General features: G+C 52.1%; 45 protein-coding genes, 2 pseudogenes and 3 riboswitches (1 of these 50 only partly in view). Of the genes and pseudogenes, 30 read left to right on the forward strand and 17 right to left on the reverse strand.

From position 1 onward, the window contains the following. The 8 genes from JSQ80_RS18580 to JSQ80_RS18615 all read left to right on the forward strand — a co-directional run. Positions 1-538: the end of an ABC transporter ATP-binding protein gene (locus JSQ80_RS18580; RefSeq protein ID WP_206096272.1), read on the forward strand. The gene continues 575 nt to the left of window position 1, outside the view; only the last 538 of its 1,113 coding nucleotides appear in the window; its start codon lies beyond the left edge, outside the window; the stop codon is at positions 536-538. 3 nt (positions 539-541) lie between these two features. Then, positions 542-1,405, forward strand: a complete 864-nt coding sequence (locus JSQ80_RS18585) for an ABC transporter permease (protein ID WP_206096273.1) — start codon at positions 542-544, stop codon at positions 1,403-1,405. Continuing rightward, the gene (locus JSQ80_RS18590; RefSeq protein ID WP_087432471.1) at positions 1,402-2,220 is read left to right on the forward strand and encodes an ABC transporter permease; all 819 of its coding nucleotides are present in this window, start codon (positions 1,402-1,404) and stop codon (positions 2,218-2,220) included. Before JSQ80_RS18585 ends, JSQ80_RS18590 begins: the two co-directional genes overlap by 4 nt. 16 nt (positions 2,221-2,236) lie before the next feature. Further along, positions 2,237-3,373, forward strand: coding sequence for a M20 family metallopeptidase (locus JSQ80_RS18595; RefSeq protein ID WP_087432472.1), 1,137 nt, complete (start codon positions 2,237-2,239; stop codon positions 3,371-3,373). A gap of 28 nt (positions 3,374-3,401) precedes the next feature. Then, the gene (locus tag JSQ80_RS18600; protein WP_206096274.1) at positions 3,402-4,838 is read left to right on the forward strand and encodes an NAD-dependent malic enzyme; all 1,437 of its coding nucleotides are present in this window, start codon (positions 3,402-3,404) and stop codon (positions 4,836-4,838) included. 11 nt (positions 4,839-4,849) lie between these two features. Continuing rightward, a complete protein-coding gene (gene sda / locus JSQ80_RS18605) occupies positions 4,850-4,999 on the forward strand; it encodes a sporulation histidine kinase inhibitor Sda (RefSeq protein ID WP_206096275.1) in 150 nt (49 codons plus the stop codon). 661 nt (positions 5,000-5,660) lie between these two features. Beyond that, a complete protein-coding gene (locus JSQ80_RS18610) occupies positions 5,661-7,439 on the forward strand; it encodes a methyl-accepting chemotaxis protein (protein ID WP_206096276.1) in 1,779 nt (592 codons plus the stop codon). A 64-nt stretch (positions 7,440-7,503) separates the two neighbouring features. Continuing rightward, a complete protein-coding gene (locus tag JSQ80_RS18615) occupies positions 7,504-7,641 on the forward strand; it encodes a hypothetical protein (protein WP_176392740.1) in 138 nt (45 codons plus the stop codon). 314 nt (positions 7,642-7,955) lie between these two features. On the opposite strand, the gene JSQ80_RS18620 is transcribed toward JSQ80_RS18615, so the two are convergent. The 4 genes from JSQ80_RS18620 to JSQ80_RS18635 all read right to left on the reverse strand — a co-directional run bounded on the left by JSQ80_RS18620 (position 7,956) and on the right by JSQ80_RS18635 (position 14,653). Then, entirely contained in the window at positions 7,956-10,073 is a 2,118-nt protein-coding gene (locus JSQ80_RS18620; protein WP_206096277.1) for an ABC transporter ATP-binding protein, read from the reverse strand. Positions 10,074-10,092: 19 nt separating this feature from the next. Continuing rightward, positions 10,093-11,829 carry an ABC transporter ATP-binding protein gene (locus JSQ80_RS18625; protein ID WP_206096278.1) on the reverse strand — a complete coding sequence of 579 codons (1,737 nt, stop codon included), beginning with the start codon at positions 11,827-11,829 and terminating at the stop codon, positions 10,093-10,095. A 633-nt stretch (positions 11,830-12,462) separates the two neighbouring features. Continuing rightward, a complete protein-coding gene (locus JSQ80_RS18630; RefSeq protein WP_206096279.1) occupies positions 12,463-14,022 on the reverse strand; it encodes an NAD(P)H-hydrate dehydratase in 1,560 nt (519 codons plus the stop codon). A gap of 178 nt (positions 14,023-14,200) precedes the next feature. Next, on the reverse strand, positions 14,201-14,653 hold the full coding sequence (locus JSQ80_RS18635; RefSeq protein ID WP_087432479.1) for a DUF441 domain-containing protein: 453 nt from the start codon (positions 14,651-14,653) through the stop codon (positions 14,201-14,203). Positions 14,654-14,749: 96 nt separating this feature from the next. Between JSQ80_RS18635 and pcp the strand changes: the two genes are divergently transcribed. Further along, positions 14,750-15,409 carry a pyroglutamyl-peptidase I gene (gene pcp, locus JSQ80_RS18640; RefSeq protein ID WP_206096280.1) on the forward strand — a complete coding sequence of 220 codons (660 nt, stop codon included), beginning with the start codon at positions 14,750-14,752 and terminating at the stop codon, positions 15,407-15,409. Between the two features lie 111 nt (positions 15,410-15,520). Then, complete coding sequence (gene helD / locus JSQ80_RS18645; protein ID WP_206096281.1) at positions 15,521-17,842, forward strand: RNA polymerase recycling motor HelD; 2,322 nt, start codon at positions 15,521-15,523, stop codon at positions 17,840-17,842. A gap of 123 nt (positions 17,843-17,965) precedes the next feature. On the opposite strand, the gene JSQ80_RS18650 is transcribed toward helD, so the two are convergent. The 4 genes from JSQ80_RS18650 to JSQ80_RS18660 form a co-directional block, all read right to left on the reverse strand. Next, a complete protein-coding gene (locus tag JSQ80_RS18650; RefSeq protein WP_206096282.1) occupies positions 17,966-18,346 on the reverse strand; it encodes a DUF2642 domain-containing protein in 381 nt (126 codons plus the stop codon). 130 nt (positions 18,347-18,476) lie between these two features. Then, positions 18,477-19,394 (reverse strand): glycine betaine ABC transporter substrate-binding protein, encoded by a 918-nt coding sequence (locus JSQ80_RS29160; RefSeq protein ID WP_240463715.1) that lies wholly within the window; start codon positions 19,392-19,394, stop codon positions 18,477-18,479. Positions 19,395-19,400: 6 nt separating this feature from the next. Further along, on the reverse strand, positions 19,401-20,240 hold the full coding sequence (locus JSQ80_RS29165; protein ID WP_240463716.1) for an ABC transporter permease: 840 nt from the start codon (positions 20,238-20,240) through the stop codon (positions 19,401-19,403). After that, positions 20,221-21,456, reverse strand: coding sequence for a betaine/proline/choline family ABC transporter ATP-binding protein (locus JSQ80_RS18660; protein ID WP_206096283.1), 1,236 nt, complete (start codon positions 21,454-21,456; stop codon positions 20,221-20,223). Before JSQ80_RS18660 ends, JSQ80_RS29165 begins: the two co-directional genes overlap by 20 nt. A 349-nt stretch (positions 21,457-21,805) precedes the next feature. Here JSQ80_RS18660 and JSQ80_RS18665 point away from each other — a divergent pair, with 349 nt between their 5' ends. Together JSQ80_RS18665 and JSQ80_RS18670 are read left to right on the forward strand one after the other, a co-directional pair. After that, a complete protein-coding gene (locus tag JSQ80_RS18665) occupies positions 21,806-22,378 on the forward strand; it encodes a GbsR/MarR family transcriptional regulator (protein WP_087432486.1) in 573 nt (190 codons plus the stop codon). 206 nt (positions 22,379-22,584) lie between these two features. Beyond that, positions 22,585-23,784: a GntR family transcriptional regulator gene (locus tag JSQ80_RS18670; RefSeq protein ID WP_206096284.1), complete on the forward strand. Its 1,200-nt coding sequence runs from the start codon at positions 22,585-22,587 to the stop codon at positions 23,782-23,784. Between the two features lie 67 nt (positions 23,785-23,851). On the opposite strand, the gene trhA is transcribed toward JSQ80_RS18670, so the two are convergent. Beyond that, a complete protein-coding gene (gene trhA, locus JSQ80_RS18675) occupies positions 23,852-24,496 on the reverse strand; it encodes a PAQR family membrane homeostasis protein TrhA (RefSeq protein WP_206096285.1) in 645 nt (214 codons plus the stop codon). Continuing rightward, positions 24,465-24,782 carry a hypothetical protein gene (locus tag JSQ80_RS18680; RefSeq protein ID WP_206097763.1) on the reverse strand — a complete coding sequence of 106 codons (318 nt, stop codon included), beginning with the start codon at positions 24,780-24,782 and terminating at the stop codon, positions 24,465-24,467. The genes trhA and JSQ80_RS18680 overlap by 32 nt, the downstream gene beginning before the upstream one ends. A 170-nt stretch (positions 24,783-24,952) precedes the next feature. Here JSQ80_RS18680 and JSQ80_RS18685 point away from each other — a divergent pair, with 170 nt between their 5' ends. The 7 genes from JSQ80_RS18685 (at position 24,953) to JSQ80_RS18715 (ending at position 34,910) form a co-directional block, all read left to right on the forward strand. Next, entirely contained in the window at positions 24,953-25,717 is a 765-nt protein-coding gene (locus tag JSQ80_RS18685; protein ID WP_206096286.1) for a DUF3891 family protein, read from the forward strand. 98 nt (positions 25,718-25,815) lie between these two features. After that, the gene (locus JSQ80_RS18690) at positions 25,816-26,343 is read left to right on the forward strand and encodes a hypothetical protein (protein WP_206096287.1); all 528 of its coding nucleotides are present in this window, start codon (positions 25,816-25,818) and stop codon (positions 26,341-26,343) included. A gap of 145 nt (positions 26,344-26,488) precedes the next feature. Further along, positions 26,489-26,926: an Rrf2 family transcriptional regulator gene (locus tag JSQ80_RS18695; RefSeq protein WP_087432492.1), complete on the forward strand. Its 438-nt coding sequence runs from the start codon at positions 26,489-26,491 to the stop codon at positions 26,924-26,926. Positions 26,927-27,000: 74 nt separating this feature from the next. Beyond that, complete coding sequence (locus JSQ80_RS18700; RefSeq protein WP_206096288.1) at positions 27,001-27,768, forward strand: DODA-type extradiol aromatic ring-opening family dioxygenase; 768 nt, start codon at positions 27,001-27,003, stop codon at positions 27,766-27,768. 438 nt (positions 27,769-28,206) lie between these two features. After that, complete coding sequence (locus JSQ80_RS18705) at positions 28,207-31,344, forward strand: collagenase (protein WP_206096289.1); 3,138 nt, start codon at positions 28,207-28,209, stop codon at positions 31,342-31,344. 354 nt (positions 31,345-31,698) lie between these two features. Next, on the forward strand, positions 31,699-33,444 hold the full coding sequence (locus tag JSQ80_RS18710) for a methyl-accepting chemotaxis protein (RefSeq protein ID WP_087432496.1): 1,746 nt from the start codon (positions 31,699-31,701) through the stop codon (positions 33,442-33,444). Between the two features lie 140 nt (positions 33,445-33,584). After that, positions 33,585-34,910, forward strand: a complete 1,326-nt coding sequence (locus tag JSQ80_RS18715; RefSeq protein WP_206096290.1) for a polysaccharide biosynthesis protein — start codon at positions 33,585-33,587, stop codon at positions 34,908-34,910. Positions 34,911-34,955: 45 nt separating this feature from the next. On the opposite strand, the gene JSQ80_RS18720 is transcribed toward JSQ80_RS18715, so the two are convergent. After that, complete coding sequence (locus JSQ80_RS18720; RefSeq protein ID WP_206096291.1) at positions 34,956-35,354, reverse strand: hypothetical protein; 399 nt, start codon at positions 35,352-35,354, stop codon at positions 34,956-34,958. A gap of 67 nt (positions 35,355-35,421) precedes the next feature. After that, positions 35,422-35,594: riboswitch (cyclic di-AMP (ydaO/yuaA leader) on the reverse strand. Positions 35,595-36,024: 430 nt separating this feature from the next. Beyond that, positions 36,025-36,218, forward strand: a riboswitch (cyclic di-AMP (ydaO/yuaA leader). Positions 36,219-36,313: 95 nt separating this feature from the next. Next, positions 36,314-36,479, forward strand: a riboswitch (cyclic di-AMP (ydaO/yuaA leader). A 372-nt stretch (positions 36,480-36,851) separates the two neighbouring features. On the opposite strand from JSQ80_RS18720, the gene kdpF reads away from it, so the two are divergent. The 5 genes from kdpF to JSQ80_RS18745 all read left to right on the forward strand — a co-directional run bounded on the left by kdpF (position 36,852) and on the right by JSQ80_RS18745 (position 43,818). Continuing rightward, the gene (gene kdpF / locus JSQ80_RS30035) at positions 36,852-36,929 is read left to right on the forward strand and encodes a K(+)-transporting ATPase subunit F (protein ID WP_140397853.1); all 78 of its coding nucleotides are present in this window, start codon (positions 36,852-36,854) and stop codon (positions 36,927-36,929) included. A 40-nt stretch (positions 36,930-36,969) separates the two neighbouring features. Next, positions 36,970-38,649, forward strand: coding sequence for a potassium-transporting ATPase subunit KdpA (gene kdpA, locus JSQ80_RS18730; RefSeq protein WP_240463717.1), 1,680 nt, complete (start codon positions 36,970-36,972; stop codon positions 38,647-38,649). A 37-nt stretch (positions 38,650-38,686) separates the two neighbouring features. Continuing rightward, the gene (gene kdpB, locus JSQ80_RS18735; RefSeq protein WP_206096292.1) at positions 38,687-40,720 is read left to right on the forward strand and encodes a potassium-transporting ATPase subunit KdpB; all 2,034 of its coding nucleotides are present in this window, start codon (positions 38,687-38,689) and stop codon (positions 40,718-40,720) included. 25 nt (positions 40,721-40,745) lie between these two features. Continuing rightward, positions 40,746-41,351, forward strand: coding sequence for a potassium-transporting ATPase subunit KdpC (gene kdpC / locus JSQ80_RS18740; RefSeq protein ID WP_206096293.1), 606 nt, complete (start codon positions 40,746-40,748; stop codon positions 41,349-41,351). A 145-nt stretch (positions 41,352-41,496) separates the two neighbouring features. Then, positions 41,497-43,818 (forward strand): universal stress protein, encoded by a 2,322-nt coding sequence (locus tag JSQ80_RS18745; protein ID WP_206096294.1) that lies wholly within the window; start codon positions 41,497-41,499, stop codon positions 43,816-43,818. A gap of 45 nt (positions 43,819-43,863) precedes the next feature. Here JSQ80_RS18745 and JSQ80_RS18750 read toward each other — a convergent pair whose 3' ends face one another. Continuing rightward, the gene (locus tag JSQ80_RS18750) at positions 43,864-44,739 is read right to left on the reverse strand and encodes a LysR family transcriptional regulator (RefSeq protein WP_206096295.1); all 876 of its coding nucleotides are present in this window, start codon (positions 44,737-44,739) and stop codon (positions 43,864-43,866) included. Positions 44,740-44,955: 216 nt separating this feature from the next. Between JSQ80_RS18750 and JSQ80_RS18755 the strand changes: the two genes are divergently transcribed. From JSQ80_RS18755 to JSQ80_RS18765, 3 genes and pseudogenes are all read left to right on the forward strand, one after another. Continuing rightward, entirely contained in the window at positions 44,956-46,062 is a 1,107-nt protein-coding gene (locus JSQ80_RS18755; protein WP_206096296.1) for a C45 family autoproteolytic acyltransferase/hydolase, read from the forward strand. A 21-nt stretch (positions 46,063-46,083) separates the two neighbouring features. Further along, positions 46,084-46,959: an AraC family transcriptional regulator gene (locus tag JSQ80_RS18760; protein ID WP_206096297.1), complete on the forward strand. Its 876-nt coding sequence runs from the start codon at positions 46,084-46,086 to the stop codon at positions 46,957-46,959. A gap of 65 nt (positions 46,960-47,024) precedes the next feature. Then, positions 47,025-47,294, forward strand: a pseudogene (locus JSQ80_RS18765) (deaminase); the annotation flags it as partial. A gap of 93 nt (positions 47,295-47,387) precedes the next feature. On the opposite strand, the gene JSQ80_RS18770 reads toward JSQ80_RS18765, so the two are convergent. Further along, positions 47,388-49,973: a TPM domain-containing protein gene (locus JSQ80_RS18770; RefSeq protein WP_206096299.1), complete on the reverse strand. Its 2,586-nt coding sequence runs from the start codon at positions 49,971-49,973 to the stop codon at positions 47,388-47,390. Positions 49,974-50,237: 264 nt separating this feature from the next. On the opposite strand from JSQ80_RS18770, the gene JSQ80_RS18775 reads away from it, so the two are divergent. Further along, positions 50,238-50,438 (forward strand): hypothetical protein, encoded by a 201-nt coding sequence (locus tag JSQ80_RS18775; protein ID WP_206096300.1) that lies wholly within the window; start codon positions 50,238-50,240, stop codon positions 50,436-50,438. 11 nt (positions 50,439-50,449) lie between these two features. Here JSQ80_RS18775 and JSQ80_RS18780 read toward each other — a convergent pair whose 3' ends face one another. From JSQ80_RS18780 to JSQ80_RS18790, 3 genes are all read right to left on the reverse strand, one after another. Continuing rightward, complete coding sequence (locus tag JSQ80_RS18780) at positions 50,450-50,629, reverse strand: hypothetical protein (protein WP_206096301.1); 180 nt, start codon at positions 50,627-50,629, stop codon at positions 50,450-50,452. Between the two features lie 46 nt (positions 50,630-50,675). Then, positions 50,676-51,608, reverse strand: a complete 933-nt coding sequence (locus JSQ80_RS18785) for a hypothetical protein (RefSeq protein WP_206096302.1) — start codon at positions 51,606-51,608, stop codon at positions 50,676-50,678. Between the two features lie 530 nt (positions 51,609-52,138). Then, positions 52,139-53,596, reverse strand: coding sequence for a serine hydrolase domain-containing protein (locus JSQ80_RS18790; protein ID WP_206096303.1), 1,458 nt, complete (start codon positions 53,594-53,596; stop codon positions 52,139-52,141). Between the two features lie 425 nt (positions 53,597-54,021). Between JSQ80_RS18790 and JSQ80_RS18795 the strand changes: the two are divergent. Beyond that, positions 54,022-54,611: pseudogene (locus JSQ80_RS18795) on the forward strand (LLM class flavin-dependent oxidoreductase); the annotation flags it as partial. A 351-nt stretch (positions 54,612-54,962) separates the two neighbouring features. Here the strand turns inward: JSQ80_RS18795 and JSQ80_RS18800 are convergent. After that, positions 54,963-56,630: an SLC13 family permease gene (locus JSQ80_RS18800; protein WP_206096304.1), complete on the reverse strand. Its 1,668-nt coding sequence runs from the start codon at positions 56,628-56,630 to the stop codon at positions 54,963-54,965. A gap of 201 nt (positions 56,631-56,831) precedes the next feature. On the opposite strand from JSQ80_RS18800, the gene JSQ80_RS18805 reads away from it, so the two are divergent. Beyond that, positions 56,832-57,020, forward strand: a complete 189-nt coding sequence (locus JSQ80_RS18805) for a hypothetical protein (protein WP_206097764.1) — start codon at positions 56,832-56,834, stop codon at positions 57,018-57,020. Positions 57,021-57,671 lie beyond the last annotated feature (651 nt).

Below are 57,671 nucleotides of genomic sequence, written 5' to 3' on the forward strand. Positions count from 1 at the left end.
GACGCATGATCAAGAAGAAGCGATGTACTTATCCGACCGAATCGTCGTCTTGGATCACGGCAAGGTGGAGCAAATCGGCGCGCCAGAGGATATCTATCATTGCCCCGCGTCCGCGTTCGTGCACGAGTTCATCGGGAAATCGAACCGATTCGAGGCGGCCGTCACCTCTCAGTCAGACGGGAGCGGGACACTTATGACGACAAACGGCCTCGCTTTGAAGGCAGAGCATCGTACGTATCCGTTCCAGGAAGGGGAGCGGGTATCGGCCTATGTCCGCCCCGAGCATATTCGAATGGCTGCTGCTCACGAGGGCCGCGATGCTGCGGCTGGTCTTGGTGCAGACAATACAGTCTACGGCACGGTGCGCCTCATGTCTTTCCTCGGGTCCTATGGCGAGCTTGTCGTCGACGTGGAGGGGGTGCCGGTGACCGTTCGCACGCATACGCTCCGGCGCCAAACGGGATTCGGAGAAGGAGAGCGCATTAAGCTCATGTGGGATGCCCACGACGTAAGCGTCTTTCCGTGGAAGGAGGAGTAAGCGATGTCCAAGCTTGCGCGCAACAAAGTGTGGGCAGCGCTGCTGCTGCTCGTCCCGAGCTTCATTATTATCCTCGGCGTGTTCGTGCTGCCGATGCTTTACATGCTCGTGATTAGCGTTCGTGAGGACGGAGGAACGGGAACGTGGACGTTTGCCCAGTACAAGCTCTTTTTTCAAGATCCTTATTATATTGAAGTGTTATGGCGCACGGTCAAGCTAAGCTTATGGACAGTGCTGGCATGCCTTATTCTTGGTTACCCTGTGGCGATGTATATGGCGAGAGCAACGCCCAAGATGCGCGGCTTCATTACCTTTCTAATTATATCGCCGCATTTAATCAGTGTCGTCATACGCAACTTCGGCTGGGTCGTCATTTTAAGCGATAACGGATTTATTAATAGTGCGTTATTGAAGCTAGGCCTTATCGATAAGCCGCTGCGTTTGCTGTACAATGAGCTCGGCGTCGTTATCGGGTTAACGGATTCCCTCATAGTCTATATGGTGCTGGCGGTGGCCGCGAGCCTGTATGCGGTAGATGCCTCATTATATAAAGCGGCCGGAATCCTTGGGGCTTCCAAGGCACGCATGTTCTTCAGCTTGACATTGCCGCTCAGCATGCCCGGCATCTTCGCGGGCACGACGCTCGTATTCAGCCTGGCAATGAGCGCGTTCGTGACGCCCGCGCTTATGGGAGGCACATCTGTAAAGGTTATGCCGGTCATCGCGTATGAGAAGATGATGGCCGCTTATGATTGGTCGCTCGGAGCGGCGCTTGCTTTCTTGCTGCTCGGCTCAACGCTGGGGCTGGTTGCGCTCTTCACCAAGCTGGTCGAGACGAAGCGCTATAAGGAGGTGTTCTCATCATGATGAGAGAATCGGGACGTTTCCGCCTCACGCCGCTTGGCCTAATTACGTTCTTTGTCGTGCTGATGGTTATTTCACCGCTGCTTATTATCGTTCCCACCTCGTTCACGTCGACAGGTGTATTGAGATTTCCGCCGGAAGGCTTTTCAATGCAATGGTATGTCAAAATATTCGATCGTCCCGAGTTCGTCGATTCCTTCTGGTTCAGCTTGAAGCTGGCGGTGCTGGCCGCCGTCATTGCAACGCTCATCGGCACGCTGGCTGCGCTGGCCCTGCATAAATACAAGCCGCCTGGCAGCGGGGCGATTAACGCGCTCTTGCTGTCGCCGCTAACGGTGCCCTCACTCATTATCGGAATTTCAGCGCTTTTGTTTTTTACACGGATCGGACTCGCCGGGACGTTCACGGGACTGCTCTTGTCTCATATTCTCATCTCGGTGCCGTACGTCGTGCGGCTGGTATTGACAGGACTCAGCTCCTTCGATTATACGCTGGAACGAGCCGCCGCCATATTGGGCGCTCATCCGATACGCACCTTTTGGGATATTACGCTCCCGGTCATCCGGCCGGCCATCTTCTCGGGCATGGTGTTCGCCTTCTTGACTTCATTCGATAACGTGACGGTATCGCTCTTTCTTGTCTCGCCGTCGACGACCACATTGCCGATGGCGATATTCAACTACATGCAGGAGTCGTTGACTCCGCTTGTCGCTTCGATTTCATCCATCATGATTTTGCTCAGTCTGATTTTTATTTTCATCTTAGAACGGGTATACGGATTAGACCGCTTGTTCGGTTCCAATTCGCATTCCCATTAAGGCAGGTCGAGAACCTATGAATTTTGTACCGCAGCTCGAACGGTGGTTGCCGGACATGGTCGCACTCTTGGAGGAAAGCGTCAATATGGATTCACCGTCCACGGACAAAGCATTGACGGACCGGATGATCGGCTGGTATGCCGCACGCTGCAGCGAAGCCCTCCAAGCGCGGGTGGAGCGTGTTCCGAACCGGCAGTATGGAGACCGGCTGGCTGTTCGCGTAGGCAACGGTCCGCGGCAAGTTCTGCTGGTCGGCCATGCGGATACGGTGTGGCCTGCTGGCGAGGCGAAGCTCAGGCCATTCCGGATAGATGGGGATCGCGCCTTCGGTCCTGGCGTTTATGATATGAAAGCAAGCCTTATTCAAGCATTATTTGCATTAAAATTGCTGCAAATGACAAATAGACTTCCCCAACAGCTATCAATTGTGTTATTAATTAATAGTGATGAAGAAATTGGGAGTCCCACCTCCCGGCAATGGATCGAATCTTATGCGCGCAAGAGCGAGGCCGCCTTCGTGCTCGAGCCTCCCATGGAACCGCATGGAGCGGTAAAGACCGCCCGCAAAGGCAGCGGTCGCTTCCTGCTGTCCTTAGAAGGACGGTCGGCCCACGCCGGAGTCAACCCGGAAGCGGGCGTGTCCGCAGTCGAGGAGATGGCGCGGCAGATTATAAGATTGCACGCATGGTCCGAACCAAGCCGCGGCATTTATGTCAACGTAGGTGTCGTCAACGGGGGCATCGGTGCGAATGTCATTGCAGATCGAGCGACGGCGGAAATTGATGTTCGCGTGCAGACGATGGACGATTTTCGGCATTTTGCAACGAGAATGAACCATCTGACGCCCTTCCATCCCGAAGTGCGCATGAGCATGACAGGGGATATGAATCGCCCGCCGATGGAAAGAACGAGGCAAATCGGACGATTGTTCGAGATCGCCCGCGCCGCAGCCTGGGATCAATTGAATATGGGGCTCGGAGAAACAAGCACGGGCGGAGTCAGTGATGGAAATTTTATTGCAGCATGCGGAACGCCGACATTGGACGGGCTTGGAGTGCGCGGAGACGGAGCACATTCACCGTCAGAATACATATGGCTTACAGAACTTCCGCGCAGAGCCGCACTGTTGGCTGGCATCTTAGAACGTTTATAAAGCAACTCGCCAAGGGAGAGTGACAACAATGGCCAAGTCGCTAGGGTCAAGCACGAACATTATTATTCGTATGGAGATTGATAAAAGTCAATGCTCATTTGCACAAGTTGCAGCAGCTATCGGTGAAGGCGGCGGTGACATCGTTGCGATTGACGTCATTCGCGGAACAGCGACTTCAACGGTACGGGATATTACGGTAAATGTGTATGACGGCAGCGTGGGCGATCGGATTGTCCAGCTCCTGAAACAAGTGGAAGGCGTCAAAATCGTCAACGTATCTGATCAGACATTCCTGCTTCATTTGGGCGGCAAGATTGAAATGCAGCCGAAGGTTCCCATCCGGAACCGCGATGATTTATCGCGCGTCTATACCCCAGGCGTAGCACGCGTATGTATGGCTATACACGAGGACCCGTCCCGCGCCTATACGTTGACGATTAAGCGGGATACGGTCGCAGTCGTCTCCGACGGGACGGCCGTGCTCGGATTGGGTGACATCGGTGCGATGGCCGCGATGCCGGTCATGGAAGGGAAGGCGATGCTGTTCAAGCAATTCGCCAATGTCGACGCGTTCCCAATCTGTCTCGATACGCAGGATACGGAAGAGATTATCCGTACGATCCAGGCAATTGCACCAGCTTTTGGCGGCATCAACCTTGAGGATATTTCCGCGCCGCGCTGCTTCGAGATTGAGCAGCGGCTGAACGAGCTGATCGATATCCCGGTGTTCCACGACGATCAGCACGGAACGGCTGTCGTCCTGCTTGCCGGCATATTGAACTCGCTGCGTATCGTCGGCAAGCGGATTGAAGATTGCAAAATCGTATTGTGCGGCATCGGCGCAGCCGGAATGGCATGTACGGAAATGCTTATATCTGCCGGAGCGGTCAACGTTATCGGCGTCGACCGGCAAGGGGCGCTTACCCGTGATGAATCTTACGCGAACGAGGCGTGGAACCGGTTTGCGGCAAAGACGAATCCGCATGGCGAACGCGGCAAGCTGTCTGATGTCATTCAAGGCGCGGACGTGTTCATCGGCGTATCGGGTCCAGGTGTATTGAAGAAGGAAGACGTATCGGCGATGGCTCAAGATCCGATTATTTTTGCGATGGCGAACCCGACACCGGAAATCGATCCGGATGAAATCGAAGGCATCGCCCGCATTATTGCGACTGGCCGATCAGATTATCCGAATCAGATTAACAATGTGCTCTGCTTCCCGGGGCTGTTCCGCGGCGTGCTGGACTGCCGCGCCTCCAAAGTGACCGAGCGCATGAAGCTGGCGGCGGCTCACGCCATTGCGGAAGTGGTGTCGCCTGAAGAATTAAGCGAACTATATATTATTCCGAGTGTCTTCAACACGCAGGTCGTGTCCAAGGTTCGCGACGCGGTGGTGGATGCCGCGTATGCGGACGGTGTGGCGCGGCGGCGCGATTATCGAGACGGCACGAACAAAGGAGTATAGAGAAAGCGATCATGTTTGCGCTATTAAAAGACGAATCCTTGTTAGAAGCTTATCAAGAAGCGCTCCGCATGGAGCTGGAGCCTTCTTTCCTGGAGCTGCTGCGCATCGAAATCGAGAGCAGAAAGCAGGACGGCAGCCGTCCTCTTTATACAACGCAATAAAGTAAAATTCACATGCAACTGAATCATGCATTAACCAAAGCCATCTTTCGACAGCAATGAAGAAAGATGGCTTTAATTATATATGGGGTGGAAAAAGCATGAAAACACACATAATAAACCAAATAATGACATAATAATGACATAAATATCAAAAGTTAATATTGACGATGCAGCATAAACCTATACGATTAATTCTATGAAACGTTACTGGTTTTATGCTTTTATAAAAAACGGTAATGGACCATCGGAGCATTGCATTAGTGCAATAATAATCGGCAGAAATGGAACTAAAGAAAGATCACAGTTACAAGTCTTGAGATAACGAAGCTGCATCAGACTCAAGACATTCAATCGTTCAACTTAATGAAAGTTCATATCAAGGGAGAAGAAAGGGGAACGCCAATTATGAAATCAAATCGTCACTGTTGGCCTGACTGATCCGCCGCCGCATGCTGCAGTGGATAGCATCATTACGGGCAGAATCACCGCTAGAACGAAAAAGCTGCTGCGCGAGTTCGAACGGGTTCGCGGAGAGAAATTAGTCGATGATCGTGTCGTATTAGGGGGATAAATGATGTAAAAAGATGCATACGGGCTGGAAAAAATATGATAAAATCCATGGGGGTGCTTAATGTAAGCAAGAGTGAAAAGGGGGACGCTCATGGATTGGTTCAAGCGCAGCATCATTCCGAAACTTATTCTAGTTTCGTACATCATCGTGATGGCGATTAGCGGCTTTTTCATTATGCGGGAGTATTCCCGCGAGAAAGCGTTATACCTGGACTTTCTGCAGCAAAAGCATGAATTGCTCGTGAAGATGGAATTAACCGATGTGAAGGGCGCGATCCGGCAAGCATCCGACATGATGCAGAGCAAAGAAGCCAATGCGCCGATAGACGATTCGATTTTCCGGCTCATACGCGGACGTCTCAATGTCATTGCCAAGGATGACATCGTAAATGCCTTCCTTTTTGTGCCGGAGAGGAAGCAAGCGGGGGCGGAACGCACCGCATTTCGTATGCTGCAAGCGAATAGCGGCCTTGAACAACAGGGGTTTACCGTGAACAAAACCTACGACATGCCGCCATCCATTGAAGAGGCATATAAAGAGATGACAAAGAAGGGACAAGCCTTGTCCGATGAGTTTCTTATCGGTGATGATACGCTGATTAGCGCAATCGCACCGGTCAAGGATGATCGCGGCAAGACGCTTGCTTACTTTGTGCTGGATTTTGACTACACACCGGTCAAGCAAGAGTTCATGAACTATTTGACGCAGGCGCTCATTACCGGTATGGCGTTGGGATTAGTAGGCATGTTCATTCTGACTTGGTATATTTACCGCAAAATAAAGCCGCTTAACGTCATACACCGCCTAAGCGAGCAGGCGGCAGAGGGCGATCTGACCGTGAAGCTGGATGTGAAGACGGAGGATGAAATCGGGCGGCTGTCAACCGTGTTCAATCATATGATTGAACGGCTGGGACACTTGCTGCAAAGTGTTCAGCAGGCTTCGAACAATGTATCGATCTCGTCGCAAGAGCTGAAGCGCGGCGCGGAAGAAACAGCCATCGCGGCGCAGGAAGCGGCAAGCGCGATGATGGAAGTGACAAGCGGAGCGCTGGAACAGCAGCATAATGCGAGAGAGACGAAAGCGGCGATGGGGGAAATCGCGACAGGCGTCCAACAAATCGCGGCTTCATCGGATCAAGTAGCGTCATGGATGCAGCAATCTTCTGCGCAGGCGGATACAGGGCGCAATGTCGTGGAGCGCGCGGTCGAGCAGATGAACGTCATCCAATCCGCATCCGAAGAGACGAACGACGCGTTTTCCAGCTTGTCTGAAGTGGTCAATCAAATTAACGGGGCCGCCAGCTTCATTCAGAACAGTGTCAAGCAAACGGAACTGCTTGCGCTGAATGCTTCGATCGAAGCGGCGCGCGCCGGCGAACACGGACGCGGCTTCCAAGTAGTTGCGTCGGAAGTGCGCCAATTGGCAGAGCATTCGAAGCATTCTCTACATACTATTATGGAATTGATTCGTGAAGTTCATGCAAAGCAAGCGATGACCGAGCAAGCGGCGCTGCGGCAGCAGGATGCGGTCCTTCATGGCCTGACCGCGGTTCAGGAGGCAGATGACGCCTTCAGCAGCATCTCCGCAGCGATCGCCCAGACGAACGACCAGGTGGAGCAGTATCGGACGATCGCCAAGCAAATTGCGCAGTCCTGCGAAGAGGTCTCCCGGCTCGTCGAGCAGTTGTCCAGTGTTGCCGAGAGCTCCCATGACCATACGTCCCGCGTTGCCGCTACGACGGAGCAACAATCGGCGCTTACGGAACAGATTGCCGCCTCTGCCGATAGCTTGTTATCATTGAGCCGGGATATGGAGTCAATGCTGACACAGTTCAAAGTCAACTCTGATGTAAGCAATAAGCAGTAATTGCATCGTGCCATTCGTCATAAAAGAGCGTGCTGCGGGAAGGATAAGGGTGGAGGTGAGCGGCATGCCGCACAATAAAGCGGAACGCATTCATCAACAGCAGAATAAATCAAGCCAAAAAGAAGAGAGCATCACGCTTAAACCCGCGAAAGCGGGCGCCCGGCCGCCGAGCCTTAACCGCATTCCGAAGCAGGAAAGTTAGTTGAGGGGAATTTATTTGAATGTATTCATTCGCAGCATACCAAATCATAACAAAGGATGTGTTTGACAATGGCACATAAACAACAAGGTCATTCCAGACAAAACACGACGACGCGCACTTCGGACGCCAACAACGCAAAAGGAAAAAACAAAAAATAAATAGCGGCAAGGAACTATCCCCACAAGTAATATCAATTTACTTGAGAGATAGATCTTGTTCGCTGCATTGCAGCAAGATGGCGGACCTGAAGGATTCCAGGTCCGCCATTTTTTCATTTTAGAGAGATATAAATAACTGAATAGTTCCGTCTAGCATTACATGGAAGGCACGATGACGGCGGCAGACTGAGCGGCAGCACTCGGCTGCGCACCCGGCACATCAGCAGTCCCATCCGGAGTGCCCGCGCCTTGCTGCAGTTGATACATTTTGTAATAACGGCCTTGCAGCGCCATCAGCTCATCGTGAGATCCGCGTTCGACGATTTCGCCCCGATGCAGGACGAGAATGACGTCAGCGCTGCGAATCGTGGAGAGACGGTGCGCAATGATGAAGGTAGTGCGTCCGCGCTTCAACACGTCGAGCGCCTCTTGAATGATGGATTCCGTCTCCGTATCGATATTGGCCGTCGCTTCGTCCAGAATGAGAATGGCTGGCTGGAAAGCGAGCGCCCGTGCGAACGAGATCAACTGCCGCTGGCCGGCAGACAAGGTGCTCCCTTTCTCGACGACGGGTTCATCAATTCCGTTCGGCAGACCCTTCAATACGCGATCGGCTCCGACGGCCCGCAATGCTTCCTCGACTTGCTGACGCGAAATGCGCGGGTCATCCAAGCTGACGTTGCTCGCGATCGTCCCGGTGAACAAGTAAGGGTCCTGCAGCACGATGCCCATATGCTCGCGTATCCACTGCTTCGGCACGCTCGTAATGGGTGTGCCGTCAATGCGGACTTCGCCTTTTTGCGGATCGTAGAAGCGGAACAGCAGGTTCATAATCGAGCTTTTTCCTGATCCGGTATGCCCGACCAACGCGACCGTCTGGCCAGGCTTCGCTTCGAACGAAATCTGCTTCAGCACAAATTCTTCTTTATAGGCGAAAGATACTTGATCGAACTCGACATGGCCCTTATACCGAGGCATGGAGCCTTCGGAGAGCGCTTCTCCCGGTTCGTCCATGAGCGCGAACACGCGGCCTGCCGACACGATGGAGGAATCCAAGTTGGCCAACTGGTTGACCATACCTGTAATCGGTTGGAACAAGCGGTTCAACAGGTCGGAAAATGCGTACAGCACACCGATTGTAATAATCCCGGAGCCGCTTAACGATGCCCCTCCGAAATACCACAGCACTACCGCAAACGCAATATTGCGCAAGACGGTGACCAGATTGTGAGACGTCAATGCGTTCAAATTCAGCATTTTGTTCTGGTTCGCCAAATATTCTTCATTCCAACTTTCGAACTCCTCCATCGTTTCCTTCTGCCGGCGAAACGAGCGAATGACCGGAATCCCTTGAATGGATTCATTAATCATCGCATTGATGGAGCTCAGTCGCGAGCGTATGATTTTGTTATACTTTGTTGCAAATTTACGATAAAGCACCACCCAGAGAACAATGAGCGGCAGTATAAACATACAAATAAATGCCAACTTTACATCAAGAATGAACAGCGCTACATAAATGCCCGCAATCGTAATGATACCCGAGGTGAAGCTTTCCAGCACTGAGACGAACAGCTCTTTCACCGCCTCTGTGTCATTGGTTACCCGCGAGACGACTTTGCCTGCGGGCAAATTATCGAAATACGGGATTGGCAGCCGCTGCACGTGGGCATATACATCGCCCCGCAGCTTGCGGATGACCCGGTTCGCCGCCGTCTGCAGCCCCAGTATCTGGCCGTAGCTCATCGTGACGCTGACGAGCAGGAGCCCGGCATATAAAGCCATATTTTGAATGATGCCGATAATTTCAGGTTGATAAAACGTTAAAAGCTGCTGCAAGCTCATTGCCGTTGCGGGGGACGACCAGGAGGTCTCACCCGTGCCGATTGTCAATGTTCCTGCGTCGTAGCGGCGCTCGCCGGCAAGATCGGGGACTGAGCCATCCACGAAAATGAATTGCCTGCCAATTTGTAAAATGCGCACCTCTTTGCCTTTTGGCTCCGCTTCCGCAAAGCGATCCTGACGCTTGAAATGACGTTCTGCATAAGGGATCGCGCCCTTCGCCTCCGCAGATGTTTCATAGTAAGGCTGCTCGATGCCCAGGATATGTTTATCAATTATATTTCTTGCAATGAACGGACCGGACAGCTCTGCGGCTACGGTTAAAATCAACATGAGCAAAGCGATGATAAAGCTCGTTTTGTACTGTAAAGCATATTGCCACAGGCGCTTGCCGACATGCTTCGGATCTGTCGTCTGTTGTTCCACTTCCATATACGAAGTCCTCCTATACTTATAATCCGGATTCCAGCTGCTGGCGTTCGTATTGTTCTTTATACCAACCGTCATGCTTCAGCAGCTCTTCATGCGTGCCTTCTTCGATGATCTTGCCGTCATCGAGCACGATTATCCAATCGGCATGCTCTACTGCGGACAACCGATGCGTCGTAATGAGCGTCGTCTTGCCTGCGCGCTGCTTGCGAATGTTGGCGATAATATTGGCTTCCGTGCGGGCATCTACCGCCGAGAGCGCATCATCGAGAATCAAAATCTCAGGGTCCTTAATGAAGGCGCGCGCCAGTGAAACACGCTGCTTCTGGCCTCCGGATAATGCGACGCCTCTCTCTCCGACAAGGGTCTCCACTCCATTCAGGAGCGTTGGGACGTCATGCGTGAAGGAGGCGGTGTCGATGGCATTCATGACATCGTCATCGCTGCCGCCAGAGCGGCCGTATAATATATTTTGCTTGACTGTCTTGGAAAATAATATCTGTTCCTGCGGCACATAGCCGATCCAGCTATGAATCCGATCGATCGGGATCTGTGCGGCAGGAACGCCGTTGATGCGAAACTCGCCGTCGCCGATTGGATATTCGCGCAGCAGCTGCTTGACGAAGGTGGACTTCCCGCTGCCGGTCCGGCCGACGATGCCTAGCGTCTGTCCTTTGCGCAGAGTCAATGATACGCGATCCAAGTTGTCTGCCGCCGAAGACGGATAACGGAACCGGTAATTGCTCCAGGCGAGCATTTCCGGAACGGTGACGTCTTGGGTCTGTGCAGCATCTTGAACATCGGGCTTATAGAACAGCACTTCATTGACCCGGTCGAGCGAGGCGTTGCCGCGCTGCATGACGTTAATCAAATTACCGATAGCGAACATCGGCCATATCATCATCCCGAGATACATATTGAACGCGAGCAGCTCTCCGAGCGACAGCTCGTTATGAATGATGAGATAAGCTCCGTAACCCAACCCAATCATGTAGCTCAAGCCGATGCACAGCCGAATCGTCGGATCGAACAAGGCGTCGACTTTAGCGACGTCTATATTTTTTTCATATACGTCTTGAGTAATGCCGCGGAAGCGTGACTCGTCGGATTTCTCCTGCACATATGCGCGGAGCACCCGCACGCCGCCGACGGATTCGAGCACCTGATCATTCATGTCTCCGAACGCATCCTGAGCAATCGTATAGCGTTCATGAATCTTTTTGCCGAATACCTTCATCGCGACGGCGATGAACGGAAGCGGCAGCAGGGCCGCGAGCGTCAGCTTCCATTGGAGCATGAACATGGCGAACAGCACGACGACCAAAAATACGGTCGAGTCCGTCAAAGTAAGCATGCCAAATCCCGCAGTTTGCGAGACCGAGCGCAGATCGTTCGTCGCGCGTGCCATCAAGTCGCCAGTACGGTGTTTTTCGAAAAACGGAGGAGTCATCTTGAGCAGATGATGCATCAGCTTGGAACGGAGCTTGCGCTCGACCAAGTTTGCGCCTCCGAAAATTTGATACATCCAACCGTAGGTGATTCCATAAATAACGACCATGGAGATGAGGATGTAGGATAGGTAACGCAGCAGCGATTCCGCCGTGATCTCACCATATACGATATCGTCAATGGCTTGCCCCAGCAGCCGAGGGGGGATCAGTTCAATTACGCCTACCACGATAAGCAGCGTCACTCCAATGATGTATCTCGCCTTATGTTCTTTAAAGAACCAACCGAGCTTGCCTAATACGGATAGCATGTCAATTCACTTCCTTTGTCTCTTTAGGGTAATATGTAAAAATAAAAAAGGCATATCGTTCGTAAACGATATACCTCTGGGTTACGCAAGGTGTATGTTCGAGCGAAAGCAGCGCCCGACTGTTCGAATAAAGTGTCCGCATCGCTTCGCCAAGAACTGGCGTCCGTGTAACATGGCTTGCGAGACGCGCTGGCATAGGCTGCGCGCAACGGTGCACTTCATGAGAAATCACGATCCGGTTCGAAGCGGTGAATGGCTTACGACTGATCGTTTCTTCCGGCAGGGCTCCAAACATATGCAATTAGTTGGCGTAATCCTAGATTACGTTGGTTGATATCAAATAATTTGCGCATGGAGTTCACCCGCCTTTCTGAAGTAATGTGGATTGCGACGATGTTTCCGCTCAATATATTGTACGAAAAAGTCGCTTCTGTTTGTTGATTCTAGCATCGTTGTTTGAGTATTGTCAACTTATTTTTTGCATCTTTTTTACACTTTGTGCGCTATTTTCCGTGCAATCCCGTCTTTGTCCGCCTCGCATGGAAGCGTGGTGGGGACGGCTCTAGCTAAATCTAGCTAAACATATGACGGCGTATCCAGGCTCATTCCATACCCGATAAAAAAGTCGCAGCTCTATAAAAATTCGATGATATCGCCAGCGATGAGACTGGCCGTCCGCGATCGCGCCGCGGCCGCGCGATCGCCGGCTGCCCCGTGCAAATAGGCGCCATATGCGGCGGCGGGAAGCGCTTGCCATCCGGCCGCGAGCTGGGCGGCAATGACTCCAGTCAGCACGTCGCCGGCACCGGCGGTTGCCATGCCCGGATTGCCGTTCGCATTGACGAAGGCGGCCCCTTCCGGCGAAGCGATGACGGTGTCCGCTCCCTTCAGGACGACCGTCACGCCCCACTGCGCCGCATAGCGCAGCGCAGTTCCGATCCGGTCCCGCTGCACCTCGGCGATGGACTTGCCGGTCAAGCGGGCCATCTCGCCGGGATGCGGCGTGATGACGGCCGGCGCTTCCCGGCGGGGCCAGACGGCCGCGCTGAAGGCGCTCGCGTGCTGGCCATGCATCGCATCGGCCAGCATGTTGAGCGCATCCGCGTCCAGCACGAGCGGCAGGGAAGTGCGCCAGAGCGCTTCCAGCCACGCGGTCTCGCCCGCGAAGCGCCCGACGCCCGGACCTGCCGCGAGCGCGCCGCATCCTGCGGCCGCCTTCAGGAGGGCGCGCACGGCTGCCGGCTGCCATTCGCCCGTGCCGTCATCGGGCATCGGCGCTAGCATCGCTTCCGGCAGATGGCCGATGACGGACGGGGCCAAGGCAGCCGGCAGCGCCCATGTGACGAGGCCGCAGCCTGCGCGCAGCGCCGCCTTGGCGCACAGCAGGCCAGCGCCGCTCATCGTGCCCGACCCGGCCGCGACGAGCACATGGCCATAGATGCCTTTGTGCGCGTTCTCCGCCCGGGCGGCCTGCGGATCGATGCCAAGGCGGTCGCGGAGCGCGGCTTCGGTCAAGCGGAACGCCGACACGCCTGCGCGGGAGGCCACCATGGCCGGGATGCCGATATCGCGCACGGCCACTGTGCCGCAAGCCGCTTTGGCGGGCTGCTGCGTCAGGCCGCGCTTCAGGAACGCGAGCGCCACAGTGCGCGCTGCCCGGATATGCGGCTCGAACGCTTCGCCGGTGTCGGCGTGGACGCCGCTCGGCAGGTCGGCCGCTACGATCGGCTTGCCGCTGGCGTTCGCTTCGCGGATTAGCGCCCCATACGGCTCGCGTGGCGGGCCGCTTGTTCCCGTGCCGAGCAGCGCGTCGATGATGCCGGAGCAGCTGTCCCACGGCACGGGCGCTTCGCCGTAGACGAGCGCGGGCAGCCCGACCCTCTGCGCGATATCGCGTTCCACGGCGGCATCGCCGCCAAGCTCCTCTGGCCGCACCGCATAAATGATGGTGACGTCCTGACCCCTGGCTGCGAGATGCCGTGCCGCGGCAAGGCCGTCGCCGCCATTGTTGCCTTTGCCGACGAGTACGGCCCAATGTCCTTGCCCATGCGGGTGCAGCCGCAGCGCTTCCTCCGCCACCGCGCGTCCCGCATTTTCCATCAAAACAAGCGCCGGAATGCCAATTTCGTCGATCGTACAGCGATCCATGCGCCGCATTTGTTCTGCCGTAACGATTGGATAGGTGGTGTGCATTGAATTTTCCGCTCCTTTGCAATCCGATTGTCTATCCCGATTGTAACGCTTCCCTCGATTTGCTGACAAACCCGATTCGTCGTATGATGTGTGAGGGGAAAAACGGTTCATGGCAAAAAAGACGCCCCGGGCGAAACGTCCGAAGCGACTTAGGCGACTGTTTTACTATTTTCCAAGATCACGATTTACCAATAAATAACGAGAGAATCCCGGCGGCAATGAGCGGTCCGACCGGTACGCCGCGGAACAAGGCGACGCCGAGGACGGTGCCGACCAATAATCCGGCGACGATCGTCGGGGATTGGCCCATCAGATGGGCTCCGCGCCCGCCCAAATAAGCGACGAGCATTCCGATGGCGACGGCTAAGAGTGATTTCCAGTTGACAAAGGACGCCAGAATCGTCTCCACGGACATTTTTCCGCTTGCGATCGGGGACATGACACCAATCGTTAAAATGATAATTCCAACGGTCAACCCGTATTTTTCTATCCAAGGGAACAGGCTGTTCAGGTTGGTTACCCGCAGCAGCAGCAGCACGATCATGGCGATCGTAATGGTGGAGTTGCCGCTAATGATGCCCAAGCCCGCCATTCCGAGCAATATAAGTGATGAGATGTCAAGCTGTGCCATAGTCCTTTACTCCTTTCACACACGTTGACAAGGATATCATATTTTCCGTCAGATGGAAATGAACCATACCATACTATACATACGAGGTGCATCAATATGAGCAACAACTTATTGCTAACGGGCTTCGACCCATTCGGAGCAGACAGTATCAACCCTTCATGGGAGGCGGTGCGCTCCCTTCACGGACGGACCATCGGGAAATACCATGTGCACGCGGTGCAGCTGCCGACTTCATTCGCGCGCGCGGGAGCTGCGCTTCGCGAGGCGATGGGCGCGTACGCTCCGGATACCGTGCTCTGCATCGGGCAAGCGGGAGGAAGACCAGACATCACACTGGAGCGCGTGGCCATCAATCTGATGGATGCGCGCATAGCGGATAACGACGGGGCGCAGCCGACAGATGACGAGGTTATTCCGGGCGGACCTGCCGCTTATTGGTCGCTCCTCCCGGTAAAGGCGCTGCGCCAAGCCTTGCAAGAGGCCGGCATACCCTGCTCGATTTCCTATACTGCGGGTACGTTTGTCTGCAACGCGATCTTTTATACGTTAATGCATGAGCTTCATATGGATTCTAATCGAACGGGCAAGCGGGGGGGCTTCGTCCATATTCCGTATTTGCCTGAACAAGCTGCCGTCCATTCCAATGCCGCAAGCATGTCATTAAGCTCCATCACCCATGGCTTGGAGACGATCATTTTGCATGTGGATGACGTTGAACAAACCGGCTGCAGCGCCGGAACGTTACATGGGTCCTGATTTAGGCTATAATAATGCATGTTCAAAAAGGAATTTTTGAATGTTCTCTAATTTTCTATGAATTTTGAAAAATGATTTTGTGTAGCCCAGCGGGCAGAAAGGAGTGCCGACGTGCACGGTAAACCTTCCAACATAGATGACGAACAGCTTTATTTAACGCGCGTGCTGCAGTTGATGGACCGGCAGATCGCCGAATTGGAGGCGACCGTCGACGACCGTCAAGCCGAAATCGTGGACATGAAACGCCATTTCTGGGATGAGGTGACCGTCGATAAGGACGAGATGTTCGAAACGTATGTCAGCATCATGCAGCAGGCGAAGGACTTGGCGAGTCATGAGCGCGTTCAAGCGCACGCTGCCAAGTGGATGAATAAACTGCGCAAGCATATTGATAGTCCGTATTTCGGACGTGTCGACTTTGTGGAAACGACAGACACGGAAGTGCTGCCGGTCTATATCGGTTTGATGTCCGTAACGGATGAAGCGATCGGGGAGCATCTCGTGTACGATTGGCGCACGCCAATTGCGAGCCTCTTCTATGATTATGCTCCGGGCCCGGTCCGCTATCGGACCCCAGCGGGCCTGATTGAAGGCGAAATGAAGCTGAAGCGCCAATATTTGATACGAGGCGGTCGCTTGGAGGCGGTATTCGATACCGGTATTCAGATCGGTGACGATATGCTGCAGGAAATGCTCAAGCGAAGCGCCGATACGAAGATGAAAAGCATCGTCAGCACGATTCAGCGCGAGCAAAATGCGATCATTCGCGATGATGCCCACGACGTGCTCATCGTACAGGGGGCGGCAGGCAGCGGGAAGACGTCGGCCGCCATGCAGCGCATCGCTTATTTGCTCTACAAATATCGCGACAGCATGCGGTCGGAGCAAATCGTGCTCTTCTCGCCCAATGATTTGTTCAACGACTATGTATCCAACATTTTGCCGGAGCTGGGCGAATCGAATATGACTCAGACGACTTATCAGTCCTATATCGAGCATCGCCTTGTGACGGAACGACGCATTGAAGATATTTATGACCAGAAGGAAAGGCTCATGGGCGCTGCCGCTGAGCATGCTGAACCGTCAGCCGGCGAAGACGGCGCCGCGATTGAAGCGTCAGCCGCGCGCTGGAAAGCGTCAGCCTCTTATAAGCTGGTGCTGGACGCATACATCGATTCGCTTAAGCGGGAGGGAATGCGGTTCGTCAGGTTCGGCACACCGAAACGGACGATTATCCCGGCGGAGCGGCTGGCGGAACAATTTTACGGGCCGCTTGCGGATTGGTCCTTGCCGGCGCGCATGGATAAGCTAAAGGATTGGGTGCTGACCGAGTTGAAGGCTTGGGCGGAACGCGAGGTAAAACGCGTATACCGCAAGCTGGCAGCTCAGCCTAATTATATGGGAACGGACGATGAGCTGCGGAGCATGAGCAGGAAGCAGGTCAACAAATGGCTTAAGCTTATGCGCATGCAAGCGAAAAAGCTGCGATTTGTCGAATGGGAAGAAATGTACTTGGATCTGATGCGAGGGCTGTCTGCCTGGATAGAGCAAGCCGGCGTAACGGTTCTTGATCCGGGAGCGCCAATGGAACCTGCGTCAGCCGGGCGCTATGCAGATGGGATCGGCACACGCACGGTGGAACGCTTCGAGGCAGGAGTGATTCCGTTTGAAGATGCTTCGCCGCTCTTATATTTAATAGAAAGCGTGGAGGGCTTCGATACGTTCAATCATATCCGCCATGTGGTCATGGACGAAGCGCAGGACTATTCTCCGTTCCAATATGCGCTGCTGAAGCGGTTGTTCCCGCGCAGCCGCTTTACGATATTGGGGGATTGGAACCAAGCGATCTATGAAGCGAACCGCATGAGCTCGATCGCTTCGGTGGAGGAGATGTTTGCGGACAAGCGGGTTGGCGTCATCCGCCTGACGAAGAGCTATCGTTCTACGCTTGAAATCATGGAATTGGCCCGGACCGTGCTTCCGTACGGGGAGGAGGCGGAGCCGTTCAATCGCACAGGCGACAAGCCCGAGCTTCATATGCTGGCCGATGAGGCGGAACGGCTGCAATTCTTGGATTCCTGCTTGCAAAGGATGAAGTCGGACAAGCTGCAATCGACTGCGATAATTACGAAAGACGAAGCGGCGGCAGAGCGAGTGCATGCACAGCTGCAAGCTCTCCATCCGCAGCTGAAGCGTGTGTCGAAGCATACGAAGCAGTTCGTGTCCGGGCAATGGGTAGTGCCGTCTTACTTGGCGAAAGGCCTTGAATTTGACGCCGTCATCGTCTTTGATGCAGAAGAACAGACCTATGGCCACGAATCGGATCGGAAGCTGTTCTATACGGTATGTACGCGCGCATTGCACCGGCTGACGTTCCTCGCGGTCGGTCAACCGACCCCGTTCCTGAACAATGGGGGAGAGTATATAAAATGATAAGAAGCGCCTCGTCAACGTAAATTCAGCCCATGTTGACAGGCGCTTTTCCTATTCAGGCGAGAGGTTGCAGGATGGCAGCAGGGGAATCCGGCTTGCTTTCAGCAACGCCCCTGGATTGCTTTACATGAAATAGCAGATCTGATCGTACAGCACGTGCACTTTCTTGCAATGAGACCCATGCGAACCATGCGAACCGTGCATCAGGAGAACCAGATGATCGATGCAGACGTCGCACAGCACACCTTCGAGTTTCCCGCATTTAGTCACTACCGTTATGTGCTCATCCAGTTGATCCATGAGGTGCTCCATGAATTTCGGTCTTACTTTCGTGACGTTGGCAGATGGCATCGGAGGAAGGCATGGCTTCGGTTTTTTCATGGCAGCAGGCTTCACCATCGGCATGGTCATGGGCATCGGCTTGGGACAACAACCATAATCAGGATAAGGGTAGCCGCTCACGGCTTGGGGTTCATAGTGGGACGAACGGACATAGCGTGTCATCGGTGGAAATCGCTCCTTTGAAATGGGATTATGACATGGATAGCATATGCCCTGTTCCGCATTTGTGCATGGATGAAAGCCTAGCACAACATGAAAAATCGGGGGCGTCGCGCCCCCGATGCGTTGATATTTATTTTAATAAGTCCTCAATCGAGTTGATATCCATATATTTCGGCACGACGAGACCAATCTTCGTCCCGTTCAGATTCGGTCCCAAGTCGTCGATCTTATCTTTAAATTTGTCATAGTAATCTTTATGCGTGGTCGGGAGCCATGCCGCGACGATCGCGTCTACATCGCCATTGGCGACGCCGGTCCACATCGGTCCGGCTTCCACCTGCACGAGATCCACCTTATACCCGAGCTTCTCTTCCAGCACATGCGCGATAACGTGCGTGCTGGCGATCTCCGAATCCCATGCCACATATCCAAGCTTCAGCTTCTGGCCTTCGGCAGGCTGTGCGCCGGATACCCATGCTTCGACTTTGTCGCCGTTGGCGCTAACCCATTCCTTGGCCGCTTCTTTCGGATCCTGTCCGTCATGAACGGCGACCATCACTTGCGCCATGTCGTCCGGGGTCCATTCGAATTGGTCCAGCACCTTATAGCCCTCTGGCTGCTCTTCCTTCAAACCGGCGCGGGCGATCGTATGGATTTGCTCGTCTCCGCCGTATACGCCTTTCGGATCCTCTAAATATTTCAAATCGTACTTGGCAAATTTCCAGTGGGGCGTCCAACCGGTTATAATGATCGGCTCCTCTTTCTTGATCGCTTTAGCCAAGGCGGCGGTCATCGCTGCTCCGGAGCCTTCAATAAGCTTCCAATCCTTCAAGCCGTATTCCTTGATGGCTTGTTCGGTTGTCTGCATAATGCCTGCGCCTGCATCAATGCCGATAATTTTATAATCGACTTGAGCGCCTACGCTGCCCGTCTTCGCTTCATCATTCTTGGTGGAGTCTGACGAACCCGATGAACAGGCAGCCAATGTCCATCCGATGACGACGATAAGTCCCAATACCATCCAACGTTTCATTGAGTTATGCTTCATGCACCATCACGCTCCTTGTTTTTGAGTATTGCGCTTCTTCAAGCTATGTTGGGAGAAACGGTCAATAATAATGGCCAGCAATACAACAGCGAGCCCGGCTTCAAAGCCTTGGCCGATCTTGAGCTGCGTCACGGCCCGGTATACTTCGGCCCCCATGCCTTGAGCGCCGATCATCGATGCAATGACAACCATGGATAATGACAGCATAATTGTCTGATTGACACCGGCCATCAAGGTTGGCAGCGCTACGGGCAGTTGGACTTTCCACAGCGTCTGCATCGAAGTGGAGCCAAAGGCGGAAGCGGCTTCCATCATGTCATGGGGAACCTGCCTAATCCCTAGCTCGGTCAGTCGAATCGTAGGAGGAACTGCAAAGATTACAGAGGCAATGACACCGGGTACAATACCTAAACCGAAGAAGGTTACCGCAGGCAGCAAATATACAAATGCCGGCATCGTCTGCATAAAGTCAAGCAGCGGGCGGACGATGCTCGACAACCGATCCATTTTGCCGCATACGATTCCTAGCGGGATGCCGATAATGACGGACAGCAGCGTCGATATAATAACGAGCGCTAGCGTGTTCATCGTAGGCTCCCAGTAACCTAGCGCTTCAATAATAATGAGACCGATGAGCGTCAGCAAGGATAGGGACCATCGTCCCACCCAGAACGCCAATAAGGTTAATATGATAATAAATACATAAGCAGGAGGCCATAAAAATAAGGCGGTTATTCCGTTTACGCTGCCTTCAATTCCGGTCGACAGCACCTGGAAAAAACCGTCCGCATACGTTGCCAGCCAATCGACGCCCTGCTCGACCCATTCACCGATGTTGAGCCGCATCAGGCTTCACTCCTTCCGTCTCTTCCACGTTGACGCCATTCGGCACATTACCAGCCAGCGCGCCCAGTATTGCGCCGCGCACAATCGCTCCAAGCAGCTTTCCATCCGGGTCGACCACTGCAATCGGCAGCTTAACTTCCCCAGACAAAGCAAACAAATCATTCAGTACAATGTCAGGAGAAACTACCGGAATATCAGTCGTCATGACATCGCGCAGCGATTGTCCGCTGCGCGCCGCTTCGCTCGCCTGCTCGGCCGTAACGACTCCTTGAAGAGACTTATCCTTTCCAACGACGAACAACGTGGAAATTCCGATATCCCGCATCAATTGCAGCGCGACGCGCGGTCCGCGGTCGAGGGATACCGTCTCCGGTCTGCGCATAATGTGAGCAGCCGTTAACACTTTAGATAAGTCCACTCCTTCAACGAATCGCTCCACATATTCGTCCGCCGGCTCCATGAGCATTTGTTCCGGCGTTCCGATTTGCACGAGATTGCCATCCTTCAATAAGGCAATGCGGTCTCCGATGCGAAGCGCTTCATCCAAATCATGCGTAATAAAAACAATTGTCTTATGCATCTTCTGCTGCAGGGCAATCAACTCATCCTGCATGTCGCGGCGTATAAGCGGATCGAGCGCGCTGAATGCCTCGTCCATGAGCAATACGTCCGGATCGTTGGCCAGTGCTCTTGCCAGTCCGACCCGCTGCTGCATCCCGCCGCTCAATTCGTCGGGATATTTGTCTTCCCATCCGTTCAGACCGACGAGACCAAGCGCTTCGCTTGCCTTCTTGTGCCGATCATTCTTCGGCATGCCTTGAATCTCCAAGCCGTAGGCCGCGTTTTCGAGCACGGTGCGATGCGGGAAGAGGGCAAACTTTTGAAACACCATTCCAATCGTTTTGCGGCGGACCTGCCGTAAATCGACATCGTTCAGCTTGGAAATATCGCGATCCTTCAACCAAATTTCACCCGACGTAGGCTCAATTAGACGATTCAGCATGCGTACGAGCGTGGACTTTCCGCTGCCCGAGAGTCCCATAATGACGAATATCTCGCCCTCTTCTACCGAGAAGGACACTTGATTGACAGCTACGGTCGCTTGTTTTTCTTTCGCAAGCCGTTCCCTTGACCACCCTTGCTGCAGCAGAGTGAACGCTCTTTGTTCTTGTGTGCCAAATATTTTCGTCACTCCATTGACGTTAATGATGGACACTCGCTTCACCTCTCTTGCGTGTTTGAATTGTGAGAGTAATCACTGCTACTATTGTATCCTTTGGAAATTTTAGAGAACAACCTTTGAAACAGTTTGTATAATACGTTCAGAAAAAACTGTACAAACTTATCCGTCCATATCCTCCCGTATCCTGAATATTCCTACCTCATTTGGTGCTTTACATTTTGTTCGGCCTCCCATACAATGTTTGATGGAACCTTGGGGTACTGTTTTTCTCTCAAGATATACAAAGGAAATGGGCAACAAATATAGCAAGTGAACAGACAGCGGTTTCGGATCTGCAGGAGCAGGTTGCATCCTTTATGATTCGGCACAGGAGGATTGGCATATGGCAACGTTCGCACAGTTGACGGAGTACCAGCAGAATCTGGTGGAGAAGGCTCGCAATCGTGTCATTGAAGCGATCGGACAAAATATGGATCTGTACGGCATGACGCATTCGACAGGTCATTTATACGGTTTGCTGTTTTTTAGCGACCATCCCATGACATTGGATGAGATGGGAAAAGAAATGGAAATGAGCAAGACAAGCATGAGCACCGGCGTTCGCACGCTTGTCGATATGAAAATGGTACACAAGGTATGGGAAAAGGGCAAACGAAAAGATTTGTATGAAGTGGAAGCGGATTGGTATCAAACATTTGCCGATTATTTCAGTTTAGAGTGGAGAAAAGCGATTGAAATGAATCTGCTGGCGATACGCCGCTCGATGAGAGAGCTTGAAGGGCTGATGAATGAACATCCGGATGATGAGACGCTGGCTGTTATCGTCAGACGCGATTTGACGAAGATGAACGAGGCGGAAGCTTATTATCATTGGTTGGATCGGCTTATCGAGACGTTTGAAACCGGACGAATTTTTGACTTTGTACCGAAGAGTGCTGCGGAAACAGTGGAATAAAGAAACTTGACAGAGCGGATAATTCCGCTCTTTTTTTATATTTTGTCAGAAGGCATTAAAGGCTTTATTCCCCCTTTCCCGTGAGCGCATCACTCAACTAGAGGCTCCGCTAAAGATTTTCTTATGTTTTAACCGCTTAAATATTGTATCTTGTCCAGAGTAAATGATATGTTATATATATTAAATTATAATTAAGGATGATTCGGATGAGTTATGATTCTCGTTCCCCGCTCTATATGCAGGTTCATCGCTATATTGAAGAGATGATTCAAAACGGAAAGCTGCAAAGCAACGACCGTATCCCAACGGAAAAGGAGCTCATGGAGCAGTTCCAAGTCAGCCGCATTACCGTAGTGAATGCCCTTGCCGCTCTTGTAAAGGAAGGGTGGATTTATCGTGTTCCGGGGCGTGGCAGCTTCGTGGCGACCAATCTCCCGCATGGTCTGGATCCCCATGAAGAAGAGGAGCAGTCGGCTTCGGTGATGCCATCATCTGCACGTACGGCAGCGGGTATCGCGCCAAAAGAGGCAGCAGACAGGCGGCTGGTCGGTTTTTTGATGCCGACGCTTGACGATTATTTTGCCATTCGTTTAATTAATTCCATTCAGAACACATTGCAAGAACGGGGATATTCGGTTATCGTCGCGTTCAGTGGCGGGTCTAAAAGCCGGGAGGAGCAGCAAATACGCGAGTTTATTCGAATGGGCGTCAACGGTTTGCTTCTCTTCCCGGTCGATGAGGACACTTATAACGAAGAAATTCTTTCTCTGAAGGTGAGCGGTTTTCCGTTTGTGCTTATCGATAGGTATTTACCCGGGGTGGAAACGAATTATGTCTGCTCGAACAATCGGAAGGGCGCGCAGATGGCGGTGGAGCACTTATGGGAGCTTGGACATCGCGATATTGCGATATGTACGGACGCGTATCGGGAATGCGTGAGCGTGCAGGATCGCATTACCGGATATATGAACGAATTCGAACGCCGCGGGGCGATGATTAATCCGGCGCTAATATTGACTGACTTCTCGATTCCGGTCGGGACAGAGGCGGATGAATCGGTGCTTGCCCGCAATATGCGGAGCCGGATGGCGAGCGCATATATTGCCCTGCACGGCAAACTTGGCATGCGCATGACCCAGATTGCCGCACGCATGGGACTTCGAGTGCCGGAAGATATTTCGATTGTAACGTTTGACGATCCGGAGCATTTCGAAGAACGGGAGACGTTCTTCACCCATGTATACCAGAATGAAGCGGAAATCGGGCGCCGCGCCGCCACGATTCTGGCCGACATTATGGAACAGGGCAGCCAAGAGGATGGGAGCCGCGACTCGGCTTATCAGAAGGTGGTGCTTGAGCCGGAACTGGTCGTCCACCGCTCTACGGCAACATTTCAAGATGCATAGCCCCTTCAGTTCTATATAACAATCGCCAACCTCTGCCGGAGCGGAGATTGGCGATTTCATATCATCGTTATTTAATCTGCACTAGCGACAGCACCGCGAAGAAGTGAGCTGCTGAACCACCCAACACGAATAGATGCCAAATCATATGATGAAACGGGAAGCCGCGCCACACATAAAATATCGTACCTACCGTATACAGTATGCCTCCCGTCACCAGCAGCGTCAGCCCGGCTGGCGGCATTGCCGCCGAGAGCGGTTCCCATGCCCATACGATGAGCCAGCCCATACCGATATAGAGCAGCGTTGATATAAAGAGAAAGCGCTTCGTAAAGAACGCCTTGAACACGACCCCGCCGGCGGCGAGCGCCCATACGATGGCAAAGAGCGTCCAGCCAAGCGTCTTGGGCAATGCAATGAGAACGAGCGGCGTGTACGTTCCCGCTATAAATAAATAGATGGACGCGTGATCGAACGTTTCGAACAAATCCTTGACTTTGCCTTCCGGAAAGCTGTGCACTAGCGTTGAGGACGTGTAGAGGAGCAGCATGGAAATCCCGTAAATGATAAAGCTGACGACATGAATGGGGTTGCCATATAGCGCTGCAAATACGATTAGCAGCGTCAGCGCAGCGACACTGAGCACGACGCCGACGCCATGGGTGATCGCGTTCGCGATTTCTTCACCGCGAGAATAGGTATGCGTGTTGGCCATTGCGTTCTTCCTTTCTATCCGAGCCATTCTTTAGCTTTATTTTATAGGAGTATACAGTGTCCTGCAAATGAGCGGAGTTGAACATATAAAGGAGGGGAAGCGGAGCAGGAAAAATAAAAACAGCACCGTCGTCTATCCCTTTGCGGCATAGCTTCCGGCGCTGCTCGGCTTTCTTATTCGGTACGACTTGGGTGCGCGGCTTGCGCATCCAGCAATTGCGGATTAATTCCGGATTCATATGTCCGGCACGTTCGGCCTTCTGGCGCGCTCGTTTCGGTTTGCTCATACGGCATTCCCCCTATTTCTTATTCCATTAACAGCGTAAATTAGAATGTGGAATAAATCAAGGCCATCTGGCCCGGATTCGGTTAATATAGTAATAAAGCGGTTGTTTCAGTTGTTGTAGCAGGCATAGGAACCGATTCTCTTATCGGCAAACATAAGGAGGATAAAAATATGATCATCCGCACACATGAGCAAGAGTTTATTTTAATTAAGCAGCACGACCATGGTTTTCTTTCCGGTGAAATGGCGCGCCACTTTAGTCCACATCTATTTGCAAGCACGGTGCGCTTTGAAGATGCTGTATTAGCGGCGTATGAGCATGATCGCAGTTGGATTGGACTCGACAAAACTCCGATCTGGCACGATGCGGAGCAGGTGCCTTATACATTCATGGATTTTCCGCTTGCGCTGAAGCTGGCCTTCTATCGGAGCGGGCTCGATGAGATTGAAGCGATGAATCCGTATGCAAGCCTGCTGTGCAGCATGCACTTTGCGTCTTTCTTCCATCTGGAAGAGCAGCAGGAAGTGGTTGGGTTCCTGCGCAAGGAACGCGAACGGCAGAAGCGGTTGCGGGAACAGATCGGCGAACTGCCGGAAGAGCTCATTCAGAGTCACTTCCGTCTGCTGCAATTTTGCGATGATTTGTCGCTGTTCGTATGTCTTAACGAGCCGGGGGCGAGCAAGGAAGATGAGTTCCCGTGGTATCAGGAGGGCTTCGAACGGACGGAACCGTTTAACCCGGATACAGGCAAGCCTCTCGTTGCGAAGTGGGTGAACCAAAAGGAAATCCGAGTTGCGCCATTTCCGTTCACGGTGCCGTTCACAACGGTGTTGAAATACAAGAGAGTCGCTAAAGTGAATATTCAGGCGCAAGGGATAGACAAAGCGTATCAAGCAGCGCCGTGGCTGGAGCAGGAAGTTACGTTCGTTCAATAGAAATGTCATCTTTTTTCATTATAAATTGAAGGAACGCCCATGACTTAAAACGTCTTACCTTGCACAGACGCGAATGATGCAGAAAAGGGGGGAGTTGTATGATAACAAGAAGAAATGCGGAGGCAAGCGTGTTCATCGGACTCGGACTGCTGCTCGTCTTATTTTCATGGAGCGGATGGGGGAACCTGCGGCTGAGCGACCCGGGATTTATTTTCGGTTATTTCTGGCCGATACTATTTGTGATTCCGCTGGGAATTTTGTTTCATGTTATGCATTTTATCTTTTTGCATAGACGGGCACCGGGGTTGTTAATTCCTGGAGGCATCTTGCTCGTCAGCGGTGTCGTGTGTCAAATTTCAATGCTGTTCGACGCGTGGGAGTATATGTGGCCTGGATTTCCTCTGGCTGTCGCATTTGGCCTATTCGAATTTTATTTGCTCGGCATACGCAACAAGTGGCTGCTTATTCCGGTTTACATTTTAGGAAGCATGTCCTTGCTGTTTTTCGCCATCTTTTCCTTTGGTGTATTTACAAGTGCCGGCGCCGGCAGCGGAACAATGGCCTTGCTGTTGATTGTGGCCGGCATTGTGCTGCTGTATCGGCGCAAGTCTTCATATGAGTATTGATAAAGTCCGAGGAGGCAGCCTTGCTTGAATATTCAAGCAGGCTGCCGCTTTTTTTTGTTTGTCCCGAACCGCCCCAACGATTCGACACATATCTTGACATCCGCAATTGCTGTAACTATAATTGTTACAAGAAAGGGTGAGCAGCATGAAAATTAGCAGCCGTTTTAGTGTAGCCGTTCACATTTTGTCGCTGCTGGCACTCGAGCCGAACGCGCATCATACGTCGGAATGGATGGCGGGCAGCGTGAACACCAATCCGGTAATTATCCGGCGCGTCACGAGCCAGCTGAAGAAGGCGGGCTTGGTGGCAGTCCGGTCGGGAACAGGCGGCGCCACGCTGGTGAAGCCGGCAGATCAGATCTCGCTCCTTGACGTTTATCGGGCGGTGGAAGCGGTGGAGGAAGGCGAATTGTTCGGCTTCCATGAGCATCCGAATCCGCAATGTCCGGTTGGCGCCAATATTGAATCGGTGCTGCAGCTCGTCATGCTGCGTGCGCAGACTGCGATGGAGCAGGTCTTGAAGGACATAACGCTCGACCAGCTTTCGACCGAGCTAAAGCATAAAATAGACGAGAAAAAATGATAATTTTTTTAATGTAGTTGTAATCAATTCAGTTACATCAGAAAGGGTACATTTGCGAAAAGGAGAGAATAACAATGGGCAAATCGATTTTTCTAAGCCATGGTTCACCGATGATTGCGTTGGAAAATAATGAATATACCCGGTTTCTGGCGGACTTGGGGGCGAACTGGACGCCTGAATTCATCGTTATATTCAGCGCCCACTGGGAAAGCGATGATTTGACGATCTCTTATACGAATGAAACATACGAGACGATATATGATTTCTACGGATTCCCGGATGAGCTGTATCGCGTTCAATATCCAGCCCGCGGTTCCGAACAGGCGTCTGCCCGGTTGGCGGAGTTATTTGACGCCAGCGGGATACAGGTGCGGAGGGATACGTCGCGAGGGTTGGACCATGGCTCATGGTCGCTGTTGAAGCACATGTATCCGCAAGCGAATGTACCGGTCGTCCAAGTGTCGGTCAATGCATATTTGCCAGCGGAGGAGCAGGTGAAGATTGGAGCGGCTCTACGTGAACTCCAGCATGAAAACGTGCTTATCATCGGCAGCGGAGCTTCCGTACACAATTTGCGCACGCTGAAATGGGGACAGAAGACGGCGGAGACATGGGCGCTGCAATTCGATGATTGGCTCATCGATAAGGTGGAGAATAAGCAAATGAACGACCTGTATGCTTATCAAGAGCTGGCGCCGCACGCTTCATTGGCAGTTCCGAGAGCCGAGCATTTCGTCCCGCTGCTGATCGCACTCGGAAGTTCGAATCCGGATAGCAAGGCCAAAGTGCTGCATCGCAGCTACGATGTAGGCACGCTCAGTTATTTATGTTTTGAATTGTAAGCTTTTGCAAACGAACGCACAGGCCCTCTCACCCGTCAACTGCGGGTGATGCGGTGTGCGTTTTTTTGCCTCTTGCTTGCGGTAGAGGGTCCTTTTTTGGTTATTTTTTCGAAATAAGTTCAAAATTCTCGAACGCAAAATTCGACAGCAATGCCTGTCTTTACCGGATAGCCTGCGGATACTTTATATGAAGCCGCAAATAAGGGCTAAGGATTTGAAAATGGAAAGTGGATTGCAGGCGGACGGCCGAAAGGCGTCCGTCTTTTTGCCGTGTCTGTATCCCGATTTCGGGAGCGTTTTGTCGGAACGAAAGTACTATACGCTGATAAAAACAGGAATTTAGCTGCATGTCTATCCTCCCGCTTACCGCCGATATTAGGTTTGTCGTTCATAAATAGAGAACGTGAACGAACATGCACAAGGGGGATGTTGCAAAAAATGAGACAACAAGCATGGTTGAGATGGACTTCGATTTTGCTGGCGGTGGCCGTCGCTGCGGGAAGTCCGGCGGGCTTCGCCGCGGCCAAGACGAAGGGAATGCTGCCCGAAGAAGGAGTGGCGCAGCCGGGAATCGCCAACGTACTGGTAAAGCAGGAGCTTGCGCAGGGCGCTGCGCCGTTGGGAGCAGAAGGGGAACTGCCGAGCGCGGCAGCAGAGTCTGCAGATGCCGGCATCGCGGAGCCACAGCCTAGGCCACTGAAGAGCGCGTCACGCACAGACGACCGGTCGACGTACAGCATGGCGGATTTGAATTCGCTGTCGTATGAGGAGCTTACGGATCTGCTGGTGAGCATTGAATGGCGGAAAATTCCCGAACTGTTCCAATACAACGACGACACCCGCCGTTTTTATGCGGACGAAGATCGTGTTCAAGCGATTATAGATCGGCTGCAGGAAAGCGGCAGACGGTTTACAGCCGAGGACGATCAAGGCATTCCGACGTTGGTCGAGGTGCTCCGTTCCGGTTATTACTTGGGATATTACAATAAGGAACTGGCCCGGCTTGAGGAGTTGGCATACCGGGAGAAGATGCTGCCTGCTGTAAAGGCGATTATGGAAAACCCGGCTTTTGCTTGGGGGACCAAAGTGCAGAACGAGGTTATCGGGGCGACCGGCAAAATGATATCCAACACCACGGCCGATCCGGACACCGTCAACCGATTGACAGGGCTCGTTGAGAGTTTCGTTGATCGCGCGGATGAGTTGGCCGATGATTTCGAGGCTGCCAACGCGTTCCACGGCGTTCTGCAAGGCGTCGGTTATGTTCTGATGTGGCGTATGGACGAGCCGGTCCGGGAAGCCGCTTTCAAAGGAACCATCGACGCTTATTTGGAGCAGTTGTTCCGGATGGCACAGCAGGGCCCGAAGGCGGCGGACAAGCTATGGCTGACGAACAATGCCATTTACTATACAGGTTCGCTCGGGCGGTATTACAGTGAGCCGCAGCAGGCGAACCGGGTGCTGACGGACGTCATGCAGACGGAGCCGGCGCTTGGCGAACTGTATTTCGTGGCTGCCGATCAAATCTCGCAGCATTACGCAGGGACGGATGCCAACGGCAGCCGGGTGGATATGGACGACTTGAAGCAGCGCGGGAAGCAACGCTATTTGCCGCAACGGACCGAGTTCGATGACGGCCGGTTCGTGTTCCAGACGGGCGGCCAGTTGAGCGAGGAGCAGCTTCAACGCTTGTATTGGGCGGCGAAGGAAGTTCAAGCCCAATTCCACCGCGTCATCGGCAACGACAAGCCGTTGGAGTCGGGAAATGTGGACGACGTGCTGACGGTCGTCATTTACAACAATCCGGATGAATACCGGATGAACCGATATTTGTACGGGTACGAGACAGACAACGGAGGCATTTACATCGAAGGCGACGGTACGTTCTTTACGTATGATCGGACAAGCCAACAGAGCATTTATAGTCTGGAAGAGCTGTTCCGGCATGAATTTACCCATTACCTCCAAGGCCGATACGAAGTGCCGGGCATGTGGGGCCGGGGACCGCTTTATAACGGCGGCCGCATGCAATGGTTTGATGAAGGCGGCGCCGAGTTCTTCGCCGGAGCCACGCGGACGGAGGGCATCCAGCCCCGCAAGTCGGTCGTCGGCAATCTGCTTCATGACGGGCCGGAGCAGCGCTTCACCGTGGCGGATACGGTGAATTCGAAGTACGGCACATGGAAATTTTATGATTATTCCTTTGCATTGTACGATTATTTGTACCATCAAGATTTTATGACGCTGGACCGGATTCATAATGCCATCCGGCTCAATGATGCGGGCGCTTACGATCAACAGCTTGCATCCATGAGCGGGAATGCTAACATGAATGAGTCGTACCAACGCTCCATAGAGGAGCAGGTAACCCGTTATGACAGCTTGACGGTTCCGCTTGTGTCCGACGACTATTTGCAAACGCTGGAGCCGAAGCAGATACGCGATATTTATAGCGAGATAGCGGCTGTGGCTGGATTGAGCGACACAAGCGCCCAGGAACGTGAATCGCGCTTCTTCCGGTCGTTTGAGCTTCGCGGCACTTACACCGGCGGCGCCTCTGCGGGGGAAGAACGGGATTGGCAGTCGATGAACAGCTTGACGGACGGCTTCTTGCAAGCTTTAACGGAGCAACAATGGAACGGTTATAAGACGGTCACCGCATACTTTACCAATTACCGCGTGAACGGCGAAGGACGATTCGTCTATGATGTCGTGTTCCATGGCAAGCTTCCCGCAGGCGGGGATATTGGCGAGAACCCGAACGATAACGGTGACGGCGGAAAATTGCCGGGCGGAGGCTCCGGTAACGATGGCAGCGGGGGGAACGCGGATGGCGGTCATGATGGCGGACAACCGGATGCAGACCATGAGCCGAACGATACTTGGGAACAGGCCGTTCGCCTGGATGGTGCGGGCAAGCCGGTATCCGGCAAGCTGAGCGACGCGGATCGGATCGATATCTATCGTTTTGATGCCGGGAAGGCGGAAGAATGGACGATCGAATTGGAGACGGAACGGGCGCAAGGAGCCAACTGGGTGCTCTACCACGAGGCTGACCTGAATGACTATGCCGCATATCCGACTCAAGTTGAGGGAACGAGCTTAGCCGGTTCCGTATCGGCTGTGCCGGGGACCTATTACGTGTACGTATACGCGACGTCGCATGGGGATCAGTCCTATCGCTTGGTCGTCCAGCCGGAAACACGTCCTGAGCAAGAACCGGAGCATCCTCCGTTCGCAGAGATCGAGCCGAACGATGCGCCCGATATGGCCAACGGGCCGGTTCCATTGGGACGGACGATCATGGGAACGCTCGAAGGAAGCGATAAGCAGGATGTATTTGTCATCGACGTGGACAAGCCAACGGCGCTGCGCATCGAGCTGGAGAAGCAGCTTGGCGAAAGCGTGAACTGGGTGCTGTACCGGGAAGGCGATACTGATCGCCAGATCCTGTATCCAACCGAGATGGACGGCAAGCGGATGAGCGCCGGAGTCGAAGCGGAACCGGGCCGATATCATCTGTATGTCTACAAGTATGCCGATGAGGATGTTCACTATATCGTGCAAATTCAGTAACAATTGAACGAACCAGGCAAGCTCGGCCCCATGACGAAAAGACGGGGCACATCAAACACATCAATCCAGACGTGGAATTCTTTCACGAATCTCGGCAGACACGAACTGGCTGCCAACATAAAGTATAGAAAAGCGCGTCATTCTCGAAAGAGAGGCGCGCTTTTTTTTTGTTAATGAAAATTTTACATAAAGTTTATCTAAAATTTAAAGTTTATCTATTCATTTTTGTCGAATATTGACGATATATAGCTGGTAAAATTGCTATTACAGCAGACATACGGCATGTGTACACCGGCGACAACGCAAGGAACAGCCCGTATTCAACCTGCTCATCAGTCAAAAGGGGGCTAACCTATGAGAAACAAAAGTCTGGTATTCAAGTCTGTCGTCGCCATGACGGTGCTTCTCGCTATCATGTCGGGTGTGTTCACGACCTTCTCCTACATGATGGAGCGGAGCATTTACAATGAAGAGCTGTCTTCACTTCACACGACGCTTACCAAGCAAATCGAGCTCGAATGGGAGGGCATCGCCGGAGCGGCCGAAAAGCTCAAATCATTAGATGCAGCGCAATATGTCAAGGATCAGGATATTGCATGGATACATAATAGTTTGAATGGCATGATTCGTGATAATTTCATCAGCAATACTTATCTGCTCTTTCCCGAGATGATTGAACAGGACGGGAAATCGTATTTGAAATTGCTGGAGGGGAGCCAGTCTTTACTAGACACGGGCATGAAGCCTGGCGACAACTACGAGCTTCCGCCTGAACTTATTGAGGCGGTACAAGACATGAGGGAGACGGGCGCTGCACTTAGCGACATGTACGTCGATGAGGATGGGGAATGGATTACCGCCTTCAAGCCAATCTATAACAAACAAAATCAAATCGTAGCCATTTTTGCTGTCGACTTCAATAATGAAAAAATCAATGACGATCTGAGCGTGATGCTGTGGAAAACGGTTGGAATCGGAGCTGCCACCGGCGCCGTGTTTATCGCTATCATTGTCGGGTTGATCCGCCGTCTCATCGTGCCGTTGAAGCAGTTGTCCGAGATGTCGAAGCGGGCGGCGAACGGTGATTTGACCGTGTCGATACCAGTAAAGTCGAAAGACGAGATTGGCGTGCTGTCAGATAACTTCAACGTGATGATGTCCCACATTAAGCAGCTTGTTGCGAATGTCAGGGCAACGGCCGACCATGTAACCGAATCGTCCGATCAACTAACGATTATCGCGGAGCAAACAGCCCAATCCAGTCATGAAATATCCGGCGCCATTCAGGAAGTCGCCTCCGGATCGGAGACGCAGCTGCAGGGCGCGGAAGAAAGCAAAGCAGCGATGTCGGAAATCGCGATCGGCATTCAACGGATCGCCGAGTCGTCCGCGACGGTATCGGAGCTCAGCCTTGAGGCGGCAGGCGCGGTGCAGCAAGGTAATGAAGTCGTGCAGCAGACGATGAAGCAGATGAATCATATCCATACTTCTGTCAATCGTTCCGTGGCGATCACGAAGTCGCTGACCGAACAATCGAAGCAGATTGAACAGGTTGTAGGCATTATCGGCAATGTAGCGACGCAGACGAATCTGTTGGCGCTGAATGCTTCCATCGAGGCGGCGCGAGCAGGCGAGCACGGGCGGGGCTTCGGAGTGGTAGCGCAAGAAGTGCGGCAGCTGGCCGAACAAACGAAAGCTTCGACAGAGCAAATCGCCGAAATGCTTCACTCTGTCGTGAAGTATACGAGACAATTGGCGGAAGCTATGGAGAACAGCGCAGTGGAGGTGCAGGAAGGGGCGAAAATCGTTCAGGTCGCAGGCGATAACTTTCAACTGCTGCAGACTTCCGTGCAAGATGTTACGGAACAGGTGCAGGAAGTATCAGCGGCAGCCCAAGAAATGTCCGCCGGCAGTGAAGAAGTGGCGGCAACTCTTGACAATCTGGCGGAAATTGCAAGAAGCTCATCTGAGAACTCGCAAAGCGTGGCTGCCTCGTCCGAAGAACAATTGGCAATCGTCGAAGAAATTTCGGACTCTGCAGTCGTGTTGAACCGGAAAATGAAGGAATTGCAAGAAGAGCTGCGCAAGTTTACTTTGTAGCGATGAAAGTTCCTGCTCCATTGGCGAGCAGGGGCTTTTTTCGCGAATTGAAGGGAAATTGCTCATTGGTTCTTTACGCCGTGTTCAGTATACTGGAACTCGGGCTTTATAAATCAATCATATTTGGATGAGGACACAACATGAACGACAGCTCGATATCTGATCATCCCGTAACGTATAGGCAGATGCTTGCTTTTTTCCTGCCTTTGGGCTTCTCTTCCACTCTCGTTACGGTATCTCACGTTATTATTAACAGCACGCTCGCAAGGTCGCCGAATCCGGAATTTATTATATCCACCTATGCCATTGCATTGAGCTTATACAGCTTGACAGAGCGCCCAGGTATTTTGCTCAGGCAGACCTGCTCCACCTTGGTTCGGGATCGAAATTCATTCCGGGCGATGACCTCAATCAGCAACTACGTGCTGGCCAGCATCATGCTGCTCAACACGATTATTGCGTACACACCGCTCGGCGCGGCAGTGTTCCGCCATTTCTTCGGCGTGGAGGATGCGGCCTTGGAGCCGACGCTCGCAGTATACCGGATATTAATGTTCGTCAGTATATTTTCAGGAATCCGCTGTTTATATCACGGCATCATCATTTATAATATGAGGACGAAGTGGCTCACTATAGGGATGATCATCCGCTTGGCTGCCATGTACGGTCTCTCGCTATATTTCATTCAGACCGGCGTAAACAGCGGCAAGGCCGGAGCTGTCATATTCTTGTCGGGGATGGCCATTGAATGCTTGGTTGCTTGGCTCGAGGGACGGAATTTGTTGAGACACAGCATTCCCGACAAAGTGGAAGGCCACGCCGTTACGAACCGTGCCCATATTTTTAAATTTTACAAACCGCTATTATATTCATCCTTTATTGCCGTTCTGATTGGTCCTTCCATCAATGCCATGCTGGGAAAAACGGCGGAACAGCAGCTTGCTGTCGCTTCTTATGCGCTGGCAAGCAGCATTAACCTGTTAGTGCTCAGTTTTTTTACATATTTGCATCAGATCGTGCTCAATTTCTATGCGAAGGATAGCAGGAAAGTCAAACGCTTTGCGTTTACTCTCGCCTTTTTGCCTGGCTTGCTGACGGCTCTGATTAGCTTTACGCCGATTGGACCATGGATATTGACGCAGGTGATGGGGGCGAACGAGGAGTTGATGCGCGCGAGCTTGGACACTTTGCGGATCCTCATGCTGTACAGCTTTATATTTCCGTGGATCGATTATGGCAACGGAATCATCATGATGCGCGGCCAGACGAACATGATGATGAGATCGCAAATGGGAAATGTCGTTCTTACGATTGCGACGCTCATCCTATGTGTCGGGTTGACGCCCGGATGGAACGGCGCGATCGGTGCGCTTGCTCAGTCGCTGGGCGTGGCGGCGGAGTTGTCCATTGTGATGTCAGTCGTCTGCACAGGCAATAACAGCCGTTCGCTCCGAAGCGGGCGCTGATTGCTCAAGATCGCAGAAAACCCCCAACCGGGGGGGGTTCTGCGATTATACGGAGCCGTAATAGGCTTGCGACTCCAATATTAATGCCAGCTCCTGAGGACAGAATCGCCGATCCGGCAAGGCGACGAGGTCCGTCAAGGCTAGCTGGGCCAACCTTATTTTATCGTCATTCCATGTTCCTTGCATTTTCAAAAGCAGCTCGTTAGCTGCGGCGGGACTCTTCCCTTTCAACTGCTCAAGCTGGCGTGACCAGTGAATCAGATCGAAATTGGGCGCAGCTTGAGGCAAGATCAGCTTGCCCCAGCCCATTGCGCCCCGGCTGGCAATTTTCAAAACAATCATTAACGGCCTAGAACAACGCTCCGTGCCGCATCCATCCGATACGGCGATTTGATATAGCTCCAATTTCGTAATCGTTGGTGTCGACTCTGAATGCATTTCCATTTTCATTCCCTCCGCACATAGTTATCCATGCTCTGCCATACAGAAAAGCCGGCTGCACGGTAAATTCAATGCCTCTCCCTTACGCTTACGAGGTTAGCTGACGGATTCGGACGCAGGAGTCGCCCTACCGACGGCAAGCTTGCCAATCGGATTCACCCCGATGAACCAAATCCAATCCAGTCAAATATGGTTCCGATGGGTCCCCCGCTTCTTGCTTCAAGAATTCAGCGATCGAAAGAATGATGGTGTACGAAACGTATCTTACTCCTTTCCCTTGTGCGTTGTACAATATGAAAAAAATTGAAAAATCCGTATATTTTCATTAAATCGGCTGGGAAATTGGATTTTGTTACATACAGAGTCTATTTATTTCACGATTTTGCGGTTGTTTCTCTGAAAAGCTTCTGTTTTCTGTAAATGAATAAAATCATGTCAATTTACTTGCGTAAGATAGGCCAAGACCGTTTTTTTTGTGATGCGCCCTATATATGCAGCAATCTGCAATGCCGAGCAATAACGAGATAATGAATGGGATAAGTGGATTTAGAGATGTAAACCGATTTTTGCAGACCGAAAGCTGCCTTTTTCTAGTCATTTTTGGCCATTTGTCTGCTTTACAAAGCAACAGCCGAGACGTAATATACGTTCATGAATTAAATTATTCGTTCAGCATTCTGAATCGCTTAATTTCTGCACAGCAGAAAGCGGGGGAACCAACAGGTGATCGAATTCCGATGTGAGAGTCGGGGGGCGATCATGGGGTGAATCCTGCGGAATTGGATTCCATGGGTCTAATTCCGGGGTAGGGCAACTCTCACTGCCCGAATCCGTCAGCTAACCTCGTAGGCGTAGGAGAGAGGATGAGGACTCGTGATCGATTAATCGGCCACAGGGTTTATGCCTCTGTGGCTTTTTATTGTCTTTTGATGAAAATAATGAAAATCATAGCTTGTACCTTTTCAAGTTTACCGCTTAATTTCTGCAATGCAGAAAGCGGGGGAACCAACGGGCTTGGGCGCATAGTTGACCAAGCTCACGGGGTGAATCCGGCAGTTCGCTGCCGGTAGGGCGACTCTCGCGCCCGAATCCGTCAGCTAACCTCGCAAGCGTATGGAGAGAGGCAACGATCGTCGTGTGCGACACGGTTTGCTTGACTGTGCCCGGAAACCACGAGAAAGTTCCTTTTCTCGCAGGTTTCTTTTTTTCCATTAAGGGATTTTAATTGTGTAAAGCGATAAAGCAAAACGAATCATTCCTTATGGCGATAAAACCTGCCTCCAAAGCGGTCGCTCATCTTTGAAAGGCCTCAATAAAGGTTTACTCATTGTCTTTTTTGGGCGCAGCAGCCCGAGTGCACGTAAAAACACTGTTGATGAAGAGAGGTTGTCATATGTCTGATCTATATATGATTGCTGCGCTGGCCCTGGTGTTTGCCATGTTCTGCGGATTTCTGGCCTGGTGCGGCAAAGTTGTGGAAGGAACGGGAGGAGACGAACGATGATTATTCTCTCCATTTGTATCGTATTTCTGTTTTTATACTTAATTTACGCGCTCATTCATCCAGAAAAATTTTAACCGGACGCTCGATTTATAACATTCAAGGGGGAGCTATTCCATGGGGATTTTGCAAATTGCGGCGGTTCTTGTTCTGCTGCTTTTACTTGTCAAGCCATTAGGGAGCTACATGTACCATGTATTCTCTAATCAACCGAACCGGAGCGACAAGCTGTTTGCGCCGATCGAAAAGGTCATATACGGCATTGCGGGGGTGAAGAACCGCGCTGGCATGTCGTGGAAGAAATATGCGCTCAGCTTGATTTTGACCAATATTGTGCTGGTTGGGCTCGGATATATTATCTTGCGTATGCAGAAGCTGCTGCCGTTCAATCCGAGCGGCATCGACAATATGGAGCCGACGCTCTCGTTCAACACGATCATCAGCTTTATGACAAACACGAATTTGCAGCACTACAGCGGCGAATCCGGACTGAGCTACTTCTCGCAAATGGCGGTCATTATGATGATGATGTTCACGTCGGCTGCCACCGGTATCGTCGTGGCCATCGCCTTTATTCGCGGGATTACGTCCAAGGGAGATACGATCGGCAACTTTTTCGTTGACTTTGTCAAAGCGCATACGCGCTTGCTGCTGCCGCTCGCCGTTGCCGTGACGCTTGTTCTTGTCGCATTGCAAGTTCCGCAAACCTTCGGAGCTACGGTGCAAGCGACAACGCTGCAAGGGGACGCGCAAGCGATTGCGCGGGGACCGGTTGCCTCGCTTGTTTCGATTAAGCATTTGGGCACGAACGGAGGCGGATTTTTCGGGGTGAACTCTTCTCATCCGTTTGAGAACCCGAACCCGCTTACGAATGTGATCGAGATATTGTCGATGTGGTGCATCCCGGCTGCGCTCACTTACACCTTCGGCAAATTTGCCCGCAATCAAAAGCAAGGCTGGGTCATCTTCGGCGCCATGAGCGTGCTGTTCCTCATGTTTTTGTCGCTGGCCTACTATGCGGAGAGTCAAGGCAATCCGGCGATTAACGCGCTTGGCATCGATGCCGCGCAGGGGAGCATGGAAGGGAAGGAAGTGCGCTTCGGCATCGCTCAATCCGCCTTGTTCACGGCTGTAACGACGGCAGCCACGACCGGCACGGTCAATAATATGCACGATACATTGACGCCGCTTGGCGGCTTGGTGCCGCTGGCGCAAATGATGCTGAACTGCGTGTTCGGCGGAGACGGTGTCGGCTTGGTCAATATGCTGATGTATGCCATATTGGGCGTGTTCTTGTGCGGCCTTATGGTCGGGAGAACGCCGGAATTCCTGGGGCGCAAGATCGAAGCCCGGGAAATGAAGCTGGTGGCGATAGCTATTCTTGCCCATCCGTTCATCATTTTGGTTCCATCAGCCATCGCCTTCTTGACTGATTTGGGCAGCGGGTCCATCTCCAATCCGGGATATCACGGCATCTCTCAAGTGCTCTATGAGTTTACGTCATCGGCAGCGAATAACGGCTCCGGCTTCGAAGGATTGGCAGACAATACGCCATTCTGGAATATTTCTACCGGTCTGGTCATGCTGTTCGGGCGGTACATCTCGATTATTGCGCTGCTCGGCGTGGCAGGCTCAATGGTGAAGAAGCAATGGATACCAGAGACGATTGGCACGTTCCGCACGGACAATGGATTGTACATGGCTATCCTCGTCGGAACGGTGTTCATTATCGGAGCGCTGACTTTCTTGCCGGTGCTTGTATTGGGGCCGATTGCAGAACATTTGACACTCCGGTAGCAGAGGCTAGCGAACAAGTAGATGAGGTGAAACGGAAATGAACGCAGCAAACAATAAATCGTTGTTAACCGGCGGACTGATAAAGCAAGCCGTGAAAGATAGCATAAAGAAGCTCAATCCCGTTATCATGATGAAAAATCCGGTCATGTTCGTGGTTGAATTGGGGACGATCGTCGTTCTTCTGATGACGCTTCTGCCCGGTGTATTCGGTGTGGAGGAGCGTGTCGGCTTTAACGTGACCGTGTTCTTCATTCTGTTGTTTACCGTGCTGTTCGCCAACTTCGCAGAAGCGCTCGCCGAAGGGCGGGGCAAGGCGCAGGCAGACTCGTTGAAGAAGGCGAAAAAAGATATGGCCGCGAATAAAGTGGTCGCTGGCGGGATTAAGGTTGTCTCTTCGGCCGACCTGCGAAAAGGAGATACGGTCATCGTGTCGCAAGGTGAAATGATTCCGGGTGACGGCGAAGTTATCAGAGGTCTGGCCTCGGTTGATGAATCCGCCATTACCGGTGAATCCGCTCCGGTCATCAAGGAAGCGGGCGGAGACTTCAGTTCCGTCACTGGCGGCACCCGTGTCGTCAGCGACCAGATAACGGTGAGGATTACGAGCGATCCGGGAGAATCGTTCATGGATCGGATGATATCGCTCGTCGAAGGAGCGAAGCGTCAGAAAACGCCGAACGAAATCGCCTTGAATACGCTGCTAATCAGCTTGACGCTCATTTTTCTCATCGTCGTCGTGACGCTTGCGCCGATAGCGAAATATGCAGGAATCGATTTGGAGATACCCGTGCTTATTTCTTTGCTCGTCTGCCTCATACCGACGACGATTGGCGGGCTGTTGTCCGCTATCGGAATCGCCGGGATGGATCGCGTAACCCAGTTCAACGTGCTCGCGATGTCCGGTAAAGCGGTGGAAGCGGCCGGTGATATTAATACGATGATTCTCGATAAAACCGGTACGATTACGTTCGGGAACCGGATGGCAAGCGAGTTCATTCCGGTCAGTGATCAATCGCTCGCTGCAGTGGCCGAATGGGCGGCGATCAGCTCGGTCAAGGACGACACGCCGGAAGGCCGCTCGATCATCGAGCTGATGAAGAAGCGGCAGCTGCCGTATGAAGCGTCTCTTGCGCAAGGCGGCGAATTCATCGAATTCAAAGCCGAAACCCGGATGAGCGGCATCGATTTGCCGGATGGGCGCAGGGTGCGCAAAGGGGCAGTGGACGCCGTGAAGACCTGGGTGTCTGCGCAAGGCGGCGTCATCCCGGCCGACTTGGATGAGAAAGCGAACGCGGTTGCGCGAGAGGGCGGCACGCCGCTGGCGGTCGCTGTTGACAATGTCATGTGCGGCATCATTTATTTGAAGGATACGGTAAAGCCGGGCATGAAGGAACGGTTTGACCAACTCCGCAAAATGGGCATCAAGACGATCATGTGCACGGGCGACAATCCGCTTACCGCCGCCACGATTGCGCGGGAAGCCGGCGTGGATGATTTCATTGCGGAGAGCAAGCCAGAGGACAAGATCGCGGTCATACGCCGCGAGCAAGCCGAAGGGAAGCTGGTCGCAATGACCGGTGACGGGACGAATGATGCGCCGGCGCTGGCGCAGGCCGATGTGGGACTCGCGATGAATAGCGGCACGGTGGCGGCGAAGGAAGCGGCGAACATGGTCGACCTCGACTCAGACCCTTCCAAAATCATCGAAGTGGTCGCTATTGGCAAGCAGTTATTGATGACGCGCGGCGCACTGACCACTTTCAGTATCGCGAACGACGTGGCGAAATATTTTGCCATTATCCCGGCGATGTTTACGCTTGCCATTCCGCAGATGGAAGCATTGAACATAATGGGGCTCGGTTCGCCGTCCTCGGCTATTTTGTCGGCGCTCATTTTCAATGCGATCATTATACCGCTGCTCATTCCGCTGGCGATGAAAGGCGTGACGTACAAACCGATGAGCTCGTCGCAGCTGCTCAGCCGCAACATCATCATTTACGGCCTGGGCGGAATTATCGTTCCGTTCATCGGCATCAAGCTGATCGACATGGCCGTGAATATATGGATATAGAGAGGAATGAACAAGGATGAAACCAATGACAAATCAAACGGCAGCGGCTGTTTCCGGAGGCTCTTATCTATTTTCGATTGCCAGAATCGGTATATTGTTTATTATCATATGCGGAATTATGTATCCATTAGCATGCACCGGTCTGGCGCAGCTGCTCATGCCGGGCCATGCGGAAGGAAGCTTGATTAAGAATGCGGCAGGCGGCATTATTGGATCGGAATTAATCGGACAGAAATTTACGGAGCCCCGTTATTTCCAAGGACGCGTGTCCAGCATTGAATATGCGGCGGATGCATCGGGCTCGAACAACTACGCTCCGTCTAATCCTGAACTGGTGAAGCGGGTGCAGCAATCCGTGGCTGATTGGCAAAAGAGCAATCCCGATGTGCCGGTAAGCAAGCTGCCGGGAGCCTTGGTTACGAACTCGGGGTCAGGGCTCGATCCTCATATCACTCCGGATTCAGCGGAAGTCCAAATTCCGAGAATAAGCAAACTGACAGGAATTGCGGCAGCTGAGCTAGATAAGCTCGTTGCGCTGCACACCGAAGGGCGCTCGCTAGGTCTCTTTGGCGAACCGCGGGTCAATGTGCTGAAGCTGAACCTGGATCTGGACGAGCTGATGAAAAAATAAAGCTGCCGCCTTGCTTGCGTGCCGCCCCGCTTCACGTCTGTGGAGCGGGGTTGCTGCAATAAGCGGCCGGTACCGCAGCGGGGGTGTATGATGATAATAAGTTGTGGCAGTATGAAGTAAACAATTACTGGAAAGGAGAAAATCAATGGACAGCTTTCGCCGCCGCACTCCGGAAGAGATCCTTGCATCCATCTCCGACATCCGGCGCGGGAAATTAAAAGTATATATCGGTCCGGTCAGCGGCTCGGGGAAGACCTATCATATGCTGCGCGAAGGCCAGATGTTGAAGAAGCAAGGCATTGATGTCGTCATTTGCGCTGTCTCTACGAATCAAAGTCCGGAAACGATCGGGCAGCTTGGCGATTTGGAACGGATACCGAGCATACACTGGCACAAAAGCGGCGCAGAACGCAAGGATTTGAACGTCGAATCGCTTATTGCACGGAATCCCGAAGTTGTGTTGACCGATGGCCTTGCTCACCGCAACCGCAAGGGTGCCCCGTTTGCGACTCGCGAGGAAGATATTCGCTGTTTGCTGCAGCATGGAATTAGCGTCATCACGACAGTCAACGTGTATGAGTTGGAAGGGGCGACAGAGATTGCCCGCCGCTTGACAGGCATTGCGGTGGAGGAGACGGTGTCGGCTGATGTGCTCGATCTCGCGGACGAAGTGAGATTGATTGACGTCACGCCGGAGACGATATTGACGAGATTGTCGGAAGGACATTTGGGCCATCATTCCGATACCTCGTTGTTCCAGCGCGGAAACTTGGGCAAATTGCGGGAATTGGCACTCAGACTTGTAGCCGAGGATGTGAATGAGTCGCTGCTGAAGCACCGGGAGGAGCTGGGCTTGGCGGGGCCTTCCGGCGCAGCCGAACGAATTTTGGTGTCCGCCCAGTACTATTGGAACGGCTCGATACATGTCCGCCGCGGACAACAGATTGCCAAGCGGTTGAACGGCGACCTCTGGGTCGTATCCCTTGCGCATGCGCAGCGGCAGCTCACGAAGGATGCGGCAGCATTCAAGCGCTCTATATTGAAGCTGACCGACAAAATCGGGGCCTCGTTCGAAGAGCTGCATGTCCCTTCGCGCAGAGCCATTCCCAAAGTGCTGGTCCGCTACGCAATGGAGCATAGCGTCACGCGCATCGTTATCGGACATTCGAAGCAGACGCCTTGGCAAGAGTTCTGGCGGGGGTCGATCGTCAACAATCTCTTGACGCGAATTCACAACATCGATGTTTTTTTCGTAGCCGATCGATCGGACAAGGAAGGAGAGCGAATTCTTCCTGCCAAGCATACCGGCCAGAAGGAACGCGATGGATACCGCAGGCTGAGCAATAAAGAAATGGAGCAAAAAATTCAACATATAAAACGGGGGACATTTAAAGTATATATCGGCGCGGCCCCTGGAGTCGGAAAGACGTATACAATGCTGCGCGAAGGCAACGATTTGCTAAAAAAAGGGATAGATGCCGTTATCGGGCTTTTAGAGACGCATGGACGTCAAGAGACGATGGAGCAGGTGGGAGAACTGTGCGTAATTCCGCGCCAACAGGTGCGCTATCGCGAATTTGAGCTCGAAGAGATGGATACGGAAGCGATAATCCAGCGCAATCCCGAAGTCGTGCTGGTCGATGAGCTGGCTCATACGAATGTGCCGGGAAGCAAACGAAAAAAACGGTACGAAGACGTGTCAGCCATTTTGGACGCGGGCATTTCCGTCATTTCCACGGTCAACGTGCAGCATTTGGAAAGCTTGAACGATGCGGTCGAACAAATTACGGGGGTTCGGGTCAGGGAAACGGTGCCGGATAGCATGTTGCGTATGGCGGACGAGGTGGAGCTGATTGACGTGGCGCCGGCATCATTGCAGCAGCGCATGCGGGAAGGCAAGATTTACGCGCTGAACAAGGTGGATCAAGCGTTGAATCATTTTTTCAAGATCGGCAATCTCATCGCACTGCGCGAGCTGGCGCTGCGGGAAATCGCAGACGACGTCGATGAGAAGCTGGAGTCTTGGGATCGCAACGACTCCTTGCGCGGTCCATGGCGAAGACGAGAGGTCATCTTCGTCGGCGTGACGGCCAGCCCGAATGCAGAGCGGCTTATCCGGAGGGGGTTCCGCATCGCTTACCGCTTGAAGGCGGAATGGATTGTCACGTACGTGCATGATGAGATGAGCATTCCCGCATCCTTGGATGCGCGCTTAGAGAGCTTGAGAGCATTGACTGAGCGTCTGGGCGGAACATTCGAAGCGCATGCGGCTCATTCTCCGCGGGACATTCCGCAGCTGCTGCTGAACAAGGCCAACGAAAAAAAGAGCACGCAAATCATTATCGGCCAATCGAAACGCGGATGGCTGCATGCGCTGCTGCATGGATCCGTAGTGGGTGCGATTCTTCGTTCGGCCCGACATATGGATGTGCTCGTCGTTGCCGATTTTGTCCCGAATCACAAATAAACACAGTCGCGGTTCGCGAGATGTTCCGGATCTCGATGTTTCGGATTAAGATTTCTCGTTCTTCAGCAGTTCGATGAAGCTGCGCGCGCTCTTCGAAACATAGTGATCCTTAAGCCAGATGAGCGCGGATGAGGCGGGCTGCGCTCCTTCGATCTCCAGCGCACAAATGCCGGGGAAGGGCTGGAGGCGCAATACGGATTCGGGGACGACAGCTGCTCCGAAGCCGGACGACACCAACTTCATTAACATCGCGATATCGGAGCATTCGCAGACAATGTCCGGTGTCAACTGCCGGCGCGCGAACTGTTCCAATATCGCGTAATATACGCCGAGCCCTTGCGTGCTCGGCAGAATAAGCGGCTGGCGCGCGATATCCTCGAACGTCACCGATGCAGAGCCGGATGCGGGCGGTGTCGAAGCAATATAATAGAACCGCTCGGCCGGCAAGTGCAGGACGGTGAAATCGCTCAGCTCAAGCGGGAGCCAGACGATGGCAAGCTCGAGCGTCCGATCCTTGACCATGCTGCACAACTGGGCCGATTCGTTCTGCCTGATCGAGTACGTGATGTTTGGGCAGGTTGCCCTGAAGGCGCGCAGGAGCGCCGGCAGCCGGACATTCGACAGCGTATTTACGCCAATCGTCAGCTGACCGCGCAGACCGTTGCCGATTTCCTTCACTTCTGCCGCGGATTCATCCATCCGTTTCGTAATGTGCAGCGCATGACGATACAGTGACCGCCCCGCTTCCGTCAACTCCAGAGTCCTTCCGTTTCGCAGGACGAGTGTGACGCCGAGCTCGGTTTCCATTTGCTTCAGCTGCTGGCTGAGCGGGGGCTGGGCTATATGAAGCCGGTTCGCCGCAGCCGTAATCTGCCGCTCCTCGGCAATCGCAATAAAATAGCGCAATTGTCTAATGTCCATTGTGCTGATGCCTCCTCTGGCGCATGAAGCGCGCCATGCTAACCTGTTTCATGTACTTGTCCTTTCATATCCTCTTCATTGCGTCTTTTTAATATAATATATGTTTTTCCTATATATCAACGCGCAGCGGCAAAACAGCAAAAACGGTCCAAACGGCCGCAGCCTGCTTTTATACAATGAAGATATCCTGTTGAACAGGAAAGAGGAGGATACAAAATGCAAGAGGTCACAGGTTATTTCGCACAGTTGAATGGAACAAGCAAGGAAGCAGGCAAGCAGCAAGGCATGTTTGCCGTGGAACATCCGGCTTTTATGCCCATGATAGCATTGCAGGAGCGCCTGCCGGAGCCGCGGCTGCGTGAGACGATTAAGCTACTGGACCAGTATTGCCCTGGCATCAATGACGAGATTCACGGCGCGGCCGAGGCGATAGGCCTGGATCCCGGGCGGATGGCCTATTATGCAGGGACGGACATTCAGGCAGGCTGCAGCCACTGCGCCGTGCTGCCGGGCAAAGCGGCGGACGGCCGGACTTATGTGCTGCGCAATTACGATTTGTCGCCGGAGCTTACGGATATGCGGCTTTGCTATACGGACATTGCAGGCCTATATCGACATACGGGCTTCTCCGCATCGTTGTTCGGGCGCACCGAAGGTATGAACGAGCATGGCCTGTGCGTCACGTTCTCGGCTTGCGGACAGCCGGTCGGTGAAGTTCCGGGCATGCGGCCGGCGAAGGTGCGCGGATTGCAGTTCTGGGCAGTGGTGCGGACGGTCCTGGAGCGGTGCCGGAACACGGCGGAAGCGGTGGATGCGATTCGGGACATGCCGATTGCCTCGAACATGAACCTGATTATCGCAGATCCGTCAGGCGCGGCCGCGCTCATCGAGACGTTCGACGGCAAGCTGGCGGTGCATGGCGCGGACGGGGCCTCCAGTCAGCCGTATGTCACCGCGACGAATCATCCTTTGTTTGCGGAGATGGAACGGATCGAGCCGTGCAAGCTGAACCATTCGGTAATCCGCCACAGACTGTTGAATGATATGCTCGGGAAGCAGGAGCTGATCGGCAAGCAAGAATTGAAAGCGATGGTGGAGACGGAGTATCCGCACGGGCTGACCGTGCACAATTATCGCCAATGGTTCGGCACGCTGCATTCGGTCCTCTTCGATCTGAAGGAGCGCTCGATGGACATTTGTTTCGGTTCGCCGCTTATGAACCCGTGGTATACTTTACGGATGGGAGAATGCCTTCCTTTTGCCGAAGTGAATGTGCGGGTGGAGCATCGTGAGGCGGGTCCTGACTTCTGGAAGCTACTATAACGAATAAAAGGAGGCGCCGGAATGGATCTGACCTTGATAGAAAGCGCCGTTCAGCATATAGAGACCCATTTGAAGCAGCCGCTGCTTGCGGAAGACGTGTCCCGATCCGTACATGTTTCTTATTATCATTTTCATCGCATCTTTCATGCGATGACCGGAGAGACGATCGGGGACTATATTCGCAGGCGGCGGCTGACCGAAGCGGCGCTGGAGCTATTGGCCGGGCAGCGGCCGATTCTGGACATCGCGCTTGACTATCAATTCGAATCGCAAGAGGCGTTCGGCAGGGCATTCAAAAAAGTGTTCGGACTCACCCCGAACGGCTTCCGCCGCAAAAGCGCCCGTCCTGTCGTCAACGAGAAGGGGGCGCTTGTCGGCCGCCGGCTGCAGCACCGCTTCGACAGCATCAGCATCGAACCGGATATTACAGAGCTGACAAGCGCGATTTTCCTCATCGGTTTGCAGGGGCGAACGAATTTGCGCGATAACCGCATTCCGCTGATGTGGTCCGAGCTGATTCAGCGCCGGCAGGAGTTGGCGGCCACAGGCGCAGGCGGCACCGCTTATGGCGTATGTCATACAATGGGCGGGATGCCAGTGCACGATTTGACGGAAGATACGGAGTTCACGCAATTCGTCGGCTTTGAAACCGCTGGATACGGCGATATTCCTTCCGGCATGTTGACGCACACCATTCCATGTGGAAAATATGCGGTATTTCGGCATCAAGGCCCGACTGCCTTGCTTAGGGAAAGTTATGAGTACATATGGGGAACATGGTTGTGCAGCACGTCATACGAGCTTGATGACCGTGATGATTTTGAGAGGTATGGCGACGACTTCTGCGGGACAGAGAACGAGCAATCCGTAATTTGGATTTATATTCCGGTGAGATAGAGGTAGTTCGATTCAACTATGTCATGTCATCGACATAACGTGCATATGAACAATGTTAAACCTGGCCATTGGGAACCGGGGACATTCTGGAACGCGCCGGACGGCTGGCGGAACGATTCGGCAGAGTGACGGAGCAGAAGCTCGCGGCCACCCTAGGATTCATTACGGGAGGGATTACCCCGCTTGATAAGGAAGGGAAACGTGTGTGGCCCGCAGTGGGAGATGAAGCAACCTTTGTATTGGCAGAAGCAAGCTGCGCGGCTGAAGCGGTGGCCCGAAGGGCGGCCCGGAAGGCGGTGCTGTTCCGAGGGGGAATTGCGGCAGGCACATTGTAATTCTGTGTGCTGACCGGCCGAAAAGAAGCAGCCTCCACCCAAGCTCAATGCTTGGGTGAAGGCTGGTGGGTGTCATTCCGATTTGGAGCAATGCTACCAGTTCGAACCGCCGGATGAATTGTTGTTCTTGTTGCTCCAATTGGAGCCGCTGGAAGAGTTGCTGCTATCGCCCCAGCTGGAGCCGCCGGAAGAATTGCTGCCACCGATCCAACTGGAGCCGCTTGAAGACTGGTTGTTGCGTTGTTGCGCTTGACGTTCCCGTTCTCGTTCCCGTCGTTCGGCTTCGCGGCGCCTCTCTTCCTGTCGGCGTTCCTCGCGGATGACCTCATCGTATGCCCGGTCCATCGCCGTGATGATGCCAGCCAATGTGGCGGCGCTCCGGGCAGCTTGATCGTAGGCGCCTAGCCGCATAAGATGACTGATTTCGTTGTTCACGCTGGAATATTGCGACTGATACGGAGACACGTTTATTTTGCGTCTGACCCGCGAATGGACGGAATGGTAGCGGCTTTCCAATCTATCGATTTCGCGCTCGGCGTTCCGCTTTTGAACGGCTGCCCGTTCGATTTCCCCTAAATATTGCTCCGCCTCGGCCACGAACTGATTGCTGACTTCGGCCAAGAGAACAAGATCGTATGGCTCGTCGGCGAACAGCTGCTGCAAGCCGGATTGCAATTTCGCCAAGCTGTTTTCCTGACGGCTCCACACATGCACAAGTCTGTGCCGGGATATCGCCTGCCGCCCTTTGGCATATGCGGTTTCAGCCGCAGCCTGCTTCCGTCTTGCTTCCTCCAGCATGCTATCGAGCTTGCGTACCAGCTGAGCGTAATGCTCGGCCCGTTCATCCAGTTCCGCTAGCGTATGAAGCATCTGGTCAAGATCTTTCCGCGCCATTTCATATTCTTGAACTTCCTCATCGCACCAGTGCTGTACTTGACGCAGCGACTCTGCGATATCTGCTGTGTACGGCACCTGATCCCGATAGTCATGCCATGCCTGTTCCCAATGCTTCGTCCGGTACATCCGCCGGACCTGTTCGGTCAGACCTTGAAGCTGTTCGTCCTGCTGGGGATAGCCGGCAAGCTTCGATACGATTAAAGCGATATCGCTCGCATTTTTGATTTTCAAATCCGCCTGCCGTTGCGTCATTTGGACGGCTTCGATTAGAAGCTGGCGCATGAGTTCCACCTGTCGCGCGACTTCAGGCATTTCCCCCTGCTGCAGGCAGGCGAGCATTTGTTCATTTGCTTGGCGCGCCTGCTCGACATGGCCGTACGGATCGATTCGAACGAGCTTGAGGCGATGTTCCTGTATAATTTGTTCGAAGTGTTGCCTGCATGCTCCCATTTCGTTCGGAAAGCTCCGGTATAAATCGGCAAACGAAGAAATGGAGGTGACATCCTGTTCCAGCCGCAGCAGCGTTTCATTGGCATGGTTGACCCGATGCTCGGCGCCGAGCGGATCGAAGATTTCCAGCTGCTTGCTTTTTCCAAGCTCGGCTTCGATCGCATCCTGACGGATTGCAAGCCCCACGAGCGGCCAGCCGCGGTTCGCTTGTTCTGCGGCCAACGCCGTCTTTAGCGTGTCCAAGCGGCTGTCCGCATCGGCAATCGTCTGCTTCAACGTGCGATCCACCTCTTCGATGTGAGCGACCTGCTGCGCGAGCTCCGTTGCCTGCCCTGACATTTCGGCAATCTCGGTCAGAGCGCACTTAAGCCGCTTGCGCAGGCGCGGCAGCAGCCATTCCCTCATTTGGATGCGCAGGAACGATTGCTCCAATCCATTGAGCCGAACCAGCATATTCGACAGTTGATGATCGATGGACTTGGCTGTTTGCAGCGTTTCACCTTGAGACAGGCCGACAAAAGGCTGAATGCCTTCCATTCCATGATTGGCTTGAACCATTAGCTTCGGAAGCTTCTTGCGTATCCCGCGCAGGCGCAGCGCCTGAAATCCGATTTCAGCCAGAGCCGCTAGCAGAAGCAGGGTGACGGCAACTGCAATGACCAAGCTCCAATTGATTTTGGCGTTAACGGCAAGTTCGGGCTTCACTTGTTTATCTGATGAAGGCGACGCATGCTCCGTTGAATGCTGCTGCACCGAAGATTCATCCTGTACCGCCGGCGCCTTGTCGTTCGCGCTTGGCTTGGCCTCTGTTCCTGTTTCGCTCGCAACGGGTTCCACAGGCTTCAACGCGTGGGTTGCCTTCATCAGTTGAATTGATGCTTTTGCGAAATTGCCTTCTTTGGCATGAGGGATGAAGTTCGCATCGACAAATTCTGTCAGCTTCTGATCCGTCTTTCCGTCGCCATTCAAGTCATTCGGAAGCGCATCGATCTTTTCTTGCAGCATGGCGTTGTTGAAGTTCATTTCAATGCGGCGGTCTTCCTTGGACAAGAGAAGCAGTATGTCGTCCGTGCCAAGGCCCCATTTCGTGTAGACATCTGTCGCATATGAAGCGGGATCCGCTCCGCCCAGATTGGCAATTGTCAGCACATAGAAGGTGTACAGCTTGCCTTGGGCCGCCTTTTCAATTTGGGGTAGCGCTTCTTTGGAAAGCATTTTGGCCGTATCCTGTATGAGCCCCTTTTTGGCAGGGATGTTGGCTGCCGCGATGATGCTTGGAAAGGCGAGACACATCACAATCATAAGCAGGAATAGGCGTTGCGCATGTTTCACAATCAACCCTCCAGTTATCCAGTTATATCGTGCAAAATGGAATGCAGTATGATACCAGTTTAACGAATTTACGGATATCGTCGAATGAAAGTTCCTGTTTTTCGCAAAATGACACAAATATATTGGAGGGCAAATTCATCAGATGAGATCAGAACGGGCTCGTCGAGGGAGCGTACCGTGTAGATTTTGGATAATTAGGGGAATACAATAGAAAAGAACAACTTGTATATTTGACATTCACGACAGATATGGGATGTGTTGGAGTTGAGCATGGCGGAGGTGTACAAAAAAATACGGCGCGGCGAAACGTTTAAAACGATATCGGATCTAGACTTCGCTCGTCTGAACATTAAAAATCCTGCCGAATTGGCCGCAAATTCGCCGGTTATGCAGCAAGTGATCGCCAAACAGTGGAACCGAGTTCAAATGACCGGCAGCAAAGAAGCGAACAAAACCCGCCAATAATGGCGGGTTGCTTATCTAATGGCTTTTAAAATACGAATCACGCTCGGATCATCCTTCGGGACTTCGACCATGCGGACGATATTGCCGCTTACGGAATGGTTTCCAGCGTTCGCTTTGGCCTTATTCAAGTTCTCTAATGCTCGCTTGTAGACATCCTGTCTATTAATAGGAGAAGCTGTTCGTTGAATCATCTTCCATCACTCCTTACCTCCATTATAATCAGATGACAAAATCTGGTCAATGCGCTTGCGGAGGCTGGGATGCGGGTGTCGTTACCAACACCATGAATTCGATGCTTTCCACGTATGTATCGATCGTGCTGTGCAAAAGCTGGAGCAGATGCCGATCGAAAATATCAAACTGGGTGGAATGACTGCTGATAACGGTGACGAGGCGATCTTGCCTGTACGGATAGGAGTATACCAAGTAGTTTTTCCGGAGTAAATTGTCATTGTCTGTTTTGTTGCGGATAACGGCCTGCCTCTCCTCTGCGGATTGCTCCGCCAATTCTTTCATTTCATGAGGAAGGTCCTGCACATATAGTTGGAACGAAAACCCGGTGTTGAACACTTTCAGATATCCCGCTTGAATTTCCTCAAGAAAATAAGTGAGCACCTCGTAGTAGTTGATCGTGTTGTTGTGCAAAAAGCCCCATGTTTTTGCTTTCGCGTCATCGCTGCAAAGGTAGGACATCAGGTTCGCTTTGGTTGCGTTGATAACGGCCAAATCGACCGCGGCGTTTTCCTTCCGATCGACTTCGAATTCGAGCTGGAACAGCTTAAATTTCTTCAGTCTTAAAAAAGCTACGGGAACGATAAGAAAGAGCAGCATCCATACCATTAAATAAAAGACCGTCCGGAATATGATCTGATTGATGCCGGAGGATACGATTGGTTTGACGACGATGTTCAGCCAGGTTTCATTACCCGCTGCTGCCGCGGGCTGCGGGGAAGGGGACTTTCCGGCAGATGCTGTGCCAGTCCGCGGCGGTTCGGAGGCGGAAATGGACGGTTTGCTGTCTTGTTGAGGACTGTGGAACCCGAGCCGGACGAACGAAACGAACGCCCATCCCAATATGAATGCGATTCCGATCCCGTACAGATAAGGTGCAAGTGTGTTCAACCATTGCCATACCGAAGGCTTCGGTTCCTCGCTCATCGCTGGTTCCATCGCTCCTTTCAACAAGAGTATAATATTCATCTCCCAATGAAATACGCCTAGTTAGCATATCCTATTCTAAATCCAATGTGGAAATTCCTTCTATTTAAAACCAGCCTGTAAAATCGCACTTGGTCCTCCTTTTGATAATTACCTTAGGTTGTCCTGTCCGCACATGTTCTCGTTGCTTGATGGAGCGTCCCCAACTGCAAATATACATTTCCCGATGCCTCTTTTTGTGTCTTTCGTTACGTTAGACTGCAAAAGTGTATTTCATTTTTCTGGGATCGCACAGAAAATGGCAATTGGCTCGTTTTGAACTGTACAATTGCAGTTAAAACGCCGAAAAGGGCTGGATTTCGCAAAACTACTGCACATTTGCAGTTCGCAGTTTGCAGTTCGTCGGTCCCTCATCTGAAAAGCAGTCAGTCAGCATGTGGCATCAGAGACTGAAATCTATTGGATACGCTGCCCTTATCAATTTGACTTTTCGAACACTCTACCCTTCGCTCAGCTGCAACCATTCCCCCTGTCTCTTGGTGCTAAACGGGTGTGTTCTGCTGGCTCTTGGTTGCTTTCAGCGACAGGGATGGCTGCAGATCGGAATGTATGCCTCCTGACAAGTCCAGCGTTAACGTGTTTTCATGAAATTGACAAACAAGTTGTTGACAGAACGGAGCCGCCAGCAATCTGAAGGTGAATACAAAGGTCGCGCCATCTTGCCACGCGCCGCTGGCAGCCACGTAATGCCGAGTGCCTTGCTCCGTCATTGGGCCTTCCAACCAAGTGCCGAGTCCGCAATTCAACTGGTTCTTCACGCCATTTTGATGCCAGGCAATAACGGCTGTATTCTCTTCAGAAAAATCGAACTGAATCGAATCCAACAGCATTTCGTTATCCTCGAAAACATAGAGAGCGCCGGATACAGCTGCTGACAGTTCGGACCTGCGGCTCGGCGCATGCGGAGGAATGGCGAGCGTCGATAGCTTGACAGACAATGCCTGCCGCTCCTTAACGTCAGCCTGCATCGCTCCTTCTCTGCATGCGGGAAGCAGGTGGTCCCAGACTTGATTCAAGACGGCTTGCATATCACTTAGACCGCTTGTAATGGCAATTACGGCATCTTGCTCGGGCATGACGATGACGAACTGTCCGTATGCGCCATCCCCGCGATATGCATCATGCCTGCAGCGCCAGAATTGATACCCGTATCCTTGCGTCCAGTCACTGTCTGCGCTTTGACCGTTCGAAATGTGGCGGGAAGTGGCTTGTTGAATCCAAGCTGCCGGAATGATTGGACGCCCGTTCCATAGCCCTTGCCGCAAATACAATTGACCGAACTTGGCAACGTCCTCCGTGGTCAGGCTCAAGCCCCAGCCGCCTGTGTTGATGCCGAGCGGACAAGTCTCCCACGCAACGCCGGCAATCCCGAGCGGTTCGAATAAGCGGGGCTGCAAATAGTCGACCAACGTCTGACCCGTGCGTTTCTGCATGATGGCAGATAACATGTAAGTAGCATCGCTGCTATATAGGAACTGAGTGCCCGGCGTATGAGATAACGTGCTGTCAAAATATGCTTTGACCCAGTTTCCGTCTTTAGAGCTCCTTATATTGGGCGCATTATTCGCGTCATGGCCCGTGGACATCGTCAACAAATGACGCACCTGCAGCTTTCGGAAATGTTCCTCCACCTTAGGAGTTACTTCTTCCGGAAAAAACGAAATAACCGGTTCCTCCACAGAGAACAGACCTTCCTCCACCGCGAAGCCAACTGCCGTTGAAGTAAAGCTTTTGCTCAACGAGAACAAGGCGTGCGGCTGATTCGCGGCGTAAGGCGCCCACCAACCTTCCGCCACGACATGACCACGGCACAGGAACATGAAGCTATGCAGTTCCAATTGCCGTTGTTCTATATGTTCGATGAATGAATGGATGGCCTTCGACGATATACCTTGCTCTTCCGGATTGCTACGGGGCAAACGGTGCTGGGCAGCAAGCATGACATTTCCTCCTCGGGTTATCTATTTTTGTTCTGATTATCCCATGTATTTCCTATTTTAGGTTAAGCCCAGTATAAGTCTCACAGGATGGATGTTCAATCATCATTTGTAGAGACAGAGTCGCTTTGCTGTTGAACGCGAAAAGGACGTCCCAAATGATGCACAATGTTAGATGTTAAAAATAATTCTTTTTGGGTACATGAAACGACGAATCGGGTATGGAGCCCTGTTGGTGTCCGCAGTATACTTTTGGAAAAAGATAAGCGCTCGGCAGCATCTTTAATAAGCGGGCAGATTTAATGCATGCAGTTGCCTGCCATTATCTGCTGCAGGGTGCGGATCTATCTGCCGATCGCGATGGCTTTATTGTCAGCGAGCTTATTTAATATATCGCGGGAGGAATGGAGATGGCTTAACAAAAGCAAATGAAACTGGGGTCGCTGCTTCTGGCAGAAGGCGGCAGTGCCTCTGGCTGGAGACATCCAGATGCAGGTACAGAGGGCGGTGCCGAGTTTGGAAGATTCAAGGAATGGACGCGGCAAGCGGAAGCTGGCAAGCTGGATTTGGTTTTTATTGCAGATGTGCTGTATATTACCGACAAGACGCCTCCGCAGTATTTGGACCAGTTGGAGCCATTGTCGCTGTTAAGCGCGCTTGCTGCGATTACGGAGCATATCGGTCTGATGGGGACCGTTTCAACCACGTACAGTGAGCCTTACACCGTTGCCCGGCAGTTCGGCACACTGGACAAAATAAGCGGCGGACGGGCTGGATGGAACATTGTTACCTCTGCCTATGAAGGCAGTGCGCTCAATCATGGCAAAGCGGGTCAGAAGCATCCGGAGCATGGCTTGCGCTACAAGATGGCTGATGAGCATCTAACAGTGGTGAAAGGACTGTGGGATTCCTGGGAAGATGGGCATTCATCAGAAATAAGGAAACAGGCGAGTATTTTCGCAAGGATAAGCTGCATGCACTCAATCATGTAGGAGAGTATTTTTTAGTAGAAGGGCCTTCGTGACCATCTCGGTCTTGCCTTGCCTGTAAATCGCTATACGCAATCCAATGAAGACCATGTGAAGGAGTAATATGGTTTTCAGTGAATCAGGATTTTCTGTTCCGTAACATGTCCGGGAGGATGCGAAACAGCTTGAAGCGGGTCGCCGTCAAATGAAGATTTCTTACAATATTGTGAGACAAAGCATTCACCATCAAGCTTAAGAGGACCACTATTGGATGATTTCGAAGAACTATGGATTGGATTTAAAAATAATGGTCAAGAGCCCGTGGGTTTACAGAAACTAAAATCACCTTCAAATCGTTGCATGAACATCGTTCAGAAAAACGATTTGAAGGTGGTAGAAACTTAGCCTTGTGCCTTATTCAATAAACTTTTAGGTACAACGTTTAGATCAATCCCAAAGACGATGGGGAGCAAATAATAAACGGCAAGGATAATAATTATTGTGGCAAATACGTTAATGGAAAAACCGGCTCGGACCATTTCAATAATCTTTAGTTTCCCCGTACCGAATATGATCGCATTTGGCGGTGTGCCGACAGGCAGCATGAAGGCACAGTTTGCCGCCATGGCACAGGGTATCATAAGAGCGAACGGATGAATGCCGAGGGCCATCGCCAACGCTGCCACAACAGGCAATATCATCGTTGCCGTTGCTGTATTCGACGTAATTTCTGTCAACATCATAATGAGAAGTGTAGCGCATGAAATAATGACAATGAGATGAAAGCCATCGAGCATGGTCAACTGTTCTCCCATCCAGGCAGAGAGGCCGCTGGAACGGAACCCGGCCGCGATCGCCAGGCCTCCTCCAAAAAGCAGGAGCACTCCCCACGGAATTTGCTTTGAATCATTCCAATTTAATATACGAGAGCTTGTTTTTGCTTTAGCTGGAATCATAAACAAAAGGGCTGTTGCCATAATAGCAATCATCCCATCTGAGATTCCTGGGATTTGTATAATCAAACCATCTTCTACCCATAAAAACTCACGCGTGATCCACATAAAAGCAGCGAATACAAACACCGCACCAACCATACCTTCTTCAAAGGATATCTTGCCAAGCTTTCTGCGCTCGCTTTGAATCAAATCTCGTCCACCTGGAAGTTGTTTGATCGATGTATTGAACTTCAGTCTCCCCAAATAAAACCAGGTGAAGAAAAGCATTAAAATGACGACGGGGACGGCAAACAGCATCCACTGGGCAAATGAAATGGTAATGCCAAATAACTCATTCATTTGGGCCACAAGAATAATATTGGGCGGAGTACCTATTAATGTTCCGAGTCCACCGATCGTACCTGCATAGCCGATACCAAAAATAAGGGACTTCTCAAATTTCGGCAGATCCTCTTCTTCAGGCTTTCCTTTCAATGCACTGGCAATCTGAGCCGTAATCGCCAGTCCCATCGGGACCATCATCATCACAGCTGCTGTATTGGACACCCACATCGACAAAAATCCAGTTGCGGCCATAAAACCAAGCAAGATGCGCTGTGTGCTAGTACCGATCATGGAGATAATAAAAAGAGCCATTCTCTTATGCAAATTCCACTTTTCCATCGCTGTGGCGATGAAAAAACCGCCCAGGAATAGAAAAATAATATCGTTGCCGTATGATGATGCGACCACATTGCCTTGCATCGCTCCTGTGATAGGAAGCAGTATGAGTGGCAGCAGTGATGTAGCCGGTATAGGAATCGCCTCTGTAATCCACCATGTGGCAATCCATAACGTAACGGCGAGCACAGCTTTCCCTTCTGTAGAAAGTCCGTCTGGTTGGAAAAATAGCATCGTTAAGATAAACAATACAGGTCCCAGTATAAGTCCAACTAGCTGAGCGTTTGAATACGGTTTTATAGGCTTTTCGTTGTGATGAACGGCTCCCTTGTCTGATGCTTTTATAAATCCGGTTTTTGCTTGCTTCCGATAAGAGAAAACATATAATACGTCTTTCGTTCGCTTATGCTGTGCCCACAGGCTGCGCCAAGCTGATAAAGCCAATTGTTTCATAATCTCTCTCCTTTATGTAAGCGCTTTCCTTTGTGATCATTTTACTCATTTTACCATAGTAAAATGAAGGAAGGTATAAGATTAACATGAATCCGTGACAAATAAATACTAAAAACATAGAAAAATGGAGGAAACCCTCCCATAGGCAGAGAGATCTGAAGAAAAAGTTTCGTTTCTATTTATCACCTGAGGGGTGATTTTATGAACATTCAATTTGGACAATCTAAAGAATTAATTGTACGACCCATGCAGGACTTAACCGGAGAACAGGAGTATGTTCCTCTGGACATCGATGTCTCACCATTTGACAACTCAGGTATGAAAAAGGAAGGCGTGTCCCGCGCGTATAAAGGGTACTATTATGAACCTTTAAAATGTGGTAATTTGTAATTTGAAGATAGTAGGAGGTAAATATAGATGATATAGATGCAGCATTGGTTCATTCATTCTCTAGTGCGAATGGATAGTGCACATGAATTTACGGGGGGATTCGCACCAACATTCTTCCAAAATACAGGTGTTTCCTCTTGCTTTATTTGTAATTAATTTAAGATTTGACTTTTTCAATCGTTTAATTGATTATTTTGCTCGATTATATAGCATAAATTGAGAGTTACTATCAAATTTCGCTGTCGCATCCTACGCGGATGCGTGGATTGAAATCGAAAGATAAATACAACGAGCTATCAGAAGCGAAGTCGCATCCTACGCGGATGCGTGGATTGAAATCGCAACGGGGAAGCGCTCCAGCTTTCGGCGAACCTCGTCGCATCCTACGCGGATGCGTGGATTGAAATGGGAAGAGTGTAGAATCGGTAGGGGCGGACACCCAACGTTATACATATAGCGTAGAAAGGTGTCTTTTTTTGGAGAGACGAATCCGACTGAGCGGCGGCAGCAAATGATGCAAGTGGCGGCAGATAAGAAGCTGCTCATCGATGAGGCCATCTAAAGTTGAGATGGGCTCATATTTACCTTGTGGAATATCAGAAGAGAAGGAAACTGACAAGTTAATGTAGGGGAGTACATGTGAAGAAAAGT

Origin of the sequence: Paenibacillus apiarius (genome assembly GCF_017052585.1) — a bacterium.
GTDB lineage: Bacteria > Bacillota > Bacilli > Paenibacillales > Paenibacillaceae > Paenibacillus_B > Paenibacillus_B apiarius.

Coding starts and splice junctions, on each gene's coding strand:
- JSQ80_RS18585 (WP_206096273.1), top strand. CDS start 542: ATGTCCAAGCTTGCGCGCAACAAAGTGTGGGCAGCGCTGCTGCTGCTC.
- JSQ80_RS18590 (WP_087432471.1), top strand. CDS start 1,402: ATGATGAGAGAATCGGGACGTTTCCGCCTCACGCCGCTTGGCCTAATT.
- JSQ80_RS18595 (WP_087432472.1), top strand. CDS start 2,237: ATGAATTTTGTACCGCAGCTCGAACGGTGGTTGCCGGACATGGTCGCA.
- JSQ80_RS18600 (WP_206096274.1), top strand. CDS start 3,402: ATGGCCAAGTCGCTAGGGTCAAGCACGAACATTATTATTCGTATGGAG.
- sda (WP_206096275.1), top strand. CDS start 4,850: ATGTTTGCGCTATTAAAAGACGAATCCTTGTTAGAAGCTTATCAAGAA.
- JSQ80_RS18610 (WP_206096276.1), top strand. CDS start 5,661: ATGGATTGGTTCAAGCGCAGCATCATTCCGAAACTTATTCTAGTTTCG.
- JSQ80_RS18615 (WP_176392740.1), top strand. CDS start 7,504: ATGCCGCACAATAAAGCGGAACGCATTCATCAACAGCAGAATAAATCA.
- JSQ80_RS18620 (WP_206096277.1), bottom strand. CDS start 10,073: ATGGAAGTGGAACAACAGACGACAGATCCGAAGCATGTCGGCAAGCGC.
- JSQ80_RS18625 (WP_206096278.1), bottom strand. CDS start 11,829: ATGCTATCCGTATTAGGCAAGCTCGGTTGGTTCTTTAAAGAACATAAG.
- JSQ80_RS18630 (WP_206096279.1), bottom strand. CDS start 14,022: ATGCACACCACCTATCCAATCGTTACGGCAGAACAAATGCGGCGCATG.
- JSQ80_RS18635 (WP_087432479.1), bottom strand. CDS start 14,653: ATGGCACAGCTTGACATCTCATCACTTATATTGCTCGGAATGGCGGGC.
- pcp (WP_206096280.1), top strand. CDS start 14,750: ATGAGCAACAACTTATTGCTAACGGGCTTCGACCCATTCGGAGCAGAC.
- JSQ80_RS18650 (WP_206096282.1), bottom strand. CDS start 18,346: ATGACACGCTATGTCCGTTCGTCCCACTATGAACCCCAAGCCGTGAGC.
- JSQ80_RS29160 (WP_240463715.1), bottom strand. CDS start 19,394: ATGAAGCATAACTCAATGAAACGTTGGATGGTATTGGGACTTATCGTC.
- JSQ80_RS29165 (WP_240463716.1), bottom strand. CDS start 20,240: ATGCGGCTCAACATCGGTGAATGGGTCGAGCAGGGCGTCGATTGGCTG.
- JSQ80_RS18665 (WP_087432486.1), top strand. CDS start 21,806: ATGGCAACGTTCGCACAGTTGACGGAGTACCAGCAGAATCTGGTGGAG.
- JSQ80_RS18670 (WP_206096284.1), top strand. CDS start 22,585: ATGAGTTATGATTCTCGTTCCCCGCTCTATATGCAGGTTCATCGCTAT.
- trhA (WP_206096285.1), bottom strand. CDS start 24,496: ATGGCCAACACGCATACCTATTCTCGCGGTGAAGAAATCGCGAACGCG.
- JSQ80_RS18680 (WP_206097763.1), bottom strand. CDS start 24,782: ATGAGCAAACCGAAACGAGCGCGCCAGAAGGCCGAACGTGCCGGACAT.
- JSQ80_RS18685 (WP_206096286.1), top strand. CDS start 24,953: ATGATCATCCGCACACATGAGCAAGAGTTTATTTTAATTAAGCAGCAC.
- JSQ80_RS18690 (WP_206096287.1), top strand. CDS start 25,816: ATGATAACAAGAAGAAATGCGGAGGCAAGCGTGTTCATCGGACTCGGA.
- JSQ80_RS18695 (WP_087432492.1), top strand. CDS start 26,489: ATGAAAATTAGCAGCCGTTTTAGTGTAGCCGTTCACATTTTGTCGCTG.
- JSQ80_RS18700 (WP_206096288.1), top strand. CDS start 27,001: ATGGGCAAATCGATTTTTCTAAGCCATGGTTCACCGATGATTGCGTTG.
- JSQ80_RS18705 (WP_206096289.1), top strand. CDS start 28,207: ATGAGACAACAAGCATGGTTGAGATGGACTTCGATTTTGCTGGCGGTG.
- JSQ80_RS18710 (WP_087432496.1), top strand. CDS start 31,699: ATGAGAAACAAAAGTCTGGTATTCAAGTCTGTCGTCGCCATGACGGTG.
- JSQ80_RS18715 (WP_206096290.1), top strand. CDS start 33,585: ATGAACGACAGCTCGATATCTGATCATCCCGTAACGTATAGGCAGATG.
- JSQ80_RS18720 (WP_206096291.1), bottom strand. CDS start 35,354: ATGGAAATGCATTCAGAGTCGACACCAACGATTACGAAATTGGAGCTA.
- kdpF (WP_140397853.1), top strand. CDS start 36,852: ATGATTATTCTCTCCATTTGTATCGTATTTCTGTTTTTATACTTAATT.
- kdpA (WP_240463717.1), top strand. CDS start 36,970: ATGGGGATTTTGCAAATTGCGGCGGTTCTTGTTCTGCTGCTTTTACTT.
- kdpB (WP_206096292.1), top strand. CDS start 38,687: ATGAACGCAGCAAACAATAAATCGTTGTTAACCGGCGGACTGATAAAG.
- kdpC (WP_206096293.1), top strand. CDS start 40,746: ATGACAAATCAAACGGCAGCGGCTGTTTCCGGAGGCTCTTATCTATTT.
- JSQ80_RS18745 (WP_206096294.1), top strand. CDS start 41,497: ATGGACAGCTTTCGCCGCCGCACTCCGGAAGAGATCCTTGCATCCATC.
- JSQ80_RS18750 (WP_206096295.1), bottom strand. CDS start 44,739: ATGGACATTAGACAATTGCGCTATTTTATTGCGATTGCCGAGGAGCGG.
- JSQ80_RS18755 (WP_206096296.1), top strand. CDS start 44,956: ATGCAAGAGGTCACAGGTTATTTCGCACAGTTGAATGGAACAAGCAAG.
- JSQ80_RS18760 (WP_206096297.1), top strand. CDS start 46,084: ATGGATCTGACCTTGATAGAAAGCGCCGTTCAGCATATAGAGACCCAT.
- JSQ80_RS18780 (WP_206096301.1), bottom strand. CDS start 50,629: ATGATTCAACGAACAGCTTCTCCTATTAATAGACAGGATGTCTACAAG.
- JSQ80_RS18785 (WP_206096302.1), bottom strand. CDS start 51,608: ATGGAACCAGCGATGAGCGAGGAACCGAAGCCTTCGGTATGGCAATGG.
- JSQ80_RS18790 (WP_206096303.1), bottom strand. CDS start 53,596: ATGCTTGCTGCCCAGCACCGTTTGCCCCGTAGCAATCCGGAAGAGCAA.
- JSQ80_RS18800 (WP_206096304.1), bottom strand. CDS start 56,630: ATGAAACAATTGGCTTTATCAGCTTGGCGCAGCCTGTGGGCACAGCAT.
- JSQ80_RS18805 (WP_206097764.1), top strand. CDS start 56,832: ATGAACATTCAATTTGGACAATCTAAAGAATTAATTGTACGACCCATG.